Consider the following 56,463-nt stretch of genomic DNA (forward strand, 5'->3'; position numbering starts at 1 on the left):
GTGACGCTCGTCGTACTTGGCCATTTGATCAGCCCGGTGCGCGAGGCGAATGATACCCTGTTTTTCATGAATAATTTCCTGTCTTCTTTCCGGATGCCGGCGCTTGTCCTGGTGAGCGGCTTTTTCACAAAGCACTTCAGCAGAGATCCGAGGCGGTTCGTGAAACAATTACTGCTTACGCTGCTCGTTCCGTATCTTGTGTTCCAGGTCTTTTATTTGCGGATGGACGGACTTGCGGAAACGTGGGGGCAATTGGCAGTGAATCTGTTCGCGCCGAATTTCGGCATGTGGTTTTTGCTCAGTTTGCTGTTCTGGAATTTGTTGCTGTTCCCTTTTGCAAAACTGAGACATCCCATCCTTGTTGCCTTCATACTTGGCGTTGTCATCGGCTGGGTGGATGCGGCTGGTGAATTTCTCAGCATCTCGAGGACTTTCGTGTTCTTCCCGATTTTCCTGATCGGCCACCATCTGCAAAAAGGGCAGTTCAGCTTTTTCAAGGAACGTCGGGCGAAAGGCTTGGCAGTCGTGGCGATCGTCCTCAACGCATCTATCCTGTCGTTCTTCTCTCTTGAACAAGCACGCAATGCCCTTTTGGCGCGCCATCCATTTGTAGAAATTGCAGATTCGCTGCTGGAAGGAACCGTGCTTCGCCTCGTCTTTTACGTCGTCATGCTGCTTGGCATCGTGGCATTCCTGCCGTGGGTACCGAAAAAACGGATCAGCACGACTTACCTGGGAAGACGGACCGCTTATGTCTATTTGCTCCACTTGTTCTTCGTCAAATTGTTCACCGCGCTGAACTGGTTCCCGGAACAGCTAGGTCTTTCGTTCATCCTTATCCTGCCGGTCGTCTGGTTATCCATCGTTTATTGGACGAGCTCGAATGCGGTAGTATTTTTCACGAGACCTTTTGTAGAAGGGAAATGGCCGCAGTGGAGCCGGCAGTCCCCTTTAGTAATGAGGAGAAATCCCTGATGTATTGAGAGAATCGCCGGAAGTAAAAATGACTTCCGGTTTTTTTATTGCCTGGGATGTATTCTTATTTTTCGGAAATATTGCTATGATAGCTGGGGGCGCACTTGGCAAAGGGGTACGCCTTACTTACTAAAATTACAAAGGGGGAAAAGTAATGAGGTCGATCACGAATTTTTTTGACCGGATCGTGCAACGTTACTTACCGGATGCATTCATTTTCGCAATTATATTAACGTTCGTTGTTTATTTGATGGGAGTATTCTTAACGGACAGTTCACCGATCCAAATGGTCGAGCATTGGGGGACAGGATTCTGGGAATTACTTGCCTTTGCAATGCAGATGGCATTGATTGTCGTCACGGGATATATACTGGCCAATACGCCAATCGTTAAAAAAGGGCTGGAGAAAATCAGCGGATTGGCAAAAACACCAGTACAAGCAATTATTTTAGTCACATTCGTCGGCATCATCGGCTCCTTGATCAACTACGGTTTTGGGTTGGTCGTCGGTGCATTGATGGCTATCCAAATCGCGAAGAAAGTGCCAACTGTCGATTACCGATTGCTGGTCGCCAGTGCGTACAGTGGATTCCTTGTTTGGCACGGGGGTCTTTCTGCATCAATTCCATTATTGATTGCGACAGAAGGGCACTTTTTGGAAGCAGAGATGGGAATCATCCCTGTGAGCGAGACAATCTTCAGTTTTACTAACATCTTCATCGTCGTCTTTATTCTTCTGACGATGCCATTCTTGAATGCGTACTTGATGAAAGTACGTCAAGGACAGGAAGTCTCGCATGCGATTGATTGGGAGAACAACACGATCGAAGAGAAATATGAGGAAGAAAAGATCGACAACCCGACTCCTTCCGAACGACTTGAAAACAGCAAAATTGTCACACTCTTCATTTCGTTGCTTGGACTTGGCTATGCGACCTACTTCTTCATGACGAACGGCTTCAATTTGAACATCAATATCGTGAACTTGATCATGCTGTTCCTTGGAATTCTTTTGCACGGTACACCGCGCAGGTTTTTGCAAAGTGTCAACAATGCAGTGAAAAACGTCGGCGGAATCATCGTCCAGTTCCCGTTTTATGCGGGAATCATGGGTATGATGGTGGCATCCGGCTTGTCTGACCAGATGTCTAATTTGTTCATCGGCATCTCTAATGAATTCACGTTCCCGCTGTTCGCCTTCATTAGCGCAGGTATTGTGAACTTCTTCGTCCCTTCAGGTGGAGGGCAGTGGGCAGTACAAGGTCCGATCATGATCGAAGCGGGCATGCAGCTTGGTGTAGACAACGCGAAAACCGTGTTAGCTGTAGCTTGGGGAGATGCGTGGACGAACATGATCCAGCCATTCTGGGCATTACCGCTACTCGCGATTGCCGGACTGAAAGTGAAAGATATCATGGGCTTCTGTGTCATCATTCTGTTCTACAGTTTCATCCCGATTTCAATTGGATTGCTGTTCTTTAATTAAATCATTGGCTTATCTAAGGGAAGCCATTAAGGGAGAAGGGTGTCATGTACCCGATCTGCCTTCGATGGATATCAGTTTACATCTGTTTGTGAGGTGATATAATTGCGGACATGGTAGACGGAAGGGGAATGACAATGATTAAGAAGTGGTTTGCAGGATTGACACTTGGCATGTCCGTACTTGCATTAGCGGCGTGTGGCGGTGCTGATGAAGCGGCAGATAAAAACGAAACACCTGATTCACAAGAGGAAGCAGCGACGGAGGAAGGCGCAGAAACAGTAGAAATGCCCGAGCCAGATCTTGAAGGCGTGCCGAATGTCGTAGCAGAAGTGAACGGGGAAGAAGTGACAAAAGAAGAATTTGAAACGGTCTATACAGCACAATTCCAGCAGGCTTCGATGCAGTCACAGATGACTGGTGAGGAGCTTGATCAAGACCAATTGAAGAAGATGGTCGCAGATAGCATCGTCGGACAGAAGTTGCTCATCCAAGAAGCGGGCAACCGCGATTTCACTGCTTCCGATGAAGCGGTCGAAACGATGTTGAATGATCTGACGGCACAGAACGGCATGGAAACTTCTGATGACTTGCTTGCAGCTTTGAAAGAGCAAGGCATGTCTGAAGAAGAGATCATGGGTCAAATCGAGACGCAAGTGAAACTTGATGCCCTTCTGGCAGAAGAAGCGGGTGATACGGAGCCGACAGAAGAAGAAGTCCGAGCAACGTATGATCAGCTGAAAGCACAGCAGGAAGAAGCAGGCGGAGAAGAAATGCCGGCTTATGAAGAAGTGAAGCCGACATTGTTTGAGCAATTGAAGCAGCAAAAAGCAGGACAAGCAGCTCAAACGCTCGTCGCGAAGCTGCGTGAACAAGGCGATGTAACGATTAATTTATAAGATGAACAAAAGCGCTGCGGAGATGATTATTCTCCGCTGCGTTTTTTATGCTCTATAAGTTAATCTTATTGAGAACTATTGAAAGCATGTAATTTTCTTATGCCTGTTCTCCCGCTATACTTTTAATGAAGGAAGACAACGGACAGAGGGATCGGTCTTGTCCGGCTGGCGACTTTTCAAGCTGTTTTGGTGCAGCAATCTCCTACATATCTTCAGGCGTCATCATCTGGCCGGTGACACTGGCGCTGATGGCCGGCTCGATCACTGGTGCGCAGGCAGGCGTCCGGATCGCGCAGAAGCTGAACCCTGTCCATATCAAGCCGATTTTGCGCAATGTCACGGTGCTGCTCATTCTTCAACTGATTGTGGAATATGTATGGTGAATAAAGAAATGGATAGTTGATTTCCGAAAGCGAGAAGGACTGCCTAGTTCCTTCTTTTTTTAATACAGAAAAACTTTCACAAAACCTGTAACATTGGGAAGGACGAGACGTGTTTACAGTAGGAATGGGAAGAGGGGGAGCGGATGAAGGATCAGGGTTTGGAAGATTTGTTCAGGCTGTATGCGAAACCCCTCTATTATTTCCTGTGGAAAATGTCCGGCTCCCCGCACGTGGCGGAAGATTTGACGCAGGAGACATTCGTCCGGGCGACCATTTCGCTTGATACATATGAAGGGGAGGAAGCGCGCGCGTGGCTGTTCAGAGTGGCACGCAACTTATACATCGATGAGTGGCGCAAGCGGAAGCGGCGTCAAACTATTCCGCTCGTGAAATTATTTTATGCAGACGACGAGATGATCAGCCCGTATGGTTTGCCGGAAGAAGAAGTGATGGCGAAGGAATTGACGGGCGATCTACAGGAGTTGCTCGGCTTTTTGCCGGAGCAGTACCGTTCGATTTTGTATTTGCGCGAAGTGGAGCAATTCAGTTACGCGGAAATCCAGACGGCGCTGGGTCTGACGGAAGCACAAGTGAAGAGCAACCTGCACAGGGCGCGAAAGAAACTGGCCAAGATCGCTGAAAAAGGAGGATGGCATCATGACGGAGTGGAATGATGAGCTGGAGAAGAAAATATTGAAGAGGTCCCGTTACCGTTTGACGGCGAAGATTTTGCGGGTTTTACTGATTGCGGGGGTTGTATTCGGCGTTTATTCGGTTGTCATCGATATTGCCGTGTCGCGGTTTCATGTCGCAGAAGAAAGCGATTATTATACGAAGCTGGCACTCGACTGGAAAGTACCGAACGTCAGGGGCACTTTCGATTTTACGGAAGGGGAGACGTCACTTCTCGGAACGAAAGAACTTACGTATTCTTTGTTTAAAAGGATCGGGAAGGAAGACGTGATCGTCGGAGAGCTAGATGTACGGAAAACGCTGACCAATTCCAATTCCTCGATTAGCTACAGGATGCCGAGGATGGAGCAGCTCAATGAATTCAGTTTCTTTTATCCGGAAGATCCGCGCAGCGGCAACGAACTGAATGCTTCCGAACAGCCTGAAGTGTGGGAAACGCTTGATATGCTGCATGAAGGAACGGTCGGGGAATTGGCATTTTCGACTGATCGGATGATGGCGCCGGAAGAGCTCATGAAAATACTTCAGCCTTACGATGTCGACATTCTCTGGATGCAGCTTCATACGGGGGAGTTCACCGGTTTCAGACCGGGTGCTTCGGGAAGTAGTGCAGATGACCTCTCTGTTTTTGATGCGCTTGGTCTAACAGGTGCACGTTCTGTTTCCGACGATTACCTGTCTAGTATGCTCATGTACGCTTTGGATGAAGATACAATTGAAGAAAGCAAAACTGAAATGATCAAGAACATGGGACGGCTGCTTGATGAAAAAGATGATGAGTACATCGAATTTTTCCTCGGGCTCAGTAATTTGCAGGAGCGCCATGAGTATTTGAAGAACGAAGGCTTCACGGTGTATGGAGCGGTCGTGACGGGACCGGTGAAGGAGCTCTTGCGACTCGAAGCGGAAGAAAGCATCCGCGGCGAGCAGCTTGGGAAAGTGGAATTGTGGAATTGGGAGGATGAGTGAGGTACGCGGGAGATATGAGGTGTGGTGAAATTGCATTGAGGGGCGAAACGACAAAATGAACCCCCGAAGGAAAAGAATGGACTTTTCCTCCGGGGGTTTTTCGACCGATCAGCTGCTCAACCAAACACCGCCCAAACAGCTCGCAGCGAGGATGGAAAGAAACACGCCGGTCAGCGCGAAATCAAGCGGCCGGACACGGATTGGGTGGTAAAATTCCTGACGCGCCTCTCCTGTAAATCCGCGCGCTTCCATTGCAAACGCGGAACGTTCCGCTTTCCGGACCGCGCCGGCAAGCATCGGAATCAAGATGCGACGGGCGCCAAGCATCCGCTGCCACCAGCGCTGTTCTGTATCTGCACCGCGCAGACGGTGGGCTTGCTGGATCTGGACGAATTCGTCTTTCATGACAGGCAGGAACTGATAACCGACCATGACGCTGTAGGCAAGTTTCGGCGACAGCTTCAACTGCTGCATCAAGCTCATGATGAACTTGACGGGGTCGGTCGTAAACGCAAACAGCAGCGACATACTGGAAAACGCCAGCACGCGGAAAGCGAGTGATAAGGCGACTGCCAATTGCGCATCGGTCACCTGGTAGCCGGCGAATTCGAACAGAACAGTGCCACCCGTCTCAGCGCCGAATACGATTGTTGTCCAAAGATAGCCGAATGAGCCGAGCGTAAACGGCAGCATGAACAGCAGCCATACTTTCCAATTGATGCGGCTCAGTGTCAGCTGCAGCCCGAGTATGCCAATAAAGAACAGCAGCGGCGTCCACAGGTTGAAGAAGAAGGCGAGCGTAATCAACGATACCGCCACGATGAGGAACTTCACGGTCGGATTCATGTCATGCAAAAGATTCCGCAAGTGTACGCACTCCTTTCGGTGGCAGCAGGTGGTGCGCTTCGAGCAAGTCTTCCTGCCGCCAAAGATCTTCCGCCCGGAATTTTCCGGTCAGCTTCCCCTCTTTTACGAGCAGAACCGAATCGGCGACGGCTGCTGCAAATTCCATGTCATGTGTGACGACAAAGACCGTCGCACCTTCCCGGGCCCGCGCGTCCAGCAGATGGAACAGTTCAAGCAAAGCCGCTCCGTCCTGTCCGGAAGTCGGTTCATCGAGCATCAGCACATGGCGTTGGTCCGCAAGCATGGCACCGATTGCGACGCGCCGTTTCTGTCCGTGGCTGACGGAAAATGGATGCGCATCCTTTATTTCATCGAGCCGCAGCCGCTCCATCAGTTCTTCCAGCTCAGATGCTTCCGAAATACCGGAGAAGGCGAGTTCCTCCGCGACGCTTTTGGTCAAGAACAAGTATTCCGGTGACTGGGGGACATAGCCGACACGGCCCGATCGAACGGTTCCCGCCGACGTTTTGTAAATGCCGCACAGCGCTTTGATGAGCGTGGATTTGCCGCTGCCGTTCGGTCCGGCGATGACGGTGATTTCACCGTGCCGGGATTTGAAAGAGACATCACTCAGTAAGGTTCTGTCTTTCATTTCGACCGCAAGTCCATCGGTACAGACCGCCACTTCACTTCTTATGCTTGCTGTGCGCTCGGGATATTCGAGCGGATGAACCGGTGTGAACGGCGTATCTTCGATGAGCGTGCCATCCCGGTTCAAACAAATGCGCCGCTCAAAAAACATTTCCCATAAATCAAGCCGGTGTTCAACTGCGACAATCGTCAATTCCAGCTGCTGCTGAAGTGCACCGAGCCAGGCGATGAATTGTCTTGTCGTGTACGGATCGAGATGGGACACCGGTTCATCAAGCAGCAGCACTTCCGGTCGCATGACGAGTGCACAGGCGGTTGCCACGCGCTGTTTCATTCCGCCTGACAGTGTTTGGATCACCGTGTGGCGCAATTCTGTGAGTCCGGTCAGTTCCAAAACCTCTGCAATTCGCTCTTCCATCTCAACAACAGGCACCCGTAAGTTTTCGAGTGTGAATGCCAGTTCCTGTTCGACCGTCGGCATGCAGAATTGCGCGTCGGGGTCTTGGAAGACAGTCGCAATGCGGTGGTTGATTTCGCCCGGCGCAAAAGATTTCGCATTTTTGCCGAACAAAGTAACCGTCCCGCTGACTTCGCCGTCACAGTTATCCGGATAAAGGCGGTTCAGCAAATAAAGCAAGGTCGATTTGCCGCATCCGCTTGGTCCAGTGATGACGACCCGTTCGCCCCGGGACACTGTGAATGAAATGCCGCGGAGCACCGCTTCCTCGTCATCGGGAAAGCGAAACGCTACGTTGTCGAGTGTGAAGACTTCTTCATGCACGCGCATCACCCTTCTGAGCGCGGGCGATCGCATAGCCGCGCAGCGATCCGGTCGCAAACAATCCGTCCGCGATGTATTTGCCGCCGATACCCGCGATGATCGCCCCGCTCAAGATGCGCAGCGTCAGCATCAGGATGACGAAACTTGGATCCAGTGCTGCGTAGCCCGACATGAAATAGCCATAAACGAAGCTGAAAATGGCCGCACCGGCGCCGGAAAGCATCAAAATCGGAAGCGTGAAATGCCGGTAACGCGTCAAGGCAAATGCCGCTTCCGCTCCGAGCCCCTGTACCACACCGGACAAGATGAGGCGGGGTCCGGCTGCGTGTCCGAGAACGACTTCGATGAGCGCCGCAAGTGTTTCCGGAAGAAAGGCAGCTCCCGGCCTCCGGATGATGTACATCGAGATGATCGAAACGATGAACCAGATGCCGAACATCCACTCGTAAGCGAGCGGGCCGATGACGCCGGCCCAAATATTTCCGACATGGACAAAAAGCAGGTAAACAATACCGAAGACGACACCGAACAGTGACATGAGGACAATTTCTTTCAATTTCCATCCCTTAAGCATTGGCAGGCCCTCCGTGCGCAGGGCTGTTAATGCTCATGGAAACCGTCATGACAAGATGGGGGTGCTGTTCCGTCCGTGCATGGGTGAATGCCTCTTCGTAAAACGCGAACACGTCATGGATATCGCCGTGGATGCCGCTCGCGTAGTGCATCGAATCGTTCCAGACGCCGTGCTCTTTTGCCCGCTCGATTTCTTTGTAAATGACCGCCATGTAATCCGGATTGTTCATCGGATACAAGGCGAACTGCGAAGAGACGTATTGCGATGTGTCATCCGTATTGAGCAGGACATCATCCTTATCGAGATAGACATCTCCCGACGAATCCCCCGGACAGCCGATCGAGAAGGTGCCTGACAATGCGACATGTTCGCCGGTTTTCGCAGCATGCAGCGTCAATGCTTTCGCGACGTTGAAGACATGGGGCTGTTTCCCGCGGATGACGGTCGATACATCATCCGTGTGCATCCACACATTCGAAGTATACGTTTCATTTAATGCTCCTTTGATGATTTTAATGAAATCCCCGGACATCGGATGCAGTGAAAACCGGAATCCGACGATCGGGCTCGTGCCGCAGTGCAATGGTTCCATTTGAATATTCCTCCTTTTTGGACACAAAAAGGGCCGCATCCGTGAAGATGCAGCCACTATTCCATGCAAAAAAAGAAGTCGTATTACGGAAAGTCACCGCACTTCCTCACGCAGGTCCTAACCTGATCGAGTCATAAGGGATCGGAGCTTTCGCTCGCATCTCAGCTAAAATAAGCACCCCCAGTGCAGAAAACGGTATGCGATTTTTCGTGCTCGGGTTGTCCCGATGCCTTCAGTGTAAACGAAGCCGCGCAGGATGTAAAGAGCATCGTCCGGATGGAGGAACCCACTTTGTGCAGAGGATGCATTCCGTATTCTGTTGAATTGGTGTAAACTGATTGCATGAAATCATTAGAGGGAAGGCTGTGGCAAGATGGATATCGAACAGGTAATGCAGGAACTTCGGGCGTTCGGCAAGGAGCGGACAAAAAAGATCTATCTTTCAAACGGTGCTTGCGAACCGGTGTTCGGCGTTGCGACAGGCGCGATGAAAGCCATCAAAAAGAAAACCGGTATCGATCAATCCTTGGCGGAGAAGCTTTACGCCACCGGCAATTATGACGCGATGTATTTTGCTGGCGTCATCGCGGATCCGAATGCAATGACCGCATCCGATTACGACCGATGGATGGATGGTGCCTATTTTTATATGTTGTCGGACTACGTTGTCGCGGTCACGTTATCGGAATCAGACATCGCCCAGGGAGTCGCAGACAAGTGGATTGCAAGCGGTGACGAATTGAAGATGTCCGCCGGCTGGAGCTGTTATTGCTGGTTGCTCGGCAGCCGGAAAGACGAAGAATTTTCGGGAGAAAAGCTTGCTGTAATGCTGGAAAAAGTGAAGGCCGATATTTACGAAGCGCCTGAGCGGACCAAATCCGCCATGGATAATTTTCTCTACACGGCCGGCATTTCCTATGCACCCTTAAGTGAACTGGCACTCAAAATCGCTGAAGAAATCGGACCGGTCGAAATGCAGCGGGACGGCAAGAAGCCAGCTGTGTTGCATGTTTCTGAAAGAATCCGGAAAGAGCTGGGCAAGGGCCGGCTTGGGTTCAAGCGGCGGTATGTGCGGTGCTGAATGTCTAACGTAATCGGAGCCCGGCAGTCCCTGGACTGGCCGGGCTTTTGACGTGTAACGGGGCACTTGCCGTGAACAGCCGCTGATGGATTAATTTTAGGCACCGAGCAACTTTTGACGAGCAGCCTCGTTCTTTTAGGAAAGAGGTGGTTGGAAAATGACCAAGGTGAAATGGTTAGTGATTTCTGCAGCTGGAGTTGCCATTCTTTTCGTAGCCCTAAATTATTCCCTTCAACATGGGCCGACCGCTGCGGAATACACACACAGTATGAATGAAAAATGGAATTTCGCATTGCCTGAACCGGTTGATTACGAGGAATTATGGGGAACACCATCGAGCTTTCTCGGTGATGGCGAATGGTTGACGGTGCTTACGTACGACAAGGCGATAAAAGATCCTGAAAGTATGGGGCTAGTGGAGGTCACTGAAGAAAATATAGATGAAGTGCGCGATCACCTCGATTTCTTCAGATCCAGAACGGTTGAGATCTATACAGGAAATGAAGAAACACAAGCTGAAATCGAAAACGTCTTTTCGGAAAACCCAGTAGAAGTTTCAATCGGCGATTATTTTCATCACCAGACGAACCGGGATGATTATGACACATTCACCGCTGTTTACAGTGTAGAACAGAAGAAAATCTGGCTTCATGAATGGCATCAATAAGTAGAATGTAACTTGAAGGGATTATAAAAAACAGTTTAGCGATTATAGAATATTTGGGCAGAAGAAACCGGTGAAGGAGCGGTTGCTTTTTTAATGATATTTGACGAATTTCCCTATAAGTGTAATATTACACTTATAGAGTTAAGGTAATACAGGCACTCCAGTGAACCAGGAGCAATTGATCGAAATCGTTTCACAAAAAATGCAGCTGATCCGTCTTGAAAGGGAACTTTCGCAAGACGAGATGGCGAAAGTTTTAGGAATATCGAAAAAACACTGATTCAAATCGAGACAGGCCGTGCTGCAACAGGCTGGAATGTGATTGTCACGTGTGTGGTACTGTTCGGGCAAAACGAGATCTTACAGAACGGCTTAGGGGACGAGCCGCTGTTACATTTGAAGGTGCTGGAACGGAAAACAACTGAAAAAAGCAGAGAATGAAAAAGAACGAGGTGCTGAGGATGTGGAAAGTTTATGGCGGATTGATTGCGAGTTACTTACTGGCGACATATTTGTGCGGGTGGAGGCAGGTATTGGTCTATGGTTTGCATGATTATTTCACTTCGATTCCGCTTCCTCACCTTTTAACTGCTCTGGCGGTTACGGCATACCTTCTCTATTTAGTCAGTGGAGTATTGGTGGTTTACCTTATAGAAAAGCAGGATTTCGCCAAGAAACATAAGGATCTCTATATCACGCTATTTCTCATGATAACCCTTCCGCCCTCTGCTTGGGCATTATTCGTTACAGCAATGTGGTGGGGTTGAAATTTGAGCGTGCCGGGAATCGTAAATAGGAGGAGAGTGAAAAATCATGAGCGATTTAAGATCGATCAACACATATATTGACGAAACGTTTGTGGAGAATGACGAGGTTTTGGCAGAAGTGATTGCATCCATTGAAGCGGAGGGGATGCCGTCTATTTCCGTGTCGGCTTCTTCCGGGAAGTTGCTGACGCTTCTCATCGCCATTTCCGGTGCCAGGAACGTGCTCGAGATCGGTGCACTCGGCGGCTACAGCGGCATTTGCCTGGCGAGAGGATTCGGCGAGGACGGTTCACTGACGTCGCTCGAACTGGAAGCGCGCTATGCCGAGTTGGCACACAGTAATCTGGCGAAAGCAGGGTTCGGTAACCAAGTGTCGTATATGACGGGACCGGCACTTGACAGTCTCGCCGAATTAGAACGTTCCGACAAACGCTTTGACTTTTTCTTTATCGATGCGGACAAAGAAAACTATCCGAATTATTTGGAAGGCTGTTTGAAAATAGCAGAACCTGGCGCTGTCATCTTGTCTGATAACGTCCTTGCCCGCGGGACAGTGGCGGATAACACGATGGAACCTACAAAGAACACGGAAGTTATGAAGGCATATAATCAATCCGTTGCCGGCCATCCGCGTCTGGAATCCATTCTGATTCCGCTCGGCGACGGTGTGACTTTAGCGCGTGTAAAAGGATGAAACTGGAGTGAGTGGGTTTCTCAAGTTTATAGCATAGCGGGAGGCCATGGCTTAACGGTCGATCGGTATTGGTGGGAGACTGTCTAGGACATTGAGCTTTGCGTCTGGGACAGTTTTTTTATTATGGGTTAAAAAGGGTTGCAATTTAAACTCGATAAAATAAATATATCTTCTAATTTTACATGGAAATCGTTCGTAAAAGTGCATACAAATTCGCGAACGTTCGTAAAGTCATTTGACACGTTTACGAACGCTCTTTTTGGTCATTTCGGTTGTTTTTAAAGCGTTCGTAAATGTGTACTTTTACGAACGGTATAAAAATATTTAATGTTACTTATTTTGATGGTAAAATTAGTATTTGATATTAAGAATATGAATCTTTAAAAGTAGTACGAATTTACATAACAGCAATTATTAGAAATCGAATCAAATGGGGAGAGAAGGAGTATGAGCTACAGCATTGAAACTATGTTAGAGCATAACGAAGAATTTTCTACTTTTTTACATGGGAAAATTAGAGAGTTTAACAACGAGAGTTCTTTATACCATAAAGAATCAAGAAAAAAAGGTGCTGTTCAGCCCATAAATATTATTGTGTCAGATAACAATAAAAATTGGATTGGCGGTTTAAATGCAGACGTTTATTGGGGTTGGATGGAGATTAACGATTTTTGGTTTCATGAAAGTTACAGAGGTAAAGGTATAGGTGGGCAACTTCTTGACAAAGCGGAAAAGGTCGCCAGAGAAAAAGGCGCAAAGAAAGCACTTTTAACCACATTTGAGTTTCAAGCCCGTTCTTTCTACGAAAATAAGGGGTATCAAGTTGTAGGTGAAGTTAAAGACTATCCTCCTGGAAGCAGTTACTATACTATGGTTAAAATACTTGTTAAATAAATTTTTCATCCCGATAAAGAGTGCTTTATTGTAATAAGGGTTAGGGAAATGATCAATCTTTATTTTAAGCCTGAATAAGAAAGGACAGCTTGTCGAAAAAGGGCTTGGGAATAGGGAGAATTTATAATAAGTTTACATATCATAAGGTTATCGGAAGTTACATAAATGGAAAGGGAGAGTAGATGCGCTTTGGGTAGCATCTACTCTCCCTATTTGTCTATAAAGTGTACTTTTACGAATGCTTTCTTTTCAGTAAAAGACTATTTCAAATCCGAGTTTACTAACTTGAAATTTTTTATATAAGGAAAGTATTGAAGCGTCGATATTTGACTATGTACCTAAGTACATGGTTTATACTTTTCTTGAGGTGAAGGAAATTGAGCTATCGAATCAGTGAGTTGGCAGCCCTGTGCAAAGTGAACAAGGAAACCATCCGGTACTATGAACGAAAAGAGCTATTGGAAGAACCGGCCCGGAATAAGTCGGGGTATCGGATTTATTCGAAGGATACGGTCAAACGGGTAGGTTTTATCCGGCAACTGCAGGAACTGGGCTTTTCGTTGAATGAGATTTATAAATTGCTGGGTGTCGTGGACAAAGACGATGTACGCTGTGAAGATATGTTCGGTTTTGTGACTAGAAAAGAAGTGGAAGTCCGAAAGCAGATTGAGGATCTAAAGCGTGTGGAACGGATGCTGAGCGAGTTGAAAGGCCGGTGTCCAGATAGAAAAGAGCTGCATGAATGCCCGATTATTGATGTATTGATGGAGGAGGAGTAGCACATGAAAAAGTATCGACTAGATGTTCAAGGGATGACTTGCGCAGGATGCGAAGAACACATTGCAATCGCGCTCGAAGGAATTGGCGCAAAAGAGATTCAAGCGGACTTCCGAAAAGGAAAAGCCGTGTTTGCACTGCCGGAAGACATGAAGGTTGAAACGGCAAAAAAAGCAATTGCTGAAGCCAAGTATCAGCCAGGGGAAGCAGAAGAAGTCCAAACCTCAGAAGCACCCCGCCCGGATGAAGAAGGCGAGTATGACTACATCATCATCGGTTCGGGGGGAGCTGCCTTTTCTTCCGCCATCGAAGCTGTGAAACAGGGGGCAAAAGTGGCGATGATTGAACGGGGAACGGTAGGCGGTACCTGTGTGAACATTGGCTGTGTTCCTTCCAAAACCTTGTTGCGGGCGGGAGAAATCAATCACTTGGCCAGGAATAACCCGTTTATCGGACTGCACACCTCTGCGGATGAAGTGGATTTGGCGCAGCTGGTCAAACAGAAAGAGGAACTGGTGACGGATCTCCGGAACAAGAAATATGTCGATTTGATTGATGACTACGGTTTTGAGTTAATCAAAGGGGAAGCCAGGTTTATAGATGAATACACCATTGAAGTGGATGGCCTGAAGCTATCTGCCAAACGGTTTCTGATTGCGACGGGGGCGGCTCCTGCTGTGCCAGTCATTTCCGGACTGGAAGAAGTGGATTACTTGACCAGCACAACTTTATTGGAGCTAAAGAAAGTGCCGAAACGCCTGACGGTCATCGGTTCCGGTTATATTGGTGTGGAATTGGGTCAGCTATTTCACCGCCTCGGATCCGAAGTCACGCTGATGCAAAGAAGTTCGCGTTTGTTTAAGGAATATGATCCGGAAATCTCGGAAGCCCTCACGAAAGCGTTGACCGAGCAAGGCATTCGGTTAGTGACCGGTGCCTCGTACGAGCGAATCGAACAGGAGGGAGAGGTGAAAAAAGTTTATATCGAGGTGGACGGCCAGAAGCGGATCATTGAATCCGATCAATTGCTGATTGCAGCCGGCCGGACACCCAATACGGAAAGCTTGAATCTGCAGGCGGCGGGTGTTAAAACAGGGTCTCTTGGGGAAATTCGGATTGATGATTATGCCAAGACCACCAATGAACGGATTTATGCAGCAGGCGACGTTACGCTTGGTCCTCAGTTTGTCTATGTAGCGGCTTATCAAGGGCGAGTGGCAGCAGGAAATGCGGTCGGCGGGCAGAATGAAAAGTTGGATTTGGCCATTGTGCCGGGGGTTACGTTTACAGCACCGGCGGTTGCCACGGTAGGCCTAACAGAGATACAGGCAAAAGAAAACGGTTATGACGTCATTACTTCCGTCCTGTCTTTGGAGGCTGTTCCGCGAGCGCAAGTGAACCGGGAAACAACCGGAGTATTCAAGTTGGTGGCGGATGCGAAAACACGCCAGCTGCTGGGTGGGCATATCGTAGCGGAAAATGCAGGGGATGTCATTTATGCGGTGGCGCTTGCTGTGAAGTTCGGATTGACGATTGAAAACCTTAACGAAACCCTCGCGCCGTATCTCACCATGGCCGAAGGAGTAAAACTGGCTGCCCTCACGTTTGACAAGGATGTTTCCCAACTGTCTTGCTGTGCCGGATAAAACTAACCCTTGATGAAGATTCAAGTTGTTTATTGGGAGCCGACTTGAACAACTAGGAAGCAGACAAATAAATCAATCACATTGCGACAGCCGTTCAGTTATATGACTGGATTGGAGCAAGTACTTGCTTAATAGGAGTCTCTATAATGTCAGGGGGGCCACGAAGCTAATAAGTTTCTTTGGTTAAACTATGAGGGATTATCGGAAGCTGAACTAACGGCAAAAAGGACTATTTTGAAAATTTTCTTCCTTTCCTTTTGACTGAAAACTGCTTATTTACGAATGCAAGGAATAAAATCACTTGCAGGATGTATATACTCACCAATGTCTATCAAGGGTGCCTAACCCATATGCCAATAGTAGGGAAAACCAAAAATAATAAGTTAATGGGGATAACCAATCAGACAACGGGTTATGTCTTGTGCGCCTTCAAAGTCTGGGGAATTGGCTACAAATGAATCAATGAAGCAAAATAATGCTTGATAATAAAAGAAAAGGGACCACTGGAAAACATCTCCGATGGTCCTTTTTGAATGAAGTTATGCTGCGTTACGGCAAGCTTCTGCACATTTGCGGCAAGTTTCCGCACAGCGTTTGCAATGATCGTGATGGTCGGCGTGCTTGTCGCATTCATCTGCGCATGCTTCACAAATAGTTGCGCAAACGGCTGCCAGTTCTGAAACAAATGGTGAATTGCGTGTAATTGCATGTTCCAGAAATGCGCAAATATCTGCGCATTCACGGTCTAACCGAATGCACTGAGCCATCATCTTCACGTCTTCTTCCTGCAGACAAGCGTCAAAACAATGGTTACATTCCGCTGCACAATCGTGCAATGCCTGGATCAATTCCTGATGTTGTTCATGAGCCATTTTAAAACCTCCATTTTTTATTATTGTCTCATTATCTACTTCTTCCCTTCTTACTTGCGACTAAACAAAAAACCTTAAACTACACAGGACTGCACAATTTATTCCAGGAAAGAAGGGTGTATTCTTGAGCCTAAAGGGAATAGGATACTAGTTATCTCGAACAAATCCGATTTAATGAGAGCAGGAAAACAGTTGGAAATCCTGGAATTTTATAATCTGCCGTTGTAGAAGGTAACAGGGAGGAATTGAGTTGGGAAGTGAGCATGGCCATTCGCATGGCAGCAATAAAAAAACATTATTGATTTCTTTTGTAATTATTACGATCTATATGTTTGTAGAAGCGATTGGAGGCTTTTTGACGAATAGTCTGGCATTGATTGCTGATGCGGGACATATGTTAAGTGATTCCATTTCGCTGGGAATTGGTTTACTGGCTTTTACAATCGGCGAAAAGGCAGCAGATCAATTCAAAACCTATGGGTACAAGCGATTTGAAATATTGGCTGCTGTCTTTAATGGTGTCACACTTGTTTTGGTATCCCTTTATATTTTTTATGAAGCATATCACCGGTTTTCCAATCCGCCGGAAGTTGCGACAACAGGCATGTTAATTATTGCGGTTATCGGGTTATTGGTGAACATTTTGGTTGCGTGGATTCTCATACGGGGCGGCGATACCAAAGAGAATTTAAACCTTCGGGCTGCGTTCCTTCATGTCATGAGCGATTTACTTGGATCTATCGGCGCTATCACAGCTGCGCTCCTTATTATGCTCTTTGGCTGGGCATGGGCAGATCCATTAGCGAGCGTAGTAGTAGCAGTACTCGTATTAATCAGCGGCTGGCGTGTTACAAAAGAAGCCGTTCATGTATTAATGGAAGGGACACCAAAGAATGTGCAGATCGATGAAGTGACTGCAGCTATTGAGAACATTCCAGGTGTAATACATATACACGATTTGCATATATGGAGCATCACCAGCGGGCAGAATGCATTGTCAGGGCATGTGGTCATTGAAAAAGGAATTTCGTTTGAAGAAAGTCAACTCATCCTAAGGGAAATTGAAAAAACTATGGCTGCCCATAAAATCGGCCATGTCACAGTTCAGCTAGAAACTCCGGAACATCCGCATAATAAATCCCTTATGTGCCAAAACGATACGGAAACGAGCCATGCTGAACACAATCATCATTAGTCAAGAACAGACGGATGCTTTGATGACAAAAAAGAGGGACGGATTTTCCGTCCCTCTTCAGACTGCAGACCCACTCATATGAAATGAGTTTGTCTACAGTCTGAAGAGCTTTCCAGTTGGCTGGAAAGCTCTTTTCGTTACTCTTTAACGCGCATCAGCCGCAAGCTGTTGAGTGCAACCAGAAGGGTAGCGCCCATATCCGACATGATGGCGATCCACAGGGTCAGCCAACCCGGAATGACCAATAGCAGCGCAATCACTTTGATGCCGATGGCGAACGTAATGTTCGCTTTGATGATATTCAGGGATTTCCGGCTCAATTTCACCGTGAATGGCAGCTTGCTCAAATCGTCGCCCATCAAAGCGACATCCGCCGTTTCCAAAGCGGTATCCGTTCCGGCTCCGCCCATGGCAATCCCGACCGTAGAAGCGGCGAGTGCCGGCGCGTCGTTCACGCCGTCTCCAATCATCGCCACCTTGCCGTACTCGGCCCGTAAGCGTTTGATGACATTCAATTTGTCCTCCGGCATCAGCTCGGCCTGGATTTCGGTGACGCCGACCTCTCGGCCGATGGCCTGACCGGTCGCTTTGTTGTCACCCGTCAGCATAATTGTCTTCTTGATGCCCATGTCGTGCAGCTTCTGGATGACTTCTTTGCTGGAGTCCCGGACTTCATCGGCCACGGCAATGACTGCCAGAATATTCTGTTCCGTTCCGATGATCATCGCCGTCTTGCCCTGATTTTGAAGAGCTGTGACTTTTTGTTCCAGGTTCTTATCGGCACTTGCGGCGCCCAGCTCATTGAAGAGAATCGGGCTGCCGATGTAGTACGTGATTCCTTCGACAGTTCCCTTAATCCCTTTGCCGGTAATGGAAGAAAAGTCTTCGACCAAGACCGAAGAATAAGAAATGTTCTCGGCGTCCGCTTTTTTCATGATGGCGGAGGCAAGGGGATGCTGCGAGCGGTACTCCAGCGCGGTCACGATGGACAGCAGCTCTTTTTCGTCTACTTGCTTGTTCAGGACTTCAAAATCCGTGACGACGGGAACCCCTTTGGTGAGGGTACCGGTCTTGTCAAACGCGATGGCCTTCAGCGCACCCATTTCCTCCAAGTAGACGCCGCCTTTGATCAACACGCCTTTTTTCGCAGCGTTCCCGATGGCGGATACGATTGAAATCGGCGTGGAGATGACCAGTGCACACGGACAGCCCACCACTAATACAGCCAACCCTTGATAAACCCAGGTTTCCCAGCTGGCATCAAACAGAAGGGGCGGCACAATGGCCACGAGTGCGGCAACCGCCATGATGATCGGTGTGTAGTACTTCGCAAACTTATCGACAAACGCCTGGGAAGGGGCGCGTTCGCCCTGCGCTTCTTCGACCAGGTGAATGATTTTCGCAATGGTCGTGTCTTCGACCAGTTTGGTGATTTGGACTTCCAGCAAACCTTCTTCGTTCAGCGTACCGGCGAAGACATCATCATTCACCGTCTTGGCGACCGGCACGGATTCCCCGGTGATGGCCGCCTGATTGACCGCCGAATACCCGTTGGTCACCGTGCCGTCCATCGCAATCTTCTGTCCCGGTCTGACAATCATGGTGTCGCCCACCACAATGTCGTCCACCGAAATTAACTGTTCTTGGCCATTCCGCCGGACCAGTGCCTCTTTCGGAGCGATGTCCATCAACGAACGGATGGATTGTCTCGCCCGGTCCATGGAATAGCGTTCCAGTGCTTCACTGATCGCAAAGAGGATGACCACGATGGACGCTTCCGCCCATTCCCCGATAAAGGCTGCCCCGATGACCGCAACGGTCATGAGGGTCTTCATGTCGAAATCCAGGCGAATCAGGTTCTGGAAGCCGACTTTGAAGAGCGAGTACCCGCCAATGACAATCGCCGCCACAAACAGGAGCGACGTCATCAGGTTGTCTTCGCCGTTGACGAACTGGGAAATGTAGCCGAACACGATCAGCAGGGTGGAGTAGAGCAAGGTGCTGTGCTTTTGGTAGAAAGGCACTTTCTTCTCTGTTCGAGCTGGCGCTTTTTCGGTTCCGGTATTCGTGATAGCTGGACGTCCTGTAATTTCAGGCGCCACCTTCAAGTTTTCAAACGCACCGGCTTTCTCCAATTCGTCGATGGTCGCTGCCCCGTAAACGGAAATTTTTGAAGCCCCGAAGTTCACTTTGGCATCCTGGACACCGGGGATTTGCTTGACGTTGTTCTCAAACTTCCCGGCGCAGTTCGCGCATGTAAAGCCTTCGACCCGGAAGACATTTTTGTCTTCGACGGTCACTTCAGGAGCCGCCTGGCGTTTCGGTTTTTCCGGTGCGACCTTCAAATTCTCGAAAGCGCCGGCTTTTTCAAGTTCCTCGACCGTCGCCTCGCCGTAGACCGCAATTTTCGAAGCCCCAAAGTTCACTTTGGCATCCTGGACACCGGGAATCTGTTTGACGTTCTTCTCGAATTTCCCGGCGCAATTCGCACACGAAAAGCCCTCAACCCGGTAGACCGTTTTGTCTTCTGTTTCCTTCGTTTTTTCAACCAACGGAAACAACCTCCTTCTGATGGATGAAGGCCACTTGCACCAAGTGTTTCACATGCGCGTCATCCAGTGAGTAGTAGACCAACTTGCCTTCCTTGCTGTATTTCGCCAACCCCATATTATTCAGTAGTCGCAGGTGGTAGGAGGCGGTTGCGGTAGATGAACCGATGATATTCGCAACGTCACACACACACAGTTTGTCCTCCAGCGATAAGGCGTAGGCGATCTTGATACGCGTATCGTCCGACAACGCCTTGAAGATCTTCGCCACTTCCAATGGATTTTGTTCAGACAGTTGCTGCTGGACTCGTTCCACCTTTTCTTCATCTACACAGACCACATCACAAATCTCTTTTGCCATTTTCATTCACTCCTTTTTCTCACTTCTGTTTACTCATTCGTTTTTTCAAGTAAGTGATTTTCTTCTATATAAAACAAAGAGTGCAAAGAATCACTTCAACTCACCAATCCCCAAAGGAAACGGAAAGTCCCATTCTCCGCCATAATCAAGATGCCGAGCCCGATGAAGACAATCGGCACAATCCACCGTTCCCATTTCTCTATCGTTTCAGAAATCGTTTTAACGGCTGCCAACCGGTAACTGAGGTAACACAAGACGGCGACCAGGATGGCAAAGACAACCAGCATCACCACAGTTTCACTTGGATTCAAGGTTGAAAAGTAGGGTATGTAGACGCCAATGTTGTCGCCGCCAGCCGCCAGGGTAATGACTGTAATGGTGACAAACAAGCGATTGGGGTTTCCGGAAGACAAACGGGACAGGAGATTCTCTTCGTCGTCCTCGTCTTCTTCTCGCTTCCAGACCCGGATGCCCAGGTAAATCGGAATGAGCCCTAGCAAGCCCACCCAGTGGGACGGCACAAGCGTCAGGCCGTACGCAGCCAACAGGCTGACGCCCACCAAGATGGCTGTTCCTAGGTATTGTCCGATGACAATGGATTTTAACTGGCCTTTTTTCATCGTTTGTGAAAACAGGATCAGCAAAATAATGACGTAATCAATGCTGGTCGCCACATAAGCGGCAACCGCGGTAAAAATCGTGGTTAACAGCACCCTCATCTCCTTTACGGATATCCTAGTGTGAAGTGATACCCTCTGATAGTTATACATTCAAACGAACGTTTGATTAATGCAAGTGTACAAAGATTTCGCTAGATTGTCAATTATATATTCAAATGATTGTTTTAATGTTTGGGCATGCTTGTTAGAATGAACAGGGAGCGACAAGTGGCAAGGCAAATTGAAATTTAGTATGGCCAATGCCTGCATGTCTTGTTAAGCATTCTATCTTTATAAAAGCTGGAAATGGTATAGAAGAACAATGTGGAGTAGTTGATTGATAAATCATGATAGGAAAGAGGGATAATATGGATAAAAACAATAAGAAGAAACAGTCCGGAATGAAGTTCGCAGTTCTCCTGACACTATTGGCGGTTGGCATTTTAGCAGCAATCGTCGTGCTCACAAACCAGCAATCTGCTTCACCCGTGGAAACAGGAGAAGTGGATATTACGGGCCAGCCAACGCTTGGTGAAAGTGATGCACCGGTCACGGTCGTGGAATTCGGGGATTTCAAATGCCCGTCCTGTAAAGCTTGGGGAGAAATGGTATATCCGCAGCTGGTGGCGGACTATGTCGAGACGGGGGATGTGAAGTTCTCCTACATCAATGTCCTGTTCCATGGCAATGAATCGATGATCGGCTCTTTGGCGGCGGAAGCAGTCTATGAACAAAGTCCGAACGATTACTGGGATTTCCACAAAGCTCTATTTGCGGAACAGCCGGCAGTTGAAAATCACGATGCCCCTTGGCTGACACAGGAAAAAACGGTGGAAGTGGCTTCCCAATTCCCGGCCATTGACCTGGAACAGCTGAAGGAAGACATGGAAAAGCAAACGGCCATGGACAAAGTCAAAACAGATGAAGCGTTGGTGGAAGAACACGGGGTAGCGATGACACCAACGATCGTGGTCAATGGACAGACGCTGGAAGATCCGTTTGATTACGATGCCATCAAAGCATTGATCGATGAAGCGTTAGCGGAGGAAAACTAATGGACGAAACCCATAAAGTATCGGATAAAAGGGGCTTCTTGCTATACGGAGCTTGGTTCGTCTCGTTGATTGCAACGCTCGGCAGTCTGTATTTCAGTGAAATCAAGGGGTTCATCCCGTGTGACCTGTGCTGGTTTCAGCGGATTTTCATGTATCCGCTTGTGTTGATTTTAGGAATCGCGACGTTCCAGAACGATTGGAAGGTTGTCCGCTATGCCCTGCCTTTATCAGTTATCGGGGGAAGCATCTCGGTCCTGCATTACATGGAACAAAAGATACCGGGGTTCGGTGGTATCCGGCCATGTGTAAGCGGCGTTCCCTGTAGCGCAGAGTATATCAATTGGTTTGGGTTCATCACCATCCCCTTCCTCGCATTTATCGCTTTCCTCTTAATCAGTGTGGCGATGGTAATTCTAGTAATGAAGAATAGAGCGAACTGACGGATCGCCCCTAACAATCTATCACGAACTGTCATTTTTACAGAAAGCGGCGATAGGGCAGTTAAGGAACTATACACGTCAATCATCTAAAAGGAGACTGTTCTATGGCTGAAGTAAGTTTATTGCTGGCGTTCGGCGCCGGATTGTTATCGTTCCTCTCGCCTTGCGCGCTTCCACTGTACCCGGCTTTTTTGTCCTACATCACTGGTGTCTCGGTCAATGAGCTGAAAACCGGAAAAGGGGCGATGAAAAAGAGCGCGTTGATCCATACGGTGCTGTTTTTGGTCGGGTTTTCCATCATCTTTCTGGCGCTCGGGTTGTCCACTTCGTTCATCGGCTCGTTCTTTTTTGAGAACGCCGACCTGCTGCGCCAGCTGGGTGCCATCTTGATGGTGTTTTTCGGCTTGGTGCTGACCGGTGTCCTGAAATTCGACTTCCTGCTTTCGGATAAGAAAGTCCATTTTCAAAAACGGCCATCGGGCTATACCGGCTCCGTGGTAATTGGGCTGGGCTTCGCCGCCGGATGGACGCCGTGTACCGGCCCCATCCTGGCCGCGGTGATAGCGATGGGGATCGCCGATCCGAGCCGCGGGCTCTTGTATATGCTGTTTTACGTCCTCGGCTTTGCCATTCCGTTCCTCTTGATGTCGTTCTTCATCGAGAAGATGACCTTCCTAAAGAAACGGAGTGCGCAGTTCATGTCGATCGGCGGAGGCTTGATGGTCATCATGGGTCTCATGTTGTATTTCGATATGATGACGGACGTCATCGCTTACCTGTCGCAGTTCACGGGTGGGTTCACTGGATTTTAATAGACCGGACTTAAAATATTTAGAAAGGCGTGACGCTATATGACTGCGAAAAAGAATAAAAAGAAGAACCGTTTGATAATGAGGACAAGCATTTTGCTTGTCCTGGCAGGGGCTATAATCTTTACCATCTACAATGGATTAACAAAGGAGAAAACTGAATTGCTGCAAGTTGGCGATACAGCACCCGATTTTGCGTTGACTGATTTGAACGGGGAACGGCATCAGCTGTCTGATTATGAGGGACAAGGGGTGTTCGTGAACTTCTGGGGCACTTGGTGCAAACCATGCGAGAAAGAATTTCCGCTGATGGAAAAACAGTACCAAGTGTACAAGGATCAGGGTGTGGAGATACTGGCCGTCAATATTGCTCAGTCGGATTATGAAGTGAGGCAATATGCCGAACAGCGGAATCTGACGTTCCCTATTGTGATCGACAAGGACAAAAGTGTGATGGAAGCCTACAATATTCGTCCATTGCCGACAACCCTATTAGTAAATCCAGAGGGGAAAATCGAGAAGATCATTACAGGTGAAATGTCGGAGGAAGACATTCAAAGCTATATGGAACAGATTAAGCCAGCAGAATCTTAAACGAAAAACATTGATGAAAACACCAAAATTTGTGCGTGGTCTAACCACATCCTGCGTCTATGAGATGAATTCTCTAGACGCTTTATTTTATTCCACCACATCTTTTTATGATAGGAGTAGAAACTCGAGAACTTGTATTTAAAGTTTACATATGAGACATTATCAGAAGTTGTAGTCATCAAGTTAAAGAATGACTTGGTTTAATAAAAAAGAGTCCGGCAAAACGAGCACTTTAGAAGTGTCGATATGCCGGGCTCTTTTTTTGGAGAAACACCCTGTTCTTCTTTTCAGTTAGCTTAATCGATCTTCAGCCATCTTATAAATCTTTTCTTTATCGCGTTTCCCAATGGCCACAATTTGAATTACTTGGATGGTTCCCTCGGCTTCTCTAAAAATAATTCGCAGGCCCATCTTCTTGTTTTTCAGCTTGTTGCATTGCGCTAAATTGCCATGAAGGGATTGGCCAGCTTCCATGCCCCTTAACTTAATCCGATCCAGCGCTTTGTTGACAAAGATTTTTTGGCTGCCATCCAGCTGGTCATAATCTTCCTTTGAGTACTGTGTCCATTCAAGGTGATACAACGGTTATTCCCACCCGTCTTCTTCATCAATGACAGGGGATTCAGTTGCGATTGCACCGCGAACTTCCACATCTGAGAAAGTAGAGACGTTTTCCGTCAGCAGCCGTTTTTCAGCTATCAGATCAGCCAGCTGATCGTAAAGTTCTTCGATTTCTCTGTTCAAGGACTCATATTGTTTTTGGGTGAGCATAACACCGGCAACCTTTTCGCGGTTGAAGACATACACGCCAGCAGCCTCTTGATCGGCTTTCTGAAAAGCTTCCATGGGAGACCGTTTGACATTCGAAATTGATGTGGTGGGGATATCAAGTATTCTCATCGCCATTTATATCCACTCCTTTAGGTTAAGTTTATTATACACTTTTGAAAAGACTTTTAAAAGACTTTTTACTTCGTTTTAAAAAACTGAACATGTTATAAGTCTTTAAGATCTGTGATATTTGTTCGTAAAAGTGTACTTTTGCGAACGGATTTTAATAGCAAATTGCTCTAAGGTTTAACGAATATGTAATATTCAGTAAATACACTTTCAATATCTTTGCTAAATACAAAAATACGAGCTTCCTTTGCCGAAGGAGCTCGTGTTTTTTATTCTGCTCATGAGATTTGCAGGTGTTCAGGTGCTGTTAAGCGACTACCGGATAACCCAATTTCTCAATGACTGTTTTCAATTCTTCCGGCGCTACTTTGTCCGCGTCGTAGACAGCTTTCACTTTACTGGAGTTGAACAGCACTTTCACTTCCTCGACGCCATCTATTTTCCCTACTTTTCCTTCGATTTTTTTGATGCAGGAAGGGCAAGTGAGCGGTTCCAATTGGAATTTTACTGTGGTCATGTCAATCTCTCCTTTGTTTTTTTCTACCTTAAGTATAGGACGCCCATCCATCCAGTTCCTTGACGGCCATCAATCTTTTGAACGGAATAAGCTTCACGGTAGTTATAGAAATGGAAGAAAGAAAATGTAAAAAACTTCAGTGCTTGATGAAGGTCAAGTTATTCTGTCTCGAAACCACTTAAGATAAGGGTGTAAAGAAAATAACAGTCGAAAGAAAGAGGAGTGGAACAAAATGATTGGGTTCATTCATAAACACAAAAAAAGCATCACCTTTTTAGCCGGGTTCTTACTGGTCCTGGCGCTGGTCTTGAACTTCACGGGCCATCATGACCTGCGGCAGTTCACATTGATCGCCGCAACGGTCATTGCCGGAATTCCGATTGCGATCAAAGCGTTCCAGGCGCTGCTAATGAAAGCGTTCAGTATCGAGATGCTGGTGACAATCGCTGTCATCGGTGCCCTTTTTATCGGGGAATACGTGGAATCGGCAGTCGTCACGTTCCTGTTTTTGTTCGGGGATTATCTGGAAGCCCGCACATTGGAAAAAACACGATCTTCATTGAAAAGCTTAGTGGATATGGCTCCGCAGGAAGCGACTATCATTCGTGATGGTATCAGTGTGACTGTACCGGTGGAAGAAGTGGTCGAAGGGGACCGCGTTATCATCCGGACCGGCGGGAAAGTGCCGGTGGACGGCAAAATTGTCGCAGGACAAGCTTCATTGAACGAAGCGGCTATCACAGGTGAATCCGTTCCCGCTTCTAAAAAATTGGGAGACACCGTATTCAGCAGCACCGTCATGGACACGGGCTATATTGAAATCATCGCTGAAAAAGTCGGAGATGATACAACGTTCGCGAAAATCATTGAACTGGTGGAAGAAGCCCAGGAATCTAAATCGAAAACGGAAAAATTCCTGAATAAATTCGCGAATATCTATACACCCGCTGTTGTCGTACTGTCAATTCTGGTTTATGCCCTTACGAGAGATCTTCATCTCGCCATTACGTTCCTCGTCATCGCTTGTCCAGGGGCATTGATCATCGGCGCACCGGTATCCAGTGTTGCGGGCATCGGCAATGGCGCGAAAAATGGCGTGCTGGTCAAAGGCGGCGAAGTGATGGACCGCTTTTCAAAAGTCGATACACTGGTCTTTGATAAAACCGGTACATTGACGAAAGGGAAACCGGAAGTGACAGATATCGAGGTCTTCAATTCCCTCAAAGAACAGGACTTGCTTCGATTGGTGGCGCAGGCGGAAACGGTGTCTGAACATCATCTTGGCCAAACAATCGTCAAAGAAGCGAAGAGTCGTGACATGGCTCTCGACCAGGAACCGGAAGCCGTCGATGTGATCAAAGGCAACGGCCTGACGGCTACAGTGGAAGGTCGAATTTTGGCCATCGGTAACCGTAAGCTCATGAATGCAGAAAATATCGCCATCCCGGCGGAAGTGGAAGTGTATGCGGTAAATCGCGAGAAAGCCGGAAACACAGCGATCTTCGCGGCGGTGGACGGGGAAGTGGCCGGCATCTTCTCGATCGCCGACCAGATCCGCGAAGACGCAGCGCCTGCACTTGCTCAGATGAGAAAAAATGGCATCAAGAAAATCGTCATGCTGACGGGCGACAACCAGCACACCGCTGAACTCGTGGCCACCAAATTAGGACTGGACGAATTCCATGCCGAACTGTTGCCGGAAGACAAAGTGGCGTTCGTGAATCAACTGAAACAGCTGGGACATGTAGTGGCGATGGCAGGGGACGGCGTCAACGATGCGCCCGCGATTGCCACAGCCGATATCGGACTCGCGATGGGTGAAGGCGGCACGGACATTTCAATGGAAACGGCGGATGTCGTCCTGATGGCCGATAAGCTGATGCAATTCTCGCACGCTTATTCCCTGTCCAAAGCGACCATCCGCAACATGAAGCAAAACACGTTCTTCGCGGTCGGCATTGTCGCTGTCTTGCTCGCCGGTGTATTGATGGGCTCCGTCCATCTGGCGTCCGGCATGTTCATCCACGAAGCCAGTGTCCTGATTGTCATCTTGAATGCGATGCGGCTGATGGGCTTTAACCGGAAAGAAATGCAGCGGGGACAAGAGTTGAAACCAGCCCATGCGTAAACTATAGATGAAAATCAACAGAGGGGAGAAACCTGCTGCTTTCTCCCTTTCCTTTCTACAGCTATTCCGCAAAAAATTCAGCGTTAAACCCAAAAACATTAGGAGGAACCTTACCATGACTGAACATACTAACCACGAACACCATCATGCAACTGCAGCCTTTATGGTCAATCATTTAATCGCGAATCAAAACGTCTTATTCGTAAAACTTCACCAATTCCATTGGTACTTGAAAGGACCGGAATTCTTCCCGCTGCATGAGAAATTCAATGAACTTTATGACGAAGCCAATGAATACTATGATGCTTTCGGAGAACGCTTGATTGCCATTGGCGAGAAACCCTATTCAACGCTGGGCGAGTATTTGGAGCACGCCTTTATCAGTGAAGAACCTTATGCCGAGCCGCTTACTTCCGTAGATATGCTTGGCATATTAGTGGATGATTACCGGGTCATTCGGGATGTCACAGTCAAAGCCATCCATCTTGCGGCGAAAGAGAAAGACGATGTGACAGTGGATATGCTGACCGGATATAAAGCCAGTCTCGATAAAAACATCTGGATGCTGCAAGCTTACCTCGGAAATGATGCTTTAGAAGGGGAAGAAGATGAAGAGTAGGAGAAAATAAAACGCGTTGCAGAAATATAGTTTCTCTAAATCATAAAACCATCATACGATAGAGACGCGTTTGTTTCTATCGTATGATGGTTTTATTAACGTATTTATTTGAAGCTCTGAACAAGAATTACCACTGTTTCACTCTGATCTTGACAGGGTAAGCAGGGGTTGTGAATATACTTCAGGAAAGGGTGGTTTTCATGGTGGAAAAAACAGCGGAAGAAAAACCGAAACGTAATCTAAAACCGCTTTATATTTTCTTGGCTTTTATCATTTTAATTATCATTGTTTTATTGCCGACGCCGGGAGATTTATCAGTGGTCGGGCAAAGAACGCTTGCCATCTTAGCATTTGCGGTCGTTTTATGGATGACAGAAGCGGTTCCGTATCCAGTCAGTGCCGCCATGATTATCGGGCTGATGGCTCTCCTATTGGGTCTTTCTCCAAACCCTGAAATTCCAGGAGAATTGCTCGGAACGCGAGAGGCACTCAGTCTGGCATTGGCAGGTTTCAGTAATTCGGCAGTAGCGCTCGTCGCTGCCGCCTTGTTCCTGGCAGCTGCCATGCAAGCGACGAATTTGCATAAGCGGCTGGCATTGTGGATTTTATCGAAAGTCGGTACGAAAACGGGAGCAATCGTGTTTGGTGCCATTATCGTTTCAATTGTCCTGGCATTTTTTGTGCCGAGCGCAACAGCCCGTGCCGGCGCAGTTGTACCGATTCTGCTTGGCATGGTCGCGGCATTCGGGTTGCCTGTCAACAGCCGTCTCGCCGCTCTATTGGTCATCACTGCGGTCCAAGCGGTATCCATCTGGAACGTCGGAATCAAAACAGGTGCTGCACAGAACCTGGTAGCACTTGGTTTCATGGAAAGTGAATTCGGAGAGACGGTGTCATGGAGCGCCTGGTTCCTTTACGCGGCTCCGTGGTCCATCATCATGTCGATTGTGCTGTACTTCGTCATGATCAAACTGATTAAGCCGGAGACGAAAGTCGTGGAAGGCGGCACCGAGTTAATAAAAAAAGATCTGAAGGAATTAGGAAATCTTAAGCCGGCTGAAATCCGGTTGATTATCGTATCTCTGACATTGCTGCTTTTGTGGTCGACAGAAGAAATCTTGCATCCTTTTGACACAACAACGGTCACCATCGTGGCAATCGCTATTTTACTGGCTCCAAAAGTGGGTGTCTTTGACTGGAAGACGGTAGAGAAAATGATTCCATGGGGTACGATTATCGTTTTCGCTGTCGGAATTGCGCTCGGCTCCACTTTGTTGAGTACGGAATCGGCCCAATGGTTGTCCGATAAAGTATTTGGAGCAATGGGATTGGAAAATATGCCGCTTCTTGCGACGATCGCCTTGCTCTCTTTATTTAATATTCTCATTCACCTTGGTTTTGCGAGTGCAACGAGCTTGTCATCTGCGTTGATTCCTATCTTTATCGCTTTGGCCACGACTCTGCAGCTCGATGGCAATGAAATCGGCTTTGTCTTGATCCAGCAATTCGTCATTTCGTTCGGATTCCTGCTTCCGGTCAGTGCACCGCAAAACATGCTGGCCTACGGAACAGGGGCTTTCACAGTGAAGGACTTTTTGAAGTCAGGTGTGCCGCTGACCATCATCGGTTACCTGCTGATATTGCTTTTCAGCGCGACCTATTGGAAATGGATCGGATTACTGTAAGAAAGAGAAAGAGGATGACCCGAATCTGTTGAAGAACAGACTTGGGAACATCCTCTTTTATCTATATCAGTAACTTTTCTGCTGAGCTAAGGCATCAAGAACGGGGGAGAACCCGGGTTATGTCCCGAAGCAAAGTCAATCAGCGGGATAATATAAGCAATGGCCACTGATACTGTCGCCAGTGCCACCCAAACCGACCAGCGATCCATGAACAGCGGTGATGCATCTGAAGGGCTGTAATCTTCTCCAATCGGAAAGTCTGTCTTTCCTTTTGGTGCGAAAAAGGCGAGCTGTGCCCAGATATAAACCAGCAGAATGATGCCGACGACCAGGATCACTCCGCCCATCGCCATCAACGTTTCGTACATCGCCCAGTCCGCAGCGGCACTGTGGCCATTGTAGGACGTATTGGCCGTCCGGCGGGGGCTTCCGAGCAGCCCGTTAATGTGCATGGCACCCGACATGAGCAACATGCCGCTCGCCCAAATGACCGTTTGGGCAACGGCCAGCCGGTTGATTGTCGGCGTCATTTTTCTGCCGGATAAATAAGGGATCAGCCAATAGGAAATCCCAAAAAACGTCAGGATGACCGTAGTGCCAACGGTTAAATGCAAATGGCCGGTGACCCAGATGGAATTATGGACAACCTGGTTAATTTGGTTGCTGGCGTTGATGATTCCGCCGAGTCCCGCTGGAATATAGGCGAACATGGCAACAATCAATGCGAAGAAACGGGCATCAGACCAAGGCAGCGTTTTCCACCAGCCGAGTAAACTCGTAACACCTTTTGCTCTTCCGGTCCGTTCCATCGTGGCGAGCATCGCAAAGGCGGTCATGAGGGAAGGGAAAATGATCATGAACGTTTGAATCACGTGCAGAAATTTCACATTGACGGACAAGCCCGGATCAAGGATCTGGTGGTGGAAGCCGCCGGGTACATTGGCCACCACAAGAATGACCACAGCGACACGCGCCAGTGAATCACTGAATACTTTTCCGCCGATGATTTTTGGCATCGCCACATACCAGGCTGAAATGGATGTCAGCATCCAAATATTTACGAGCGTATGGCCGAAAGCCCAGAATAAGGTGCGGCCCATCATCGGGTCAATGGTTGCAACCCATCCGAATGCCCACGGAATGACCATCGCTATGACAAAAACAGCGATGAACAGGGAAGCGAAAACCCAAAGGACGAAAACGGCATTTGCGAAAAAGGCGAAAAGCGGCGTCAATTTTCCGGGATTTCGTTTGCGCCAGCTCTGGTAGGTGATGAACATGCCGATGCAATTTAACAGAATGCCGACGACAATCAGTGCAAGCCCGATATAAAACCAGGGATGTGCCTGCATGGGTGTATAGAATGTATAAAGCACATTGGCGTTTCCGGTAACAATAAGAAACGCAGCGATCAGCGTGCCGGTTGTCATGAGCGCAAAGCCTGTCCATCCGAAAGCGATGGTTTTATTGGCCAGTCCGCCAAGCACCCGTGAAGTTCCGGCATACAGGTAGCCGATGCTGAAAAAAGAACTTAACACCAGGATGAACATGACGCCGTGGGCAGTCAGCAGTGCATAATAGCTGATCCACGAAGGAAGTTCAAAAAAACCGCTGCGGACCAGGCCCTGCAATAGACCGGCAAATCCGCCGATTAATAATGCAATAAATGCGATGAATAGATTCGCGGCCGATAATCGGATATCCCGTCCCGTAATGCCGTCAGCGGCGTCTTCGTTAACGGCCGTCCCTTTATGCAGAATCGGTGCTTCATTGATGTGAGCCATTTCTTCCCCTTCTTTCTTCTTTATTTGACGGTGATGGTGTTCGCCATGTACTCGTGCCCGAGTCCGCAATATTCATTGCATAGAATCAGGTACTCCCCTGGCTCGTCGAATGTATGGCTGACTTTCGAAATATGGCCGGGAACGACCATGACATTGACGTTCGTGTCTGTGATTTTAAAGCCGTGGGTGACATCGGGTGATGCCAAAGTGAAATGGACTGTCGCGCCTGCCGGAATTTCCAGATCACCCGGCTGGAACGCAAACATTTCCGCGATAATGGCAATTTCGTATTCGTTATCGCCAATTTCCTTCAACTCAGCGTCTGCGAAAATCTCAGACTCGCGAACCGTTTGCGGATCGATCATTTCCGCGTGGCTAGGCGGCCCCATTTCCAGGAAAAAAGTTTGAAATGCTAAAATGCCGAGGAAAACGGCTAAAATCAGCGAACCGATAATCAGCCAGATTTTTTCATAACGATGGATATGCATACGTCGAATCTCCTTTCAAATTTCTGTAATCGTTGCCCCGTTTCAGTTGCGCTCCAGGAATAAAAAGAAAACACTGAACCAGGACACAAGCATGAATACCGCGATGATCAGAACGGAAGTAAAAGTGCCTCGCAATGAAGTTTCCTGAGCGTCTTTGCGGTCTTTCTTTTTGGAAGCGTCCTTCATTTTGATTTCCTCCTTTCTTTTCCGGATGAAGCAGAGAGCAGCTTCAGTTCTATTCAAATTGCTTCATTAAGGAATGAAACCAACTTAAATTTTTTCGAGTAAAACTAAAAATTGGATAATGCCGCAAAATACCAATAGAATGGAATTGCAGGAATATTGAAAATAAATCTGTTAAGATAGTATACGCGAATAAAAATTGGATTCCTTGATGCCTGTCAATGCAAAACCAATATGGAACATTTCTCATTCACTTTTACGAATAGATGATTTGGGTATGCTTGCATATCGTATAAGTTTTTAGTCTAATTAGACTATATCCTCTTTTGTATTATTCACTAAATTTTATTTTTTAATCCTTTTAAGGGTTAATTTCTTTAAACTACTATCATCCTTGACGGCCATCAAGGTTAAAGAAACAGGCACCCCTTATAATGAAGATGAATATAAGGAGGAGAGCAATATGAGAAAAGCGGTATTTCAAATGGAGCCATTCAGTTGTCCGTCCTGCATCAAAAAAATCGAGAATGCTTTGGGGAGACAGGCTGGTGTAAAGGATGGCAAAGTTCTGTTCCATTCCGGAAAAGTAAGAGTCGAGTTTGATGAAGCGCAAATTTCGGATCAGCAGATCGAAGAACTGATTGTGAAACTGGGTTATTCTGTGTATTCAAGGAAAGTTGCCTAACTAGGAGGGAAAGTATGAAGTATCAGGAAGCATGCCAGCATACAGAAGGAGGCAAGGGAGCGCATCATTTATGTGTTTCCATCGTTCCAATCTTTAATCATCTTCAAAACGAAGAAATGGAGGAAGTCGCCAAAACGACGCGTTCCATCTCCTTGAAGAAAGGAGAGCTGCTGCACAGTGCCGGTGATGCCTCGGATTCCCTGTATATAGTCCATCAAGGGAAAGTGAAAGTTTACCGCCTGTCGGAAAACGGCAAAGAACAATTGATCCGGATTCTGCAGCCGGGCGATTTCACCGGTGAACTCGCCTTGTTTAAGGAATCGATTCATGATGGATATGCGGAAGCGATGGAAAAGACCGACATTTGCAGCATCCAGCGCGGCAATCTTCAGGAATTTCTGCAGCGGTATCCGAATATTTCATTGAAAATCCTAAGTGAATTTTCCAACCGGCTTGGCCAGGCGGAAAGCCAGATGACCAGCTTTGCGACAGAAGACGTGGAAACACGGATTGGGCTTTATCTGGCTCAGCAGGTGGAAGAGAACAAATCAACGGAGTACCATTTGCCGATGTCCAGAAAAGATCTTGCTTCTTTTCTCGGAACGACTCCTGAAACCATCAGCCGGAAACTTGCCAAGTTCGAAGACGAGGGATGGATCGAGCAGGAAGACCAGCGCCGAATCCGTGTACTGGACCTGGATGCTTTGCTGCTCATCTAGTAATCGGTACGATATTTGACGGTAACTATGTGCAATGTGAAAAGATTTCAAAATTAAGTAAGACAATAAATCATTTTGGAGGAGATTCCTATGTTATTGGTTATGTCTCTTGTTCTTATCGTTACCGCGATTCTGACTCTCATTATATCTGTCGAAGTAAGTGGGACGGACGAAAATAACTGAAAATAGTTCATTAAAGATTAGACTGCCTGAAGTAATAGGCTAATATAAAAAACCTTCGAAAGGGTGCACTCGAAATAAGCACTGAAATCGGAGGTGGTTTTGCATGTGCAAAACATCTAGTCACACGTCTCAAGATAGGCGGTAGATAGTCTACATCAGCTGAGCATTAAAGTCATCATGATGACGGGCGACAACGAGCGGGCCGCGCAGGCGATCGGCAAAGAAGTCGGTGTCGATGCGGTGATTTCGGAAGTGCTACCGGAAGGGCAAAGCGGATGAAGTGAAGAAACTGCAGCAGCAAGGCAAGAAAGTGGCGATGGTCGGTGACGGCATCAACGACGCACCGGCATTGGCCGTATCCGATATCGGCATGGCGATCGGCACGGGTACAGATGTGGCGATGGAAGCAGCGGATATTACACTGATCCGCGGCGACTTGAACAGCATTGCGGATGCAATCATCATGAGCCGCAAAACGATGCGCAACATCAAACAGAACCTGTTCTGGGCTTTCGCTTACAATACAGTGGGCATCCCGATTGCCGCCATCGGCCTGCTCGCGCCTTGGGTTGCCGGGGCCGCAATGGCCTTCAGTTCCGTGTCGGTCGTTTTGAACTCGCTTCGTCTGCAACGAGTGAAATTGGAAAAGTAAAGGTATATATAGAAGGAAATCATAAAAGGAAGGCCTAAAGCGAAGGTGCATTGCTTTTGGCCTTTTTCTTTCAAAGTAATGAAGACAAGGGGGAGATGGCTCAAGGAATGCTAAGAGAAACTAAAAGTTTAACGAAATTTCATGTTTGATATTCTAACTATCATTTTGCTCTTCATTATGTTTGAAGTCAGTATTGTCGTCTCCAGTTGGACCTTAAAACGTTCAAACAAAAAACGGGCAGAACGGCTATAATGGGGTCATTGAACAGATAGATTATTCTCGTCATTAATAACGGAAGTAAAGTATAAATGGCATAAGGAAGTAACTATTTTGAAGGAGGCGTACTTAATGACTAAAAATGAAAAAGACCAACACCATCATCACGATGAACAGGCAGATGACCATAAGATGGACCATTCTGAACATTTTGGGCATTCTTACCATGAAGATCAAGTGGAAGAAGGCATTCATAACGACAGCAATCCTTCCAAAATTCATGATGATCATGCCCACCACAATCATAGTAGTCATGATCACAGTGGACATGAACATCACCACCACGGAAACTTCAAAGAAATTTTTCTGAAGTCGCTGCCCTTGGGCATTGTCATTTTGTTATTGTCGCCGATGATGGACGTTCGGCTTCCCTTTCAATTCACCTTCCCTTACTCGGACATTGTTGTCGCGGTATTAGCGACTATATTGCTGATTTATGGCGGAAAACCCTTCTATCAAGGGGCAATCGCTGAATTCAAGGAAAAAGCGCCAGGCATGATGGCCCTTATTTCTTTGGGACTGTCCGTTTCTTACTTATATAGCATTTATGCAGTGCTGGCACGTTATGTGACAGGTGAGCACGTTATGGAATTTTTCTTTGAATTTGCTTCCTTGCTGCTGATCATGCTCCTTGGCCACTGGATTGAAATGAAAGCGGTGGGAGACGCAGGGGATGCGCAACAATCACTCGCTGAACTTATGCCGAAAGATGCACATGTAGTAGTGGAAGACGATGCCATTGAGACACGTCCGGTAGCCGATTTAAAAGTCGGAGATCTTGTACGTATTCAGGCTGGCGAAAACGTTCCGGCTGATGGCATCATCGAACGAGGAGATTCCCGTATCAATGAAGCCTTATTAACAGGAGAATCCAAGCCTGTTGTAAAAGGAGTTGGAGACAAAGTAATCGGCGGTTCTACAAACGGAGAAGGGGTTTTGTACTTGGAAGTACAGGAAACAGGCGACCGGTCTTTCATTTCTCAAGTTCAAACCTTGATTAAACAGGCTCAAGCTCAGCCTTCCAGAGCTGAAAATCTGGCTCAAAAAGTAGCCGGCTGGCTGTTTTATATCGCAATTGCAGCGGCCGTCATCGCTTTTGTCGTATGGCTGTATATTTCAGACATTCAAACAGCCATTCTGTTTACGGTTACAACATTAGTCATCGCTTGTCCGCATGCCCTTGGCCTTGCCATTCCTTTAGTAATTGCACGAAGCACAAGTTTGGGAGCAAGCCGCGGGCTGTTGGTGAAAGACCGGGAAGCGTTGGAACTGGCAAACAAGGCAGATGTAATGATACTGGATAAAACAGGCACATTGACTACAGGGGAATTTAAAGTATTGAGCATGGAAACACTGGATGGCCAGCATAACGAAGCTGAAATCGCGGCCCTTATGGCAGGGATTGAAGGCGGATCCAGCCACCCAATCGCCCAGTCGATCGTCCATTACGCTGAGAAACAAGGGATTCAGCCTGTCCGCTTTGATTCGATTGATGTCGTGTCGGGTGCCGGCGTGGAAGGAAACGCCAATGGACGCAAATACGAATTGATCAGCCAAAAGGCATTTGGAAAAGATGTGGCGGTGGATATTCCGAAAGGGGCCACAGTAAGCATACTGATTGAAGACGGGAAACCCATCGGTACGGTCGCATTAGGTGATGAATTAAAAGAAACGAGTAAAACGCTGATACAAGCATTGAAACATAACGGTATACAACCGATTATGGCGACGGGTGACAATGAAACGGCGGCACAAGGGGTGGCTGAAGAACTGGGTATTGAATACAGAGCCAATCAATCCCCACAAGATAAATATGAGTTAGTGGGATCACTAAAAAATAAAGGGCAAACTGTCATCATGGTCGGCGATGGTGTAAACGATGCACCTTCCCTTGCAATTGCAGATGTTGGCATAGCAGTCGGTGCCGGAACTCAAGTCGCCATCGATTCCGCTGATGTGATTTTGACTCAGTCGGATCCGGGAGATATAGAATCCTTTATCGAATTGGCTAATAAAACAACCAGTAAAATGAATCAAAACCTCGTATGGGGAGCCGGTTATAATTTTATTGCGATTCCTATAGCTGCAGGGGTTTTAGCCTTCATCGGGATTACCTTGGCTCCTGCAGCAGGAGCGGTTCTGATGTCCGTGTCCACTGTTATCGTGGCCGTCAATGCCATGACATTAAAACTAAAGAATTAGATCTGTTCAACACAGTGTTTAATAGTCGTACATGAAAAGTGCTGCCTCCCAAAAGTTGAATTTTCTTTAACCTTGGGGGCACAGTTTTGTATTAGGCTAAAGTCAAGCAGAGGTTTGAAGATTTTGGATAATTAATATAGTTTTTTAGTTAACATATGAGGGATTATCGGAAGCAGGAAACATCAAACTGTATTCTATTCGTATCCAGACTCTTCATTCCCATAAGAGATCTCCTTATAACACCAATACTTCGGGAGAACTTCAAAAATCAAAAGAAGACCTCCAACCGGTGATAAATCACTGGTTGGAGGTCTTCTTTGGTATATCGGTAAGTTGGTTAAATGGCTGCAAGTATTAAGCCGAGCGAAGCATAGATGATGACGGTGAAAAATACACCCGTCATCTGCACCAAGGGAAAAAACATTCTGGGCCTCGATTCCCAATTTACGGGAGCCGGAAAAGGCTGAGCGGCATGTACAAAAAGCCGGAGAGCATAAATAAAACCAAATAGATATTGCTTTGGAGATAGATGCACTTTGCGCAAAATATTCCCAACTTCGGCAGTCCAGATAGTGTAGCGTTTTGTCCACATTATATAAGGAATCACATAGAAAAAAACGTTTAAGAACACGGGCTGGGATGCTAACGGCGAAACAATGTACAGCAGGATCAAACCGGCGGCCATCAGAATCAGATTCGACATGATCATTCCCGTTTTCACCACTTGAGCCCATATTATTTTTGCCATTGTTTTCTCATGTGCATTGCCGTCCTATGGAGACGGGGGAGTGCAGCTGCAAATTTGCTTGTTGTCTTTTTGTTTCTTGGCATTAAAAAAATTTGGCCCACCGCTTGCATTTTCCTAGAAAAGGAGTAAAATTTCTAACTGGATATACAATGTCCATAATGGATATTAGAAGTAGATGAAAAGAGGTTCTTCATATGCAATTGACAAAAGGTGTCGAACAGGGAATTTGCATTGTTGTATTGCTTGCCACACAGGAAAGCAGTGCTCCACTTGCTTCGGACGAAATCAGTCGCAGACTGGGTGTGTCACCTTCCTATATGAAAAAGATTACGAGAAAATTGGTTGTGCAAGGAGTTGTCGTGTCGGTTCCAGGTAATAATGGCGGTATTTCTCTTGCGAAAGCCGCAACGGATATTACGCTGCTCGATGTTATTGAAGCAATGGAAGGTCCTATTCGGATGTACCCGGATACGGGCTTGATCAGCCTCGCTTTTCATGAAGGCAAATATGCTCAAAAAGGGCAGGAACTTCTTCGCAATGTATTTTCACAAGGAGACCGTTTACTGGTTGAATATTTCTCCAAAGTGACAGCGGCTGACCTTTTGAAAGAAGGGCTGGGAATGTCGGATTTGCCGACATTGAACTGGAATCGGGAAACTTTAAGTGATGTATTAGATAAAGAACAGGATGATTTTAAGTGAAAATGCTGAAACAGGAATGGAAACAATTACTGGCCAAACCACTTTTGCTCGGAACAATGATTGTCATGATGTTTATACCGATTATTTATGCTGGTTTTTTTCTCGGTTCTTCATGGGATCCATATGGTAAAACAGAGCGGTTGCCAGTCGCAGTCGTCAACGAGGATATCCCTTCCGAATATGAAGGCAACATATTTGCGGTGGGAGATGAATTGGTTGAAAACCTAAAAGAAAATGAAGCGCTCGAATGGCATTTTACGGATGCCGAAACAGCTGAAAAAGGAATGGATGATGGTACATACTTTATGGTTTTGACCATCCCGGCCAATTTTTCGGCAAATGCTGCTTCCGCTATGGGTGATGACCCCAAAGCCATGAATTTAGAGTATGAAACAAATCCCGGGCGTGGCTTCTTCATTGAAGCAGTCAGCAACCAGGCAACAATGAATATAAAAGAAGAAATCGCTGAAAATGTGACCAAAGAATATGTAAAAGCGATTTTTGGGCAAATTGAAACGCTGGGCGATGGTATAGGTGAGGCAGCTGATGGTGCTGACCAGCTGAATAATGGATCAGTACAATTGCAAGAAGGAAATAGAGAATTGACTGCAGGTTTGAGTGAACTTTCAAAAGGCAGTTTGAGTTTCCAGGATGGTGCGGAGAAGCTGGAGATCGGTGTCAGCCAGTTTGCGGGTGGCCTATCAACTTTGGATCATGGGGCTGATCAGCTAGCCAAAGGGATTCTTGAGTATACCAACGGGGTGGCCAGCCTGCGGGACGGGGCAATTGGCTTGTCGGAAGGAACTGCTGAGTTGGATAATAACGGTTCGGTTCTTTTGGAAGGTACGGAAAATCTGTCAGAAGGACTGGCATCTTTTGTACCGGGAGCTGAGCAATTGAGCGATGGACTTTCAGAAACGCAGCAAGGCAGTGCCAGATTAGATAACGGTTTGCATGAGTTGCAGTCGAAAACCAGCGAATTGGCGAACGATTCTTCTGGTATCCAGCAGTTGGTATCGGGCCAAGTTGCACTGGGCGATGGTCTGGCAGATTTGGCAGCGGGCAGTTCGGCACTTCAGGATGGATTGAAGGAATTGGATAAGGGTCTCCCTGCGGCTGAACAAATCGAGACACTGCAGGAAGGGCTTGCAGGAATTGAAAAAGGCATCAGTCAATTGAACGGCTCAGTTTCTGTAACGAACAACGGACAAGAAGCTTCAGCTCTCCAAGCGAATTTGGCGGCGGCCCAGCAAAATTTAAGTGAATTGCAGAACTCTGCCGCGTCTTCCTCATTGACTGCGTTACAGTCGGCACCAGTTTATGGCAATTTGACTGAAGAACAGCAGACGGAATTGTCAGCTGCTGTAAGCGGGAGTGCTGCAGAACAATCAACATTACAGCAAGCGTCGATTGAAGCGCTTGCCGGAAACCTGGCTGCTGTATCATCCGGTTTGAACGAACAGATTATCCCAGCTTTCGAATCATTGGGTTCATTGCCGGAGCAAATCACGAACTTGAAGAATCTAGTTGACCAGGTGAATCCCGGTGCGAGCGAAGCACTGGGCGGTTATTCGGTTGTCCACAATACGCTTACAGGCCAACTTATACCGGGTGCAGTTTCTCTCGGTGAAGGAGCAGGGGAAGCTGTGCAAGGCAGTGCAGAATTGCAGGCAGGGGCAGAACAGGCTGCAGAGAGTCTTCCTCAGCTCGCGGCTGCAGTCGATGGATTGGCACAAGGCAGTTCCATCCTGAACGAAGGCGTCTCTTCACTGTCAGCAGGTTCAGTGGAACTTGTTGATGGAGCTGGTGCATTGCAACAGGGCTCATTGAAATTAGAAAAAGGAGCTGCTGCCTATACCGCCGGAGTGTCAGCTGCGGCAGAAGGGGCAGGCCAGATTCAACAAGGAGCCGGTCAATTAGCTGCCAATTCAGCAAAACTGAATTCTGGTGCCGATGAATTGGCGGATGGAACAAAACGTCTGACAGAAGCAGTTCCGGAACTTTCCGGTGGAGTAAATGAACTTGCCAGTGGCGCAGGTGAACTTCGTAAAGGTGCAAGTGAGCTCCAGAACGGTTCGGGAAAACTGGGCGAAGGCATCAGCCGTTTGGAGGAAGGATCCTTTGAGCTCGCTGCGAGTCTGTCGGAAGGAGCAGCCGACTTGGAAGGCATCCAAGTCGAAGATGAAAATTTTGACATGATTGCAGCTCCGGCAACAGCTACCGAAAGCCAGCGCAGCGAAGTGCCGAACTATGGCCATGCACTGGCACCTTATATTTTATCGCTGGGTCTTTTCGTTGGAGCTTTGTCATTCAACATCGTGTTCCCGATTAATGCCCCGGCAGGACGGTCCACTTCGGGCACGGCATGGTGGTTAAGCAAATTCTCGCTTGGGTTTGTTCAGGCAACTGCAGCTGCATTGATAGTTGACGCTATCATGCTGTTCGGTTTTCAGCTGCAAGTGGAACATACAGGTGAGTTCATAGCAATCTCCATCGTCACTTCACTCACTTATATGTTCCTGATCATGTTCCTGGGGATGACTTTCGGAAATCCTGGACGATTCGTTGCCATGATTCTGCTGGTCCTGCAATTGGGAGCGAGCGGAGGCATGTTCCCGGTAGAGTTGACGAACGGTTTCTTCCGCAGTGTGCACGATTTTGTTCCGATGAGCTATGCGGTTGTCGGATTCCGGGAAGCGATGTCTTCCGCGTATGGAAGCGGAACATTTATCATGAGCATTGCTATCCTCGGAATATTCTTCCTAGGCTTTAATGCCTTGCTCTGGCTCGCGCTTAGTATACGGAGCCGCAGAGCATTCAAGCTGGCGGAAGAAAGCTGATCGGTTGGACATCAATTAATCCGAAATTCGTACGGTAATTTCCAAATTTTTATCAGAGGAAATGATGAAAAAGGTTAAATAAAAATGGAGAAAAGAGACTCATCCGTGAGTCTCTTTTCTCCATTTTGCTTTTCCGTTTACTCGGAAATATAAGACAGTGCTTTTATCGCTTGATCACATGTTTCCACCGTCGCGTTTGCTTTGGCGGATAATTCTTTCAGTGGGTGTAATAGATAATTTAGCTTTTCTTTGGATTGAAAAGGATAAAAGTTGGTTGGGTCTATGGGATACTGAAAAAGCAGAAGTAGAATATCATCCATCCATAAGGCACATCGCTTTTGAAGTATCAATTGAAGGATTGAAACATACTGTTGAATGGTTAAAAAACAGGGGATATGAACCGAGAAAGGCATTTGGTTTTGAACCGACGGAACTTTTTTTATGCCGAACAGTGATTTTGCACATGCCAAAATTCATTTCAATGAACCATATGGCAATAGTTTGGAATTTATCTGTCAATTGGAAAACCCTTAAATGTACTATTACGAAAGGTAATAATTAATTAACAATATTTAGAATGAACTGGATAAATCACGCGAGAGATGATACGCTTACTTTAGATATTCGAAAACTGAATATAAAAACACTAGGGGAGTCTTTTGAGACTGAGACGGAGCAATCCGGACCCTTTGAACCTGATCTAGTTGAAACTAGCGTAGGGAAGTGGTTGCTATGTATTTTATCTATTCTTAAAATATGATCGAAACCACTCCGTCGCTGGAGTGGTTTTTTTATTTGCCAGGTATTTTTTATGCATTAAGGGAGTGAAGGAAAAAATACATGAAAACTAAAAAGTTGCATATTATCTCTACAGGAAGGCAAGAGCCGGAACAATTAGCAGATATCATCGGCAGGATTCATTTTGACATCGATTTCATCCATCTTCGTGAAAAAACGAAAACAGCAAAAGAAGTATATAAGACGGTGGAGCTTTTAAAAAGCAAAAAAGTTCCTCTTTCAAAAATAATAATTAATGACCGGGCGGATGTTGCCTGTGTTTCAAATGTGAAAGGAGTTCACTTAGCCTATCATTCGCTGCCTGTTGAAATTGTAAAACGAAAATTTGAGGATTTGACAGTTGGCTGTTCCGTTCATTCCCTTGAAGAAGCTCAAATTGCCGAGCAGCAAGGTGCTGATTATGTAATATTCGGCCATGTATATTCAACTCAATCCAAATCAGGACTCATTCCCAAAGGCTTAGAACAGTTGAGGTTCATTTCTGAATCAATTTCTATCCCAGTTATAGCGATTGGTGGAATAAAACCGACAAATAGTAGGGATGTTATCGAAGCGGGAGCACAAGGAGTCGCTGTAATGTCAGGGATATTGGAAGCAGAAAACCCTTCGCAGGCGGTACTGCAATATCGTTCCTATTTAACTAAATAATAGTTCGCTTGCAATGGTTAAGGAGAGATTTAAATGAATAAACCGTATGATGCCATTATAATCGGTGGCGGAGTCAATGGCGGAGCAATAGCTTTTAATTTGGCGAAAAGAGGAATGAAGGTTTTATTGCTGGAAAAAGACCGGCTTGCAAGTAAAGCATCTGGAGCGGCAGCCGGGATGCTGGGTGCCCAAGCCGAGTTGGATGGAGAGGGGCCGCTTTTTCAATTAGCCAGAACCAGCAGAGCGTTGTTTAACGACTTGGCAGATGAACTGAATATGATCAGCGGTGTTGATATTGAACTTGTGAAAAAGGGAATGCTAAGGGTTGCCTTAACTGATCGGGAGCAGCAGGAACACCATCGGATCAGTGGAATCCATAAACAGAACGGGGAACTTGCCGAGTTGCTTACAGGTGAAGAAGCGAGAAGAAGAGAGCCGGCATTGTCCAATGACGTAATTGGCGCAATGTATCTTGAGAGAGATGGACAAGTAGAAGCTCCGCAGTTGGCTTTAGGATTTTTAAAATCTGCCTCAGCACTTGGCTGCGTGATTATAGAATATGTAGAAGTACATTCCTTTCATATTGCAAATGGAAAAGTCAATGGCGTTGCTACGAATGAAGGCGATTTTATGAGCAGCAACATTGTAGTAACAGGAGGGGCTTGGAGCGAGAAGCTGTTGATGAAGATAGGCTTACAGCTCAAAATGTATCCTGTGAAAGGTGAGTGTTTTTCTGTACGGACAGAGTTTCCCTTATTATCAAGTACAATCTTTACGCCAGGTTGCTATCTTGTTCCGAAAAAAGACGGAAGAATCATTATAGGAGCAACCTCTGTACCGAATACATTTAATCAACAAGTCACTTTAGAGGGGATTTTTTCGTTAATGGAGAATGCAAAAAAATTGGTGCCTTCCATATCACAGAGCGAGTGGGAAAGAGCGTGGACCGGGATTCGTCCGCAAACGGCAGATGGCTTGCCTTATTTAGGTGAACATCCTGAGTACAAAGGGCTGTTTATAGCGACAGGCCATTTTAGAAATGGGATATTGCTGTCTCCGATTACCGGAGAGGTGATGGCTGATTTGATTGAAGGAAAATCTCCTTCAATTGATATATCTCCTTTTCGTGTAGATCGGTCAATCAGGAAAACAATCCAATAATGAGGTGAAGAAAATGATATTGACGGTAAATGGAGATCAAGTTGAAGTACCCAATACAGTGAAAACGATAGCCGAACTGCTGCAGCATTTTGAGTTGAACAATAAAGTAGTCATTGTTGAAAAAAACGCTGAAATATTGGAGAAGGAAAAGCATGCAGAAACTCTGATTTCCGATAAAGATAAAATTGAATTAGTCCATTTTGTAGGAGGCGGATGAACATGTTGAAGATAGGAAACCATGAATTCTCATCAAGATTATTATTAGGCACGGGCAAATATCCAGACTTTGAGATCCAAAAAGAAGCGGTAGATGTGTCGGGTACAGAGATTCTAACGTTCTCAGTCCGACGAATGAATATATTTGAAGCGAGCCAGCCGAATTTCCTAGAAAACCTGGATATTTCAAAGTATACCTTACTACCAAATACAGCCGGGGCCAAGACTGCTGAAGAAGCGGTAAGGATTGCAAAACTGGCTAAGGCATCAGGCCTTTGTGACATGATTAAAGTGGAAGTAATCGGCTGCCAAAAAACATTGCTGCCGGATCCAATTGAAACGTTAAAAGCATCAGAACAACTATTAAAAGAAGGGTTTATTGTCTTGCCGTATACATCAGACGATGTTCTTTTGGCAAGACGGCTCGAAGAACTGGGCTGTCACGCCATAATGCCCGGTGCATCTCCCATTGGCTCTGGCCAGGGGATCATCAATCCATTGAATCTTTCTTTCATTATAGAACAGGCAAATGTTCCTGTGATTGTCGATGCCGGCATTGGAACACCATCTGATGCTGCGATTGCAATGGAAATGGGAGCGGCTGGCGTTTTGCTAAATACAGCTGTATCTGGAGCGGACGATCCAGTAAAAATGGCTAGAGCCATGAGACTTGCAATCGAAGCAGGAAGATTGGGATTTGAGGCGGGACGAATTCCAAAAAAACGGTATGCCACTGCCAGCAGTCCGCTTGAAGGGATGAGCATCGGTTGAATGGACGATACTCGCGACAGGAGCTTTTTGCACCGATAGGGATAAAAGGACAAGAGAAATTGAGGAACAAGCATGTCTTGATAATCGGTGCTGGCGCATTAGGAACTGGAAGTGCCGAAATGCTGGTACGGGCAGGGATCGACAAGCTAACGATCGCGGACCGGGATTATGTGGAGTGGAGCAATCTTCAGCGTCAGCAGCTTTATACCGAAGAGGAGGCAGAACAGCGAATCCCCAAAGCGGTGGCGGCTAAAAAACGACTAACGGCTATTAATTCTGAAGTGGAAATTTGCTGTCATGTCATGGATGTCTCAGTCGAAGAAATGGAACGGTTGGTGGAAGGCGTCGACTTGATTCTTGATGCAAGCGATAATTTTGATATCCGGATGATTATCAATGATATTTCCCAAAAATATCAGATCCCTTGGATTTACAGTGCATGTGTTGGAAGTTATGGAATCAGTTATACCATTCTTCCGAGTGAAACCCCTTGTCTAAATTGCTTATTAGAGAAGGTGCCTATGGGAGGAATTACATGTGATACGGTGGGAATCATCAGCCCTGCTGTCCAAATGGTCCTGTCTTTCCAAATTTCAGAGGCATTAAAAATTTTGGTTGAAGATAGAGTTCATTTGAGAAACAAACTGGTCTCCTTCGATCTATGGGAAAATCACCAATCATCTATTAACGTCGATAAGATTAAAAGAGAGGATTGCCCTTCTTGCGGAGCGGAGCGTTCTTATCCTTATCTTTCATTCTCAAACCAAACAAAAACTGCCGTCTTATGCGGTAGGGATACGGTTCAGATCCGTCCTTCCCAACCGATAGACAGAGACTTGGAAAGCTTGGATAAAGCCTTGTCCAGACAGCTGGGAAAGGTTTCACGCAACCCATATCTGCTGTCTTTCTCGACCGCAGAGCATCGCCTTGTCATTTTTAAGGATGGCCGTGTTTTAATTCATGGAACGAAAAGCATTCCTGAAGCTAAATCTTTATATCACCGATATCTAGGTTAATGTGCATTTATCTGAATGTTTAAGTGTGCTTGCATATTCTTTATTGATCTCTTACTAAATTATTTAAGATTCAGAAAGACTAAAAAGAAGGAGTGGTTACCATGAACAGAACAGTATTGGTAACAGGTAGTAGTAGAGGATTAGGAGCTTCTATTGCAAAAACATTGGTGCAACAAGGGTTTAAAGTGGTTATCAATTATTATAAGAGCAAAGATGCTGCTGAAGAGCTTGTTTTTGAGCTAGGGAAGGATAATGCTATTGCAATTTGTGCCGATGTCACAAAACGCAAAGAAGTTGATGCGCTAGTAAAAAAAGCAACGGAATATTTTGGCCAAATAGATGTCGTAGTCAACAATGCATTGGTGGACTTCAAATTTGATCCAACCAAACAGAAATCTTTTACTGAACTTACTTGGGAAGATTATCAAAAACAGCTGGATGGTACTTTAAAGGCAGCATTTAATGTAGTTCAAAGCGTTATGCCTCAATTTATGGAACGGCAAAATGGAAGCATTATAAGTATCGGCACCAATTTATATCAAAACCCTGTTGTACCCTACCATGAATATACAACAGCTAAAGCTGGATTAATTGGTTTTACACGTAATATCGCTTCGGAACTGGGACAATACGGCATAAAAGCAAATGTGGTTTCAGGTGGCTTATTAAAAACGACTGATGCAAGTTCTGTTACAACCCCGGAAGTATTCGATTTAATTGCTCAATCAACGCCATTGAAGAAAGTAACAACGCCTGAAGATGTAGCCAATATGGTCGCTTATTTATCTTCAGAAAATGCTGACGGTATTACAGGCCAGAATATAACAGTAGACGGTGGGTTGACAATGAACTAATAATTTCACTTACAAAGGATAGCTTTACAAAAAGAGGTTTTTTAAGCAGCCAACCATGACTTGGGGAGCGAGATAACTAATGAAAGAAACTCAAAGGAAACAACTCCATTTAGGAATCTTACTGTATGGATGCGGACATCATCAGGCTGCTTGGTTAATGCCTGACTCAAGTGTGGGCCGCGTTGGAGACATTTCTTATTACCAATCCTTGGCGCAGTTGGCTGAAAAAGGGTGCTTTGATGCGGTGTTTTTTGCTGACAATCAATCGTTCCTTGCCAAAGATTCAAATGAAATGCCGGCATTTTGGCTGGATCCAGTGGTCAATTTAACAGCCATCTCACAAGTGACGAATTACGTGGGATTAGTTTCAACAATCTCTAGCACCTTTTCCAACCCCTTCACTGCTTCAAGGCAGCTGTTGAGTCTGGATCATATTACTAAAGGCCGTGTCGGATGGAATCTGGTCACTTCAATGAGGGATGAGGAAGCGTTAAATCACAGTATGAGCAAACTGCCTCCCCGTGATGAACGGTATAAAAAGGCTGATGAATTTGCTGCTCTCATGAATAAATTATTTCTATCATGGGACAGCAATGAGTTTCTGTACGATCGAGCAGAAAGACAGTTGATAAACCCTGACAATATACGGCCAATCAACCATAACGGCACTTATTTCAAAGTGAAGGGACCATCCACGACGCCAAAAAGCCCTCAAGGCAGACCGGTGGCCATGCAAGCAGGAGCCTCTGAACAAGGTATTGCATTAGCTGCGAAATATGCAGATGCAGTCTATTCAGTGTCATGGAACTTAAATCAAGCAAAGAAGTACCGAAAAAAGTTGGATGAACAGATTAAGCAAAATGAGGCAAGTGATCGGCATATCAAAGTATTCCCGGGCTTAGTCACTTATGTGGGCCGTACGCATGAAGAAGCTCTTGCCAAAAAATCTTCATTAGATGAAAAGTTGCCTGTGGAAACCGCTTTAAAACAGTTGAGTTTCTTTCTCCAGCAAGATTGTTCTAATTGGGAAATTGGTCTAAAAGTGCCCCCATTGCCTCCTGTAGAAGAATTCACAGGTCCAATTGGCCGATACGAAACAATACTTGAAATTATTAAGGATACCGAACCTACAGTAAAAGAACTATTAGGATATCTTAATGCAGGCGGTGGGCATTTCACGCTTATTGGTACGCCTGAGGAAATTGTGGATCAGATGGAGATTTGGGTTGAGGCGGGTGTTGCTGACGGATTTAACCTTATGCCTCCTACACTGCCCGGTAGTTTAGAGGACTTTGTTGAACTCGTTGTTCCTGAAATGCAAAAAAGAGGCATCTTCAGAAAGCAATATGAAGGGCATACTTTCCGTGAGCATTTAGGATTAACATGATGAATTAGATTAAAGGCACTGAACTGGGGGCAGAAACTGTTTTTTAAATGGCTAAGACAACGGGTGAACTGGCCTTTGCTGCAAAATTAAACAAGTAGAAAAAAAGTGCTTTTGGTAAGCGATATTTTTAAATGCCGTTCATTGCATTTTGTTCTTGCCAAACAATTTTCTAATAAAGTAATTGCTTTACTTATGAGGAGTTTTCGGAAGTAAATAAAAATATAAAATTCTTTAAACCAGCAGCCTCAATGCAGAGATTGCTGGTTTATTCGATTAGGTGCAAAAGAGCTTGGCATCGTTTTTGGGAGTTATATGTTTGAAGGCGGATTGACGGATATGAATTATGTCATTTTGGCGATAGGGTGTGCGGTGCCTTTCGCGTTATTCGTCTTTATCGGAGGAAAGGAAGCTGCAACAAGACAAGCGCTAATTATCAGCGCCGCGCTATTTGCTGTATTGTTTGCAGCAGTTCATGCGATTATGGCCGTTTCTACAGAAGCAATGGAAACAGAGACTGCGATCCGCGTGCTGATCGTTTTTCCATCGACTGCCTTGATTTTACTGCTGGCACTGCGCTTGGCGGCCAGTAAAGAAAAAGCGGCTTAAAAGAATAATAGAACTTCCTTCCAGACAAGGCGTCTTAATAATAAATGCATTTTTGGAGGGTGAAAAAAATGGGATTCTGGTATTTTCTTATCCTGTTTATCAGTGCAGGCCTATTGCTTGCGGGAATATTTTCTAAAAAGCGTGCTGCAATGAGAACAGGTCTTTCTGTCGTAGGCGTGCTCGGCATCGCCTTCGCTCTTTTCATGTTCCAACCGGGAAGTGCGGAAATCATGGCAAATTTATTGAATCTGAACGGGTGAAAGGGGGAAAGGGCGAAATGGATTTATACATGAAACGTTTTCACTTTTGGGTTCCTGCCGTCTTGCTGCTGATCAGTATCGTGCTGTTTTCCTTTTTGATGGAAGAGCTGATTGATGCTTCTCCGCCAAATTGTATGAGCAGGGATTGATTGCTCTCAAGCAGAAGCGGTACGCGGATGCTCAGTTGCAGTTCGACCGTTCATTGGTTCATGCGGAGAAATCTGGAGATTCGATTGCGGTCGGTTGTGCGTTAGTGAAGAAAAGCGAAGTCATCACTTCCTTCTATTTAAAAACCGGTCGACGGCTCCAATGTGCCGGAATATAAGCCGGGACAATATATTTCAATCCGTCTGTCCATGCCGGATGAGGAATAATTAGTCATCCGGCAATACAGTTTGTCCCACGCGCCGAAGCCGGATGAGTTCCGTATTTCCATAAAACGAGAAAGCGATAATGACCCGAACGGCATCGTCTCGAATTATTTGCATAAGCATGTCGAGGAAGGCGACCGCGTCGAAATCAGCCCGCCTGCCGGCATTTTTGTATTGCACGACGCGAAGACAACGCCTGTTGCCTTTATCAGCGGAGGGATCTGCATCACGCCGATGATGAGCATGTTCGAAAAAGTGGCGTCTTCCACACCGGGGCGTCCGACTGTGTTCCTGCACAGCGCCCGCAACCGGCTGCAGCATGCATTTGATGATGACATCAAAGCATATGCAGAACGGATGGACAATGCAACGTACAAAACGGTGTACTTGGATGAAGAGGCGGTTTCATTACGCGGGAGATGCTTGAGCAATACATCGATACTGCGGGTGACGCGTACGTTTGCGGTCCGGCAGTCTTCATGGAAATCATGATCCGCGAGCTGAAAAAGATCGGCATGCCAGAAGAACGGATCCATTATGAATTCTTCGGTCCAGCAATGGATTCGAACACCTGAAGAAAAATTTCCCCATAGAACCACTTGAACCGTAGATAGAAGTATCATGGGAGGCTTTCCCATAATAAATACCCGCCTGTAAATAACAAAATGCCGTAAGTGAGCAGGCGGAACAGCCGCTGGTCAATCCGTTTGAACAGCAGCTGCCCCCAAAAAAGACCGATGATAACTACAGGCAGAGCAACGGCGCTTGAAGTCCAGACAATTTTTTGAATGCCGGTGACAGCGATCTGCAAAACGAGACTGGCTGAATAAATGAACAAATAAAAAGCTAATGTCGTCCCACGCAATTTTTCCTTGGATGCACTCGTTCCTGAAAAATAAAGCAGCAGCGGCGGGCCTGGCATACCGATGCTTGAAGTCATTGCGCCGGATAATCCGCCGAAAAGCGCATCCCGGCCGTTCGTCCTTGAAATCCGGAAATTCAGGATCAGCAGCATGGTCAGTGACAGTATCAAGATGCTTACGATGATTTTCAGGTGATTCAGATCGGCGAACCACAAAACGGCAATGCCGGCCGGCAAACCAGTTATACTGCCGGCAATCAGCCTTTTCAAAATCATCATGTCAATATCATTGCGGATTTTGGAAATTAAAACGAGAGAGATAAAAAGGGACAGGATGAGGTTGATCTGTATGGCATCTGTCACGTCAAAAAGCAGCAGCAGAAACGGGGTAGCTAAAATCGAGAAACCGAAACCGGTGCTCGTCTGCAAGATTGCCGCTATTAAAATGATGAAAGAAAAAATGATGAAATCCACTGGAACCCAACTTTCTTTTGTGTTTACTATTGAACAATTATCGGAAAACTGAATGCTTGCATATTCTACACTAATCAAATAGCCGTGGATTTTCAATCTGCTTCCGGTTTTTTGAGTTTCCGCTCCCAGAATCGTCTGAATCACCCACAAGAAAAAAAAGAAACTAAAGAGAAATTATATTGAGATTTTTCAGTTTAACTGTTATGGTGAGAGTGAAACAGAATATGTAGCTGACCACTGGGGGAGCCGGTAATAGCCGGCTGAGACGATTTGCGATTCGGACCCTTCGAACCTGATCTGGACCATGCCAGCGGAGGGAAGTGGCGCGTGTGCTTCCGATTCGTCTGCATACACCGCTTCCTTCACATGGAGAGCGGTGTTTTTTGTGCGGAGAAGACCACGCGGACCAGCTAAAAGGAGTGAGACAATCATGCGAGACACATGGTGGTTTATCGATTCGGGGTATCAGACTCCCGCCTACAATATGGCAATGGATGAGACGTTGCTCCATTGGCATAGCGATGGCCGCATTCCGCCCGTGCTCCGTTTTTACGGCTGGGCGCCTGCAGGGGTTTCCATCGGCTTTTTCCAAGGAGTGAACGGAGTCATCAACGTAGACAATGCCGCACGCGCGGGAATTCCGCTTGTCCGCCGGCTGACCGGGGGACAGGCGGTGCTACATGAACACGAGCTGACGTACAGCATCTTCGTATCGGAAGACGATCCGAAAATGCCGAAGACAGTGAAAGAAGCTTATTTGGAGCTATCGAAAGGCTTGAAGGAAGGTTACCAGCGGCTCGGTATCTCCGCTGAGTTCGCGCTACCAGCGGACGGGGAGAAAGGCGGCTCGGCGAACTGTTTCGAGAAGCCGTCCTGGTACGAGCTGACCATCGACGGAAAGAAAGCAGCAGGCAGTGCACAAACGCGTAAAGGCGGCGTAATCCTACAGCACGGTTCGGTACCACTTAAAATCAACGAGGAAAAGTTATTCGATCTTTTTGTTTATCCGAACGAAGAAGTGAAAGCACGTGCAAAACAAGCGTTCAAGAATCGGGCGATTGCCATCAACGATTATTTGGCTGAGGAAGTCGGGATAGAAGAAGTGAAACAAGCATTTTACAAAGGATTTGAGACGGGTCTTGGCGTCCACCTGCTGCCTGCGCAATTACCAGAAGCACTTTTAGCGGATGTCTCTGAGTTAGTGAAGAAGTACGAAAGCGAAGAGTGGAATTACTTGAGGGAACGGGAAGGGGAGCGAGTACGATGACAAAGACGAAGGAGCATGTCCGGAAGCCCGAGTGGTTGAAGGTCAAACTGAACACGAACGACACGTACACCGATCTGAAAAAGCTGATGCGTGAAAAGAACTTGAACACAGTTTGTGAGGAAGCGCGCTGTCCGAATATCCATGAATGCTGGAGTGAGCGGAGAACCGCGACGTTCATGATTCTTGGGGATACTTGCACACGTGCTTGCCGGTTCTGTGCCGTCAAGACAGGTTTGCCGAACGAACTGGATCTTGGTGAGCCGGAGCGCGTTGCGGAGTCGACGGAAATCATGGGGTTGAAGCACGTCGTCGTCACAGCGGTCGCGCGTGATGACTTGAATGATGGTGGATCTGCTGTCTTCGCAGAAACGGTCCGCGCAATCCGCAGAAGGATGCCAGGAACAACGATTGAGGTACTGCCGTCCGACATGAAAGGCGATTACGAAAGTTTACATACATTGATGGACGCTGAGCCGGACATTTTCAACCACAACATCGAAACTGTGCGTCGTCTGACGAAACGTGTCCGCGCCCGTGCAACGTATGATCGTTCGCTTGAACTGCTCGCCCGCGTCAAAGAAATCGCACCGCATGTCCCGACAAAATCGAGCATCATGGTCGGTCTCGGTGAAACGAAAGAAGAGATTCTAGAAGCGATGGATGACCTCCTTGCGCACAACGTCGACATCATGACGATTGGCCAATACTTGCAGCCGACGCGGAAGCACTTGGATGTTGTCCGCTATTATCACCCAGATGAGTTCGAAGAATTGAAGGAAATCGCGCTTCAAAAAGGGTTCAAGCATTGTCAGGCCGGGCCGATGGTACGTTCTTCGTACCACGCGGATGAGCAAGTGAGCGAAACCGCTGCCCAGCGCCGGATCAAGTACATGAAAGGCTATGAATCCCAAGGCCAAACACTCGAAGAAATCAAGTTTTAACAAAAGGTTGCACACCGCAGGAATTGATGCGGTGTGCTTCTTTTTTCAGAAATGCGGGTTTACGATTCTTTTCGGCCGGAAAGCGCTTGAAGTGCAGTTGCTTCGGGAATACTGAAGCATAGTGTGTGAAACACGTATATTTAAGTACGTCAAAATCTGAAATGGAACTGGAGGAGGTTAACATGAAAAACGTTACAAACGTTTTCTGGATCGCATTTTCACTTGTGGCACTCAGTGTCGCATATGGTGCACTCGCTCCGGAAAACTTTGCCGAAGTGACCGGCAATATCGAGTCATTCTTGACGACATCGTTCGGCTGGTATTATTTACTGATTGTTTCGAGCATGGTGATATTCTGTCTTTTTTTCATGGTCAGTCCGATGGGGCAAATCAAGCTGGGGAAAGATAACGACAAACCGGAATTTTCTTTCGGTACTTGGATTGCGATGCTATTTTCTGCTGGTATGGGAATCGGACTTGTGTTCTGGGGAGCTGCGGAACCACTTTCCCACTTTGCAATCGATCCTGCAACTGCGGAACCTGGAACGATTGAAGCATTTGCAGAGTCGATGCGCTTCACATTCTTCCACTGGGGCATCCATGCTTGGGCTATTTATGCAGTAGTCGCTTTAGCACTGGCCTATTTTCAGTTCCGAAAAGGGGAGCCGGGCCTCATCTCTTCTACCTTAAAGCCGTTATTCGGTGACCGGATGAATGGTGGATGGGGTGTCGCTGTGGATGTAGTTGCCATATTTGCGACGGCGGTCGGGGTCGCTACTACATTGGGCTTCGGAGCAATCCAGATCAATGGTGGATTGTCTTATATCTTCGAGTGGGTTCCAGGCGACAACTTCCTTGTGCAATTGCTGATCATTGCGATTGTCACCGTCCTATTCATGATTTCTGCTTGGAGTGGATTGAGCAAAGGAATCAAATACTTATCGAATACGAATATGGTGTTGGCCATCGCACTATTAGTTCTCGTCCTTATTTTAGGACCGACGTTACTAATCCTAAATACTTTCACAGAGTCTATCGGCGGCTATTTGCAGAATTTGTTGCGGATGAGCTTCCGGGCATCGCCTGCAAATCCGGAACATCGTGAGTGGATTGATGGGTGGACCATCTTCTACTGGGCGTGGTGGATTTCGTGGGCACCATTTGTCGGGATTTTCATCGCCCGTATCTCAAAAGGTCGTACAATCCGCCAGTTTTTGACCGGTGTTCTACTGATGCCGGTTGTGATTAGTTTTATCTGGTTTTCAGCGTTCGGCTCGACTGCAATCAATGTCCAGCAAGGCGGGGTCGACTTAACAGGGCTTCTGACGGAAGAAACATTGTTCGCAGTCTTTAATGAACTGCCGTTCGGCTTGCTGCTGTCCATCATCGCAGTCACGTTGATTATTACGTTCTTCATCACTTCAGCCGACTCGGCTACATTCGTACTCGGCATGCAATCGACGAATGGCTCGTTGTATCCGCAAAATGCGGTGAAGGTAGTATGGGGGATTTCACAATCGGCGATGGCATCGATCCTACTCTTTGCTGGTGGCTTGGGCTCTCTGCAGACAGCATTAATCATTTCTGCGTTCCCATTCTCATTCATCATGCTCTTGATGATGGTTTCGTTCTATAAATCAGTCAGCAAGGAAGCGAGATTCACAGAAAAAAAACGTCCTTAAGAACAGCAAATAAAAACAAAATAATCAGTTCTTTATAGAAGAAGGTGCAGCGACAGTAAATGTCCCTGCATCTTTTTCTTTTGTATGTTAACGGTGTACCGTTACGAGCGCAGTGAATAGGAGATGAAAGTCATGTATAATGGGGCAGGACTCAGTGAAATGGAGGATACATAGATGGATACAAAACCACGTACGTTATTAGTGGATGGGATGGCGCTGCTCTTCCGTTCTTACTTTGCAACATCAGCAGTGAACCAATATTTCCGCACCGATCAAGGGCTTGCGACGAACGCTGTCCAAGGATTCACACGCCATGTGCTAGCGGCGAAGGAAATGATGAAGCCGACCCATATGGCGATTTGCTGGGACATGGGGGCGCATACATTCCGGACGGATCTGTTCGAGGGCTACAAAGCGAACCGTCCAGCACCACCGGATGATATGCTGCACCAATTCGATCTTGCGAAGGACATTTCGGAAGCGCTTGGCTGGAAGAACTTCGGTGAGAAAGGAATCGAAGCGGATGATTTCATCGGTTCGTTCACGAAGAAGTGGGAAGGCGAAACGGATTACATGATCTTAACGGGCGATAAAGACATGCTGCAACTCTTGAATCCGGCCGTCAGTATTTCGTTCATGAAAAAAGGCTTCCACGTATACGATGTCTACTCGGATGATCGATTCCGCGAAGAATATGGCATCGAGCCGAGCCAGTTCGCCGATGTCAAAGCATTCATGGGCGATGCGAGTGATGGCTATCCGGGCGTCAAAGGAATCGGACCGAAAACTGCGCTGCAATTGATCAAGGACTACGGTTCCGTTGATGGTGTCTTAGGGGCACTCGACGAATTGAAACCGGGCCAACGCAAGAAAATCGAAGAACACCACGACATGCTCATGCTGTCGAAAGAACTTGCAGTCATCAAGTGTGACGTGCCGATCGATATCAGCTTGAGCGAACTTGCCGTCCCGAATTACAGGAATGACCAAGTTGCATACTGTGAAAGCCAGCAACTGAACCTATTGGCGAAGCAGCTGCAAAAGAACGTCAGCTCACCATGCGGGTGAAAAGTCGGAGGGGAAAATAAAAAGTAAGCGAAATCGATTGATTTCGCTTACTTTTTCTCTGTTCGGATCCCGATAAATGTCAAGATCGATCTGTTTGCCTCGTACGAAACTTTCTGCAGCCGACTCGGCCGGTTTCTGCCACCGTTGTCGTGGATGTAGAGGAGGAGGTCACCCTTTGTCTCCTCGAATCCCACGAGAGGTACCCAGTGGTAGGCGAAAACAGATTTCTTCCGCCAACGGAACGTGAAATACCGGTCGAACTTCATTGCGAGCGGTCTACCGGCAAGCAGCTCCGACTTGACCTCCTCGACCGAGCGGATGCGGTGTGCACGGAGCCGGCCATCTGAGAGCCGGCGGAAATTACGCATGAGCCGCCAAGTGAACAGGCCGATGCGTGTTGTCCCGAGTGAACGGTAAAGCTGATCGATCGCCACGTCGGTTTCTCCGTGATAATCGAAGATCGTACGGATTGTCGTCGGTCCACACGCAGAAGTACGTAGCCGTTCATCGATGCCCGCGTCCCATTGAGACAAGCCAGTCACTGGCAAAATTACTTTTCTCATACGGTTCACCTCACATCAAAACTGGAGAAGGGACTTGTCCTTTTCGTTCAGCATCTGTTTAAGAGCGGAACGGAAATTGACGTATGCCTCCAACTCGATTTGAATGCCAGCGTTGACGATTTCCTGGACGAAACGGGGGTTAAACCCGACATAGATTGAGCGGAGCCCCATTAGTTTCAAGGCCGCATTCAATTGATACACTTCACTCGCCAATTCGTTGTAATCGAAGACTGCGACATCTTCAACACCGACTCCGGTAAAATCAAAAATCACAGTTTCCGTCAATTTGTGCGTATCCGCGT

59 protein-coding genes, 2 pseudogenes and 3 riboswitches (2 of these 64 cut by a window edge) are annotated in these 56,463 nt (G+C 46.9%); of the genes and pseudogenes, 42 read left to right on the plus strand and 19 right to left on the minus strand.

Annotation, left to right across the window (positions count from 1 at the left end; all coding sequences use genetic code 11):
* From GIW82_RS11790 to GIW82_RS11815, 6 genes are all read left to right on the plus strand, one after another.
* On the plus strand, window positions 1-975 hold the 3' portion of the coding sequence (locus GIW82_RS11790) for an acyltransferase family protein (RefSeq protein ID WP_195914035.1). The gene continues 69 nt to the left of window position 1, outside the view; the window shows 975 of its 1,044 coding nt (coding positions 70-1,044); the start codon falls outside the window, past its left edge; its stop codon occupies window positions 973-975.
* 154 nt (window positions 976-1,129) lie between these two features.
* The gene (locus tag GIW82_RS11795) at window positions 1,130-2,461 is read left to right on the plus strand and encodes a short-chain fatty acid transporter (protein WP_154750148.1); all 1,332 of its coding nucleotides are present in this window, start codon (window positions 1,130-1,132) and stop codon (window positions 2,459-2,461) included.
* Between the two features lie 128 nt (window positions 2,462-2,589).
* Window positions 2,590-3,357 (plus strand): SurA N-terminal domain-containing protein, encoded by a 768-nt coding sequence (locus tag GIW82_RS11800; RefSeq protein ID WP_370456220.1) that lies wholly within the window; start codon window positions 2,590-2,592, stop codon window positions 3,355-3,357.
* A 125-nt stretch (window positions 3,358-3,482) separates the two neighbouring features.
* Entirely contained in the window at window positions 3,483-3,740 is a 258-nt protein-coding gene (locus GIW82_RS11805; RefSeq protein WP_230309379.1) for a sulfite exporter TauE/SafE family protein, read from the plus strand.
* Between the two features lie 143 nt (window positions 3,741-3,883).
* Complete coding sequence (locus GIW82_RS11810) at window positions 3,884-4,414, plus strand: sigma-70 family RNA polymerase sigma factor (RefSeq protein WP_154750150.1); 531 nt, start codon at window positions 3,884-3,886, stop codon at window positions 4,412-4,414.
* Window positions 4,398-5,402, plus strand: coding sequence for an anti-sigma factor (locus GIW82_RS11815; RefSeq protein WP_154750151.1), 1,005 nt, complete (start codon window positions 4,398-4,400; stop codon window positions 5,400-5,402). The genes GIW82_RS11810 and GIW82_RS11815 overlap by 17 nt, the downstream gene beginning before the upstream one ends.
* Window positions 5,403-5,510: 108 nt before the next feature.
* Here GIW82_RS11815 and GIW82_RS11820 read toward each other — a convergent pair whose 3' ends face one another.
* Genes GIW82_RS11820 through GIW82_RS11835 form a run of 4 tightly spaced genes read right to left on the minus strand, consistent with a single transcriptional unit; the run spans window position 5,511 to window position 8,846 of the window.
* Window positions 5,511-6,269 (minus strand): energy-coupling factor transporter transmembrane component T family protein, encoded by a 759-nt coding sequence (locus GIW82_RS11820; RefSeq protein WP_154750152.1) that lies wholly within the window; start codon window positions 6,267-6,269, stop codon window positions 5,511-5,513.
* Entirely contained in the window at window positions 6,250-7,680 is a 1,431-nt protein-coding gene (locus tag GIW82_RS11825) for an ABC transporter ATP-binding protein (RefSeq protein ID WP_370456221.1), read from the minus strand. The genes GIW82_RS11820 and GIW82_RS11825 overlap by 20 nt, the downstream gene beginning before the upstream one ends.
* Window positions 7,673-8,254, minus strand: a complete 582-nt coding sequence (locus GIW82_RS11830; RefSeq protein ID WP_154750154.1) for an ECF transporter S component — start codon at window positions 8,252-8,254, stop codon at window positions 7,673-7,675. The genes GIW82_RS11825 and GIW82_RS11830 overlap by 8 nt, the downstream gene beginning before the upstream one ends.
* Complete coding sequence (locus GIW82_RS11835; RefSeq protein ID WP_154750155.1) at window positions 8,247-8,846, minus strand: YkoF family thiamine/hydroxymethylpyrimidine-binding protein; 600 nt, start codon at window positions 8,844-8,846, stop codon at window positions 8,247-8,249. The genes GIW82_RS11830 and GIW82_RS11835 overlap by 8 nt, the downstream gene beginning before the upstream one ends.
* 86 nt (window positions 8,847-8,932) lie before the next feature.
* Window positions 8,933-9,038, minus strand: a riboswitch (TPP riboswitch).
* A gap of 181 nt (window positions 9,039-9,219) precedes the next feature.
* Here GIW82_RS11835 and GIW82_RS11840 point away from each other — a divergent pair.
* The 7 genes from GIW82_RS11840 to merA all read left to right on the plus strand — a co-directional run bounded on the left by GIW82_RS11840 (window position 9,220) and on the right by merA (window position 15,372).
* Window positions 9,220-9,927 carry a DNA alkylation repair protein gene (locus tag GIW82_RS11840; RefSeq protein ID WP_154750156.1) on the plus strand — a complete coding sequence of 236 codons (708 nt, stop codon included), beginning with the start codon at window positions 9,220-9,222 and terminating at the stop codon, window positions 9,925-9,927.
* A 157-nt stretch (window positions 9,928-10,084) separates the two neighbouring features.
* Complete coding sequence (locus GIW82_RS11845) at window positions 10,085-10,594, plus strand: hypothetical protein (protein WP_154750157.1); 510 nt, start codon at window positions 10,085-10,087, stop codon at window positions 10,592-10,594.
* A 437-nt stretch (window positions 10,595-11,031) separates the two neighbouring features.
* Window positions 11,032-11,361, plus strand: a complete 330-nt coding sequence (locus GIW82_RS11850) for a hypothetical protein (RefSeq protein ID WP_195914036.1) — start codon at window positions 11,032-11,034, stop codon at window positions 11,359-11,361.
* Window positions 11,362-11,407: 46 nt separating this feature from the next.
* A complete protein-coding gene (locus GIW82_RS11855) occupies window positions 11,408-12,055 on the plus strand; it encodes an O-methyltransferase (RefSeq protein ID WP_154750159.1) in 648 nt (215 codons plus the stop codon).
* 447 nt (window positions 12,056-12,502) lie between these two features.
* A complete protein-coding gene (locus GIW82_RS11860; RefSeq protein ID WP_154750160.1) occupies window positions 12,503-12,949 on the plus strand; it encodes a GNAT family N-acetyltransferase in 447 nt (148 codons plus the stop codon).
* 377 nt (window positions 12,950-13,326) lie between these two features.
* Window positions 13,327-13,728, plus strand: coding sequence for a mercury resistance transcriptional regulator MerR (gene merR, locus GIW82_RS11865; RefSeq protein WP_154750161.1), 402 nt, complete (start codon window positions 13,327-13,329; stop codon window positions 13,726-13,728).
* Between the two features lie 3 nt (window positions 13,729-13,731).
* Window positions 13,732-15,372 (plus strand): mercury(II) reductase, encoded by a 1,641-nt coding sequence (gene merA / locus GIW82_RS11870; protein ID WP_154750162.1) that lies wholly within the window; start codon window positions 13,732-13,734, stop codon window positions 15,370-15,372.
* 539 nt (window positions 15,373-15,911) lie between these two features.
* Here the strand turns inward: merA and GIW82_RS11880 are convergent.
* Complete coding sequence (locus GIW82_RS11880) at window positions 15,912-16,244, minus strand: four-helix bundle copper-binding protein (protein ID WP_154750163.1); 333 nt, start codon at window positions 16,242-16,244, stop codon at window positions 15,912-15,914.
* A gap of 250 nt (window positions 16,245-16,494) precedes the next feature.
* Here GIW82_RS11880 and GIW82_RS11885 point away from each other — a divergent pair, with 250 nt between their 5' ends.
* Window positions 16,495-17,439, plus strand: a complete 945-nt coding sequence (locus GIW82_RS11885; RefSeq protein WP_154750164.1) for a cation diffusion facilitator family transporter — start codon at window positions 16,495-16,497, stop codon at window positions 17,437-17,439.
* Window positions 17,440-17,576: 137 nt separating this feature from the next.
* Here the strand turns inward: GIW82_RS11885 and GIW82_RS11890 are convergent, their stop codons facing one another.
* The 3 genes from GIW82_RS11890 to GIW82_RS11900 form a co-directional block, all read right to left on the minus strand.
* Window positions 17,577-19,991, minus strand: a complete 2,415-nt coding sequence (locus tag GIW82_RS11890; protein ID WP_154750165.1) for a heavy metal translocating P-type ATPase — start codon at window positions 19,989-19,991, stop codon at window positions 17,577-17,579.
* Window positions 19,984-20,349, minus strand: coding sequence for an ArsR/SmtB family transcription factor (locus tag GIW82_RS11895; RefSeq protein WP_029595499.1), 366 nt, complete (start codon window positions 20,347-20,349; stop codon window positions 19,984-19,986). Before GIW82_RS11895 ends, GIW82_RS11890 begins: the two co-directional genes overlap by 8 nt.
* Before the next feature lie 95 nt (window positions 20,350-20,444).
* Complete coding sequence (locus tag GIW82_RS11900; protein ID WP_154750252.1) at window positions 20,445-21,059, minus strand: CadD family cadmium resistance transporter; 615 nt, start codon at window positions 21,057-21,059, stop codon at window positions 20,445-20,447.
* A gap of 317 nt (window positions 21,060-21,376) precedes the next feature.
* Here GIW82_RS11900 and GIW82_RS11905 point away from each other — a divergent pair, with 317 nt between their 5' ends.
* The 4 genes from GIW82_RS11905 (at window position 21,377) to resA (ending at window position 23,906) form a co-directional block, all read left to right on the plus strand.
* Entirely contained in the window at window positions 21,377-22,063 is a 687-nt protein-coding gene (locus GIW82_RS11905) for a DsbA family protein (RefSeq protein WP_154750166.1), read from the plus strand.
* Entirely contained in the window at window positions 22,063-22,503 is a 441-nt protein-coding gene (locus tag GIW82_RS11910) for a disulfide oxidoreductase (protein WP_154750167.1), read from the plus strand. Before GIW82_RS11905 ends, GIW82_RS11910 begins: the two co-directional genes overlap by 1 nt.
* Before the next feature lie 104 nt (window positions 22,504-22,607).
* On the plus strand, window positions 22,608-23,315 hold the full coding sequence (locus GIW82_RS11915; RefSeq protein WP_114167383.1) for a cytochrome c biogenesis CcdA family protein: 708 nt from the start codon (window positions 22,608-22,610) through the stop codon (window positions 23,313-23,315).
* A gap of 39 nt (window positions 23,316-23,354) precedes the next feature.
* Window positions 23,355-23,906, plus strand: a complete 552-nt coding sequence (gene resA / locus GIW82_RS11920; protein WP_154750168.1) for a thiol-disulfide oxidoreductase ResA — start codon at window positions 23,355-23,357, stop codon at window positions 23,904-23,906.
* A 291-nt stretch (window positions 23,907-24,197) separates the two neighbouring features.
* On the opposite strand, the gene GIW82_RS11925 is transcribed toward resA, so the two are convergent.
* The 3 genes from GIW82_RS11925 to GIW82_RS11935 all read right to left on the minus strand — a co-directional run bounded on the left by GIW82_RS11925 (window position 24,198) and on the right by GIW82_RS11935 (window position 25,323).
* On the minus strand, window positions 24,198-24,488 hold the full coding sequence (locus GIW82_RS11925; RefSeq protein WP_154750169.1) for a type II toxin-antitoxin system RelE family toxin: 291 nt from the start codon (window positions 24,486-24,488) through the stop codon (window positions 24,198-24,200).
* Window positions 24,489-24,491: 3 nt separating this feature from the next.
* A complete protein-coding gene (locus GIW82_RS11930; protein ID WP_154750170.1) occupies window positions 24,492-24,812 on the minus strand; it encodes a hypothetical protein in 321 nt (106 codons plus the stop codon).
* A 301-nt stretch (window positions 24,813-25,113) separates the two neighbouring features.
* Window positions 25,114-25,323: a heavy-metal-associated domain-containing protein gene (locus tag GIW82_RS11935; protein ID WP_154750171.1), complete on the minus strand. Its 210-nt coding sequence runs from the start codon at window positions 25,321-25,323 to the stop codon at window positions 25,114-25,116.
* A 232-nt stretch (window positions 25,324-25,555) separates the two neighbouring features.
* Here GIW82_RS11935 and GIW82_RS11940 point away from each other — a divergent pair, with 232 nt between their 5' ends.
* The 3 genes from GIW82_RS11940 (at window position 25,556) to GIW82_RS11950 (ending at window position 29,755) form a co-directional block, all read left to right on the plus strand.
* The gene (locus tag GIW82_RS11940) at window positions 25,556-27,451 is read left to right on the plus strand and encodes a heavy metal translocating P-type ATPase (protein WP_154750172.1); all 1,896 of its coding nucleotides are present in this window, start codon (window positions 25,556-25,558) and stop codon (window positions 27,449-27,451) included.
* Window positions 27,452-27,566: 115 nt separating this feature from the next.
* Window positions 27,567-28,070, plus strand: a complete 504-nt coding sequence (locus GIW82_RS11945) for a Dps family protein (RefSeq protein WP_230309380.1) — start codon at window positions 27,567-27,569, stop codon at window positions 28,068-28,070.
* Window positions 28,071-28,270: 200 nt separating this feature from the next.
* On the plus strand, window positions 28,271-29,755 hold the full coding sequence (locus GIW82_RS11950; protein WP_154750173.1) for a DASS family sodium-coupled anion symporter: 1,485 nt from the start codon (window positions 28,271-28,273) through the stop codon (window positions 29,753-29,755).
* A gap of 86 nt (window positions 29,756-29,841) precedes the next feature.
* On the opposite strand, the gene GIW82_RS11955 is transcribed toward GIW82_RS11950, so the two are convergent.
* Genes GIW82_RS11955 through GIW82_RS11965 form a run of 3 tightly spaced genes read right to left on the minus strand, consistent with a single transcriptional unit; the run spans window position 29,842 to window position 32,213 of the window.
* Window positions 29,842-31,539 (minus strand): cbb3-type cytochrome c oxidase subunit I, encoded by a 1,698-nt coding sequence (locus tag GIW82_RS11955; protein WP_154750174.1) that lies wholly within the window; start codon window positions 31,537-31,539, stop codon window positions 29,842-29,844.
* A gap of 20 nt (window positions 31,540-31,559) precedes the next feature.
* A complete protein-coding gene (locus GIW82_RS11960; protein WP_154750175.1) occupies window positions 31,560-32,027 on the minus strand; it encodes a cytochrome c oxidase subunit II in 468 nt (155 codons plus the stop codon).
* 42 nt (window positions 32,028-32,069) lie between these two features.
* Entirely contained in the window at window positions 32,070-32,213 is a 144-nt protein-coding gene (locus tag GIW82_RS11965; RefSeq protein ID WP_154750176.1) for a cytochrome c oxidase subunit 2A, read from the minus strand.
* A 460-nt stretch (window positions 32,214-32,673) separates the two neighbouring features.
* Between GIW82_RS11965 and GIW82_RS11970 the strand changes: the two genes are divergently transcribed.
* The 4 genes and pseudogenes from GIW82_RS11970 (at window position 32,674) to GIW82_RS11985 (ending at window position 36,927) form a co-directional block, all read left to right on the plus strand.
* Complete coding sequence (locus GIW82_RS11970) at window positions 32,674-32,895, plus strand: heavy-metal-associated domain-containing protein (protein ID WP_112233090.1); 222 nt, start codon at window positions 32,674-32,676, stop codon at window positions 32,893-32,895.
* 14 nt (window positions 32,896-32,909) lie between these two features.
* On the plus strand, window positions 32,910-33,614 hold the full coding sequence (locus tag GIW82_RS11975) for a Crp/Fnr family transcriptional regulator (protein ID WP_154750177.1): 705 nt from the start codon (window positions 32,910-32,912) through the stop codon (window positions 33,612-33,614).
* A gap of 348 nt (window positions 33,615-33,962) precedes the next feature.
* Window positions 33,963-34,449, plus strand: a pseudogene (locus GIW82_RS11980) (HAD-IC family P-type ATPase); the annotation flags it as partial.
* 348 nt (window positions 34,450-34,797) lie between these two features.
* Entirely contained in the window at window positions 34,798-36,927 is a 2,130-nt protein-coding gene (locus GIW82_RS11985) for a heavy metal translocating P-type ATPase (RefSeq protein ID WP_195914037.1), read from the plus strand.
* Between the two features lie 337 nt (window positions 36,928-37,264).
* Here GIW82_RS11985 and GIW82_RS11990 read toward each other — a convergent pair whose 3' ends face one another.
* Window positions 37,265-37,630: a hypothetical protein gene (locus GIW82_RS11990; RefSeq protein WP_195914038.1), complete on the minus strand. Its 366-nt coding sequence runs from the start codon at window positions 37,628-37,630 to the stop codon at window positions 37,265-37,267.
* A gap of 239 nt (window positions 37,631-37,869) precedes the next feature.
* Between GIW82_RS11990 and GIW82_RS11995 the strand changes: the two genes are divergently transcribed.
* Together GIW82_RS11995 and GIW82_RS12000 are read left to right on the plus strand one after the other, a co-directional pair.
* Window positions 37,870-38,376 (plus strand): Rrf2 family transcriptional regulator, encoded by a 507-nt coding sequence (locus GIW82_RS11995; protein WP_154750179.1) that lies wholly within the window; start codon window positions 37,870-37,872, stop codon window positions 38,374-38,376.
* 2 nt (window positions 38,377-38,378) lie between these two features.
* Window positions 38,379-41,216, plus strand: a complete 2,838-nt coding sequence (locus tag GIW82_RS12000) for a YhgE/Pip domain-containing protein (RefSeq protein ID WP_154750255.1) — start codon at window positions 38,379-38,381, stop codon at window positions 41,214-41,216.
* Window positions 41,217-41,353: 137 nt separating this feature from the next.
* Here the strand turns inward: GIW82_RS12000 and GIW82_RS12005 are convergent.
* Window positions 41,354-41,449: pseudogene (locus GIW82_RS12005) on the minus strand (YtoQ family protein); the annotation flags it as partial.
* On the opposite strand from GIW82_RS12005, the gene GIW82_RS12010 reads away from it, so the two are divergent.
* From GIW82_RS12010 to GIW82_RS14925, 11 genes are all read left to right on the plus strand, one after another.
* On the plus strand, window positions 41,437-41,778 hold the full coding sequence (locus GIW82_RS12010; protein WP_230309386.1) for a VOC family protein: 342 nt from the start codon (window positions 41,437-41,439) through the stop codon (window positions 41,776-41,778). The pseudogene GIW82_RS12005 and the gene GIW82_RS12010 sit on opposite strands and share 13 nt — an antisense overlap.
* A 76-nt stretch (window positions 41,779-41,854) precedes the next feature.
* A riboswitch (TPP riboswitch) is annotated at window positions 41,855-41,955 on the plus strand.
* A gap of 101 nt (window positions 41,956-42,056) precedes the next feature.
* Window positions 42,057-42,662, plus strand: a complete 606-nt coding sequence (gene tenI / locus GIW82_RS12015; RefSeq protein ID WP_154750180.1) for a thiazole tautomerase TenI — start codon at window positions 42,057-42,059, stop codon at window positions 42,660-42,662.
* A 33-nt stretch (window positions 42,663-42,695) separates the two neighbouring features.
* Window positions 42,696-43,823, plus strand: a complete 1,128-nt coding sequence (gene thiO / locus GIW82_RS12020; RefSeq protein WP_154750181.1) for a glycine oxidase ThiO — start codon at window positions 42,696-42,698, stop codon at window positions 43,821-43,823.
* A 13-nt stretch (window positions 43,824-43,836) separates the two neighbouring features.
* Window positions 43,837-44,040 carry a sulfur carrier protein ThiS gene (gene thiS / locus GIW82_RS12025; protein ID WP_154750182.1) on the plus strand — a complete coding sequence of 68 codons (204 nt, stop codon included), beginning with the start codon at window positions 43,837-43,839 and terminating at the stop codon, window positions 44,038-44,040.
* A 2-nt stretch (window positions 44,041-44,042) separates the two neighbouring features.
* Entirely contained in the window at window positions 44,043-44,810 is a 768-nt protein-coding gene (locus GIW82_RS12030) for a thiazole synthase (RefSeq protein ID WP_154750183.1), read from the plus strand.
* The gene (locus GIW82_RS12035; protein WP_154750184.1) at window positions 44,807-45,826 is read left to right on the plus strand and encodes a thiazole biosynthesis adenylyltransferase ThiF; all 1,020 of its coding nucleotides are present in this window, start codon (window positions 44,807-44,809) and stop codon (window positions 45,824-45,826) included. The genes GIW82_RS12030 and GIW82_RS12035 overlap by 4 nt, the downstream gene beginning before the upstream one ends.
* Before the next feature lie 101 nt (window positions 45,827-45,927).
* The gene (locus GIW82_RS12040) at window positions 45,928-46,680 is read left to right on the plus strand and encodes a 3-oxoacyl-ACP reductase (RefSeq protein ID WP_154750185.1); all 753 of its coding nucleotides are present in this window, start codon (window positions 45,928-45,930) and stop codon (window positions 46,678-46,680) included.
* A 79-nt stretch (window positions 46,681-46,759) separates the two neighbouring features.
* The gene (locus GIW82_RS12045; RefSeq protein ID WP_154750186.1) at window positions 46,760-48,067 is read left to right on the plus strand and encodes an LLM class flavin-dependent oxidoreductase; all 1,308 of its coding nucleotides are present in this window, start codon (window positions 46,760-46,762) and stop codon (window positions 48,065-48,067) included.
* Between the two features lie 312 nt (window positions 48,068-48,379).
* On the plus strand, window positions 48,380-48,673 hold the full coding sequence (locus GIW82_RS12050) for a hypothetical protein (RefSeq protein WP_195914039.1): 294 nt from the start codon (window positions 48,380-48,382) through the stop codon (window positions 48,671-48,673).
* A gap of 68 nt (window positions 48,674-48,741) precedes the next feature.
* The gene (locus GIW82_RS12055) at window positions 48,742-48,933 is read left to right on the plus strand and encodes a hypothetical protein (protein ID WP_154750188.1); all 192 of its coding nucleotides are present in this window, start codon (window positions 48,742-48,744) and stop codon (window positions 48,931-48,933) included.
* 395 nt (window positions 48,934-49,328) lie between these two features.
* Window positions 49,329-49,796, plus strand: coding sequence for a ferredoxin reductase domain-containing protein (locus GIW82_RS14925; RefSeq protein ID WP_230309381.1), 468 nt, complete (start codon window positions 49,329-49,331; stop codon window positions 49,794-49,796).
* A 127-nt stretch (window positions 49,797-49,923) separates the two neighbouring features.
* Here the strand turns inward: GIW82_RS14925 and GIW82_RS12065 are convergent, their stop codons facing one another.
* Window positions 49,924-50,640 carry a sulfite exporter TauE/SafE family protein gene (locus GIW82_RS12065; RefSeq protein ID WP_370456226.1) on the minus strand — a complete coding sequence of 239 codons (717 nt, stop codon included), beginning with the start codon at window positions 50,638-50,640 and terminating at the stop codon, window positions 49,924-49,926.
* A 229-nt stretch (window positions 50,641-50,869) separates the two neighbouring features.
* Window positions 50,870-50,976: riboswitch (TPP riboswitch) on the plus strand.
* Window positions 50,977-51,070: 94 nt separating this feature from the next.
* Between GIW82_RS12065 and GIW82_RS12070 the strand changes: the two genes are divergently transcribed.
* The 4 genes from GIW82_RS12070 to GIW82_RS12085 all read left to right on the plus strand — a co-directional run bounded on the left by GIW82_RS12070 (window position 51,071) and on the right by GIW82_RS12085 (window position 55,598).
* The gene (locus tag GIW82_RS12070) at window positions 51,071-51,907 is read left to right on the plus strand and encodes a lipoate--protein ligase family protein (RefSeq protein WP_154750189.1); all 837 of its coding nucleotides are present in this window, start codon (window positions 51,071-51,073) and stop codon (window positions 51,905-51,907) included.
* The gene (gene lipA, locus GIW82_RS12075; protein ID WP_154750190.1) at window positions 51,904-52,848 is read left to right on the plus strand and encodes a lipoyl synthase; all 945 of its coding nucleotides are present in this window, start codon (window positions 51,904-51,906) and stop codon (window positions 52,846-52,848) included. Before GIW82_RS12070 ends, lipA begins: the two co-directional genes overlap by 4 nt.
* Window positions 52,849-53,030: 182 nt before the next feature.
* The gene (locus GIW82_RS12080; protein WP_154750191.1) at window positions 53,031-54,530 is read left to right on the plus strand and encodes a glycine betaine uptake BCCT transporter; all 1,500 of its coding nucleotides are present in this window, start codon (window positions 53,031-53,033) and stop codon (window positions 54,528-54,530) included.
* A gap of 174 nt (window positions 54,531-54,704) precedes the next feature.
* Window positions 54,705-55,598: a 5'-3' exonuclease gene (locus tag GIW82_RS12085; RefSeq protein ID WP_154750192.1), complete on the plus strand. Its 894-nt coding sequence runs from the start codon at window positions 54,705-54,707 to the stop codon at window positions 55,596-55,598.
* A 47-nt stretch (window positions 55,599-55,645) separates the two neighbouring features.
* Here GIW82_RS12085 and GIW82_RS12090 read toward each other — a convergent pair whose 3' ends face one another.
* Window positions 55,646-56,161: a C39 family peptidase gene (locus tag GIW82_RS12090; protein WP_154750193.1), complete on the minus strand. Its 516-nt coding sequence runs from the start codon at window positions 56,159-56,161 to the stop codon at window positions 55,646-55,648.
* Window positions 56,162-56,176: 15 nt separating this feature from the next.
* A protein-coding gene (locus GIW82_RS12095; RefSeq protein ID WP_154750194.1) for an STAS domain-containing protein crosses the window boundary here: on the minus strand, window positions 56,177-56,463 show its 3' portion. Its footprint extends 178 nt past the window's final position; 287 of the gene's 465 nt are visible here — the last part of the coding sequence; the start codon falls outside the window, past its right edge; it ends in the stop codon at window positions 56,177-56,179.

The sequence above is a fragment of the Planomicrobium sp. YIM 101495 genome (assembly GCF_009707665.1).
Taxonomy (GTDB): Bacteria; Bacillota; Bacilli; order Bacillales_A; family Planococcaceae; genus Planococcus.

Excerpts from the sequence above, each read along its gene's own strand:
- resA (WP_154750168.1), top strand. The coding sequence starts at position 23,355 with ATGACTGCGAAAAAGAATAAAAAGAAGAACCGTTTGATAATGAGGACA.
- GIW82_RS12070 (WP_154750189.1), top strand. The coding sequence starts at position 51,071 with ATGCGAGACACATGGTGGTTTATCGATTCGGGGTATCAGACTCCCGCC.
- thiO (WP_154750181.1), top strand. The coding sequence starts at position 42,696 with ATGAATAAACCGTATGATGCCATTATAATCGGTGGCGGAGTCAATGGC.
- GIW82_RS11860 (WP_154750160.1), top strand. The coding sequence starts at position 12,503 with ATGAGCTACAGCATTGAAACTATGTTAGAGCATAACGAAGAATTTTCT.
- GIW82_RS11950 (WP_154750173.1), top strand. The coding sequence starts at position 28,271 with ATGGTGGAAAAAACAGCGGAAGAAAAACCGAAACGTAATCTAAAACCG.
- GIW82_RS11855 (WP_154750159.1), top strand. The coding sequence starts at position 11,408 with ATGAGCGATTTAAGATCGATCAACACATATATTGACGAAACGTTTGTG.
- GIW82_RS11995 (WP_154750179.1), top strand. The coding sequence starts at position 37,870 with ATGCAATTGACAAAAGGTGTCGAACAGGGAATTTGCATTGTTGTATTG.
- GIW82_RS11830 (WP_154750154.1), bottom strand. The coding sequence starts at position 8,254 with ATGCTTAAGGGATGGAAATTGAAAGAAATTGTCCTCATGTCACTGTTC.
- GIW82_RS11835 (WP_154750155.1), bottom strand. The coding sequence starts at position 8,846 with ATGGAACCATTGCACTGCGGCACGAGCCCGATCGTCGGATTCCGGTTT.
- GIW82_RS11880 (WP_154750163.1), bottom strand. The coding sequence starts at position 16,244 with ATGGCTCATGAACAACATCAGGAATTGATCCAGGCATTGCACGATTGT.
- GIW82_RS11800 (WP_370456220.1), top strand. The coding sequence starts at position 2,590 with ATGACAATGATTAAGAAGTGGTTTGCAGGATTGACACTTGGCATGTCC.
- GIW82_RS11845 (WP_154750157.1), top strand. The coding sequence starts at position 10,085 with ATGACCAAGGTGAAATGGTTAGTGATTTCTGCAGCTGGAGTTGCCATT.
- GIW82_RS12040 (WP_154750185.1), top strand. The coding sequence starts at position 45,928 with ATGAACAGAACAGTATTGGTAACAGGTAGTAGTAGAGGATTAGGAGCT.
- GIW82_RS11960 (WP_154750175.1), bottom strand. The coding sequence starts at position 32,027 with ATGCATATCCATCGTTATGAAAAAATCTGGCTGATTATCGGTTCGCTG.
- GIW82_RS11930 (WP_154750170.1), bottom strand. The coding sequence starts at position 24,812 with ATGGCGATGAGAATACTTGATATCCCCACCACATCAATTTCGAATGTC.
- GIW82_RS11910 (WP_154750167.1), top strand. The coding sequence starts at position 22,063 with ATGGACGAAACCCATAAAGTATCGGATAAAAGGGGCTTCTTGCTATAC.
- GIW82_RS11895 (WP_029595499.1), bottom strand. The coding sequence starts at position 20,349 with ATGGCAAAAGAGATTTGTGATGTGGTCTGTGTAGATGAAGAAAAGGTG.
- GIW82_RS12080 (WP_154750191.1), top strand. The coding sequence starts at position 53,031 with ATGAAAAACGTTACAAACGTTTTCTGGATCGCATTTTCACTTGTGGCA.
- GIW82_RS11985 (WP_195914037.1), top strand. The coding sequence starts at position 34,798 with ATGACTAAAAATGAAAAAGACCAACACCATCATCACGATGAACAGGCA.
- GIW82_RS12090 (WP_154750193.1), bottom strand. The coding sequence starts at position 56,161 with ATGAGAAAAGTAATTTTGCCAGTGACTGGCTTGTCTCAATGGGACGCG.
- GIW82_RS12055 (WP_154750188.1), top strand. The coding sequence starts at position 48,742 with ATGGGATTCTGGTATTTTCTTATCCTGTTTATCAGTGCAGGCCTATTG.
- GIW82_RS11850 (WP_195914036.1), top strand. The coding sequence starts at position 11,032 with ATGAAAAAGAACGAGGTGCTGAGGATGTGGAAAGTTTATGGCGGATTG.
- GIW82_RS11975 (WP_154750177.1), top strand. The coding sequence starts at position 32,910 with ATGAAGTATCAGGAAGCATGCCAGCATACAGAAGGAGGCAAGGGAGCG.
- GIW82_RS11955 (WP_154750174.1), bottom strand. The coding sequence starts at position 31,539 with ATGGCTCACATCAATGAAGCACCGATTCTGCATAAAGGGACGGCCGTT.
- GIW82_RS11840 (WP_154750156.1), top strand. The coding sequence starts at position 9,220 with ATGGATATCGAACAGGTAATGCAGGAACTTCGGGCGTTCGGCAAGGAG.
- GIW82_RS11915 (WP_114167383.1), top strand. The coding sequence starts at position 22,608 with ATGGCTGAAGTAAGTTTATTGCTGGCGTTCGGCGCCGGATTGTTATCG.
- GIW82_RS11970 (WP_112233090.1), top strand. The coding sequence starts at position 32,674 with ATGAGAAAAGCGGTATTTCAAATGGAGCCATTCAGTTGTCCGTCCTGC.
- GIW82_RS11965 (WP_154750176.1), bottom strand. The coding sequence starts at position 32,213 with ATGAAGGACGCTTCCAAAAAGAAAGACCGCAAAGACGCTCAGGAAACT.
- thiS (WP_154750182.1), top strand. The coding sequence starts at position 43,837 with ATGATATTGACGGTAAATGGAGATCAAGTTGAAGTACCCAATACAGTG.
- merA (WP_154750162.1), top strand. The coding sequence starts at position 13,732 with ATGAAAAAGTATCGACTAGATGTTCAAGGGATGACTTGCGCAGGATGC.
- GIW82_RS11905 (WP_154750166.1), top strand. The coding sequence starts at position 21,377 with ATGGATAAAAACAATAAGAAGAAACAGTCCGGAATGAAGTTCGCAGTT.
- GIW82_RS11795 (WP_154750148.1), top strand. The coding sequence starts at position 1,130 with ATGAGGTCGATCACGAATTTTTTTGACCGGATCGTGCAACGTTACTTA.
- GIW82_RS11990 (WP_195914038.1), bottom strand. The coding sequence starts at position 37,630 with ATGTCGAATCTGATTCTGATGGCCGCCGGTTTGATCCTGCTGTACATT.
- GIW82_RS11805 (WP_230309379.1), top strand. The coding sequence starts at position 3,483 with ATGAAGGAAGACAACGGACAGAGGGATCGGTCTTGTCCGGCTGGCGAC.
- GIW82_RS11945 (WP_230309380.1), top strand. The coding sequence starts at position 27,567 with ATGACTGAACATACTAACCACGAACACCATCATGCAACTGCAGCCTTT.
- GIW82_RS11940 (WP_154750172.1), top strand. The coding sequence starts at position 25,556 with ATGATTGGGTTCATTCATAAACACAAAAAAAGCATCACCTTTTTAGCC.
- GIW82_RS12000 (WP_154750255.1), top strand. The coding sequence starts at position 38,379 with ATGCTGAAACAGGAATGGAAACAATTACTGGCCAAACCACTTTTGCTC.
- GIW82_RS12085 (WP_154750192.1), top strand. The coding sequence starts at position 54,705 with ATGGATACAAAACCACGTACGTTATTAGTGGATGGGATGGCGCTGCTC.
- lipA (WP_154750190.1), top strand. The coding sequence starts at position 51,904 with ATGACAAAGACGAAGGAGCATGTCCGGAAGCCCGAGTGGTTGAAGGTC.
- GIW82_RS11815 (WP_154750151.1), top strand. The coding sequence starts at position 4,398 with ATGACGGAGTGGAATGATGAGCTGGAGAAGAAAATATTGAAGAGGTCC.
- GIW82_RS11935 (WP_154750171.1), bottom strand. The coding sequence starts at position 25,323 with ATGACCACAGTAAAATTCCAATTGGAACCGCTCACTTGCCCTTCCTGC.
- GIW82_RS12030 (WP_154750183.1), top strand. The coding sequence starts at position 44,043 with ATGTTGAAGATAGGAAACCATGAATTCTCATCAAGATTATTATTAGGC.
- GIW82_RS12045 (WP_154750186.1), top strand. The coding sequence starts at position 46,760 with ATGAAAGAAACTCAAAGGAAACAACTCCATTTAGGAATCTTACTGTAT.
- GIW82_RS12050 (WP_195914039.1), top strand. The coding sequence starts at position 48,380 with ATGTTTGAAGGCGGATTGACGGATATGAATTATGTCATTTTGGCGATA.
- tenI (WP_154750180.1), top strand. The coding sequence starts at position 42,057 with ATGAAAACTAAAAAGTTGCATATTATCTCTACAGGAAGGCAAGAGCCG.
- GIW82_RS11810 (WP_154750150.1), top strand. The coding sequence starts at position 3,884 with ATGAAGGATCAGGGTTTGGAAGATTTGTTCAGGCTGTATGCGAAACCC.